Origin of the sequence: Ruegeria lacuscaerulensis (assembly GCF_013034745.1) — a bacterium.
Lineage (GTDB): Bacteria > Pseudomonadota > Alphaproteobacteria > Rhodobacterales > Rhodobacteraceae > Ruegeria > Ruegeria lacuscaerulensis_B.
Map to the genome: position 1 here is coordinate 167,826 of NZ_WQGP01000004.1, position 56,702 is coordinate 224,527.

At 55.1% G+C, this 56,702-nt stretch carries 56 protein-coding genes and 1 tRNA gene (2 of these 57 cut by a window edge); 31 read left to right on the forward strand and 26 right to left on the reverse strand.

The features are described 5' to 3' along the window. Positions 1 to 1,688 carry the 3' portion of a DNA mismatch repair endonuclease MutL gene (mutL, locus tag GOV79_RS09350; protein ID WP_170789581.1) on the forward strand. 172 nt of this gene lie to the left of the window's left edge, so only the last 1,688 of its 1,860 coding nucleotides appear in the window; the start codon falls outside the window, past its left edge; its stop codon occupies positions 1,686 to 1,688. A gap of 52 nt (positions 1,689 to 1,740) precedes the next feature. Then, entirely contained in the window at positions 1,741 to 2,970 is a 1,230-nt protein-coding gene (locus GOV79_RS09355) for a DNA recombination protein RmuC (RefSeq protein ID WP_170789582.1), read from the forward strand. A 3-nt stretch (positions 2,971 to 2,973) separates the two neighbouring features. Here GOV79_RS09355 and GOV79_RS09360 read toward each other — a convergent pair whose 3' ends face one another. The 3 genes from GOV79_RS09360 to GOV79_RS09370 are packed head-to-tail and all read right to left on the reverse strand — an operon-like array spanning position 2,974 to position 4,747. After that, positions 2,974 to 3,378 (reverse strand): hypothetical protein, encoded by a 405-nt coding sequence (locus GOV79_RS09360; RefSeq protein WP_170789583.1) that lies wholly within the window; start codon positions 3,376 to 3,378, stop codon positions 2,974 to 2,976. 51 nt (positions 3,379 to 3,429) lie between these two features. After that, a complete protein-coding gene (locus tag GOV79_RS09365) occupies positions 3,430 to 4,080 on the reverse strand; it encodes a ChrR family anti-sigma-E factor (protein ID WP_170789584.1) in 651 nt (216 codons plus the stop codon). 10 nt (positions 4,081 to 4,090) lie between these two features. Continuing rightward, positions 4,091 to 4,747 (reverse strand): sigma-70 family RNA polymerase sigma factor, encoded by a 657-nt coding sequence (locus tag GOV79_RS09370; RefSeq protein WP_170773067.1) that lies wholly within the window; start codon positions 4,745 to 4,747, stop codon positions 4,091 to 4,093. Between the two features lie 146 nt (positions 4,748 to 4,893). Here GOV79_RS09370 and GOV79_RS09375 point away from each other — a divergent pair, with 146 nt between their 5' ends. Both GOV79_RS09375 and GOV79_RS09380 read left to right on the forward strand, forming a co-directional pair. Then, a complete protein-coding gene (locus GOV79_RS09375; RefSeq protein WP_170789585.1) occupies positions 4,894 to 5,667 on the forward strand; it encodes a DUF1365 domain-containing protein in 774 nt (257 codons plus the stop codon). 342 nt (positions 5,668 to 6,009) lie between these two features. Continuing rightward, complete coding sequence (locus GOV79_RS09380) at positions 6,010 to 6,327, forward strand: DUF3775 domain-containing protein (protein WP_170408475.1); 318 nt, start codon at positions 6,010 to 6,012, stop codon at positions 6,325 to 6,327. A gap of 11 nt (positions 6,328 to 6,338) precedes the next feature. On the opposite strand, the gene GOV79_RS09385 is transcribed toward GOV79_RS09380, so the two are convergent. Continuing rightward, entirely contained in the window at positions 6,339 to 8,573 is a 2,235-nt protein-coding gene (locus GOV79_RS09385) for a CHASE2 domain-containing protein (protein ID WP_170789586.1), read from the reverse strand. Between the two features lie 34 nt (positions 8,574 to 8,607). Further along, complete coding sequence (locus tag GOV79_RS09390; protein ID WP_170789587.1) at positions 8,608 to 9,573, reverse strand: FecR family protein; 966 nt, start codon at positions 9,571 to 9,573, stop codon at positions 8,608 to 8,610. Positions 9,574 to 9,919: 346 nt separating this feature from the next. On the opposite strand from GOV79_RS09390, the gene GOV79_RS09395 reads away from it, so the two are divergent. The 7 genes from GOV79_RS09395 to GOV79_RS09425 all read left to right on the forward strand — a co-directional run bounded on the left by GOV79_RS09395 (position 9,920) and on the right by GOV79_RS09425 (position 14,187). Continuing rightward, positions 9,920 to 10,009 (forward strand) — tRNA-Ser (locus tag GOV79_RS09395). 180 nt (positions 10,010 to 10,189) lie between these two features. Then, entirely contained in the window at positions 10,190 to 11,332 is a 1,143-nt protein-coding gene (locus GOV79_RS09400; RefSeq protein ID WP_237217992.1) for a tyrosine-type recombinase/integrase, read from the forward strand. 54 nt (positions 11,333 to 11,386) lie between these two features. Then, positions 11,387 to 12,283 carry a hypothetical protein gene (locus GOV79_RS09405; RefSeq protein ID WP_170789588.1) on the forward strand — a complete coding sequence of 299 codons (897 nt, stop codon included), beginning with the start codon at positions 11,387 to 11,389 and terminating at the stop codon, positions 12,281 to 12,283. 93 nt (positions 12,284 to 12,376) lie between these two features. Further along, complete coding sequence (locus GOV79_RS09410) at positions 12,377 to 12,586, forward strand: MerR family transcriptional regulator (RefSeq protein WP_170789589.1); 210 nt, start codon at positions 12,377 to 12,379, stop codon at positions 12,584 to 12,586. Between the two features lie 183 nt (positions 12,587 to 12,769). Further along, positions 12,770 to 13,111 carry a hypothetical protein gene (locus tag GOV79_RS09415; protein WP_170789457.1) on the forward strand — a complete coding sequence of 114 codons (342 nt, stop codon included), beginning with the start codon at positions 12,770 to 12,772 and terminating at the stop codon, positions 13,109 to 13,111. 103 nt (positions 13,112 to 13,214) lie between these two features. Beyond that, positions 13,215 to 13,688 carry a helix-turn-helix domain-containing protein gene (locus tag GOV79_RS09420; RefSeq protein WP_237217993.1) on the forward strand — a complete coding sequence of 158 codons (474 nt, stop codon included), beginning with the start codon at positions 13,215 to 13,217 and terminating at the stop codon, positions 13,686 to 13,688. Between the two features lie 118 nt (positions 13,689 to 13,806). After that, positions 13,807 to 14,187, forward strand: coding sequence for a hypothetical protein (locus tag GOV79_RS09425; protein WP_170789590.1), 381 nt, complete (start codon positions 13,807 to 13,809; stop codon positions 14,185 to 14,187). A 514-nt stretch (positions 14,188 to 14,701) separates the two neighbouring features. Here GOV79_RS09425 and GOV79_RS09430 read toward each other — a convergent pair. Together GOV79_RS09430 and GOV79_RS09435 are read right to left on the reverse strand one after the other, a co-directional pair. Then, entirely contained in the window at positions 14,702 to 17,845 is a 3,144-nt protein-coding gene (locus GOV79_RS09430; RefSeq protein WP_170789591.1) for an efflux RND transporter permease subunit, read from the reverse strand. A gap of 12 nt (positions 17,846 to 17,857) precedes the next feature. After that, positions 17,858 to 18,919 carry an efflux RND transporter periplasmic adaptor subunit gene (locus tag GOV79_RS09435; RefSeq protein WP_170789592.1) on the reverse strand — a complete coding sequence of 354 codons (1,062 nt, stop codon included), beginning with the start codon at positions 18,917 to 18,919 and terminating at the stop codon, positions 17,858 to 17,860. 186 nt (positions 18,920 to 19,105) lie between these two features. Here GOV79_RS09435 and GOV79_RS09440 point away from each other — a divergent pair, with 186 nt between their 5' ends. Then, positions 19,106 to 19,747 (forward strand): TetR/AcrR family transcriptional regulator, encoded by a 642-nt coding sequence (locus GOV79_RS09440; protein ID WP_170789593.1) that lies wholly within the window; start codon positions 19,106 to 19,108, stop codon positions 19,745 to 19,747. Between the two features lie 261 nt (positions 19,748 to 20,008). Here the strand turns inward: GOV79_RS09440 and GOV79_RS09445 are convergent, their stop codons facing one another. The 5 genes from GOV79_RS09445 to GOV79_RS09465 all read right to left on the reverse strand — a co-directional run bounded on the left by GOV79_RS09445 (position 20,009) and on the right by GOV79_RS09465 (position 24,569). Further along, complete coding sequence (locus GOV79_RS09445; RefSeq protein ID WP_170789594.1) at positions 20,009 to 20,995, reverse strand: zinc-dependent alcohol dehydrogenase family protein; 987 nt, start codon at positions 20,993 to 20,995, stop codon at positions 20,009 to 20,011. An 81-nt stretch (positions 20,996 to 21,076) separates the two neighbouring features. Continuing rightward, complete coding sequence (locus tag GOV79_RS09450) at positions 21,077 to 21,922, reverse strand: enoyl-CoA hydratase/isomerase family protein (RefSeq protein ID WP_170789595.1); 846 nt, start codon at positions 21,920 to 21,922, stop codon at positions 21,077 to 21,079. 91 nt (positions 21,923 to 22,013) lie between these two features. Continuing rightward, a complete protein-coding gene (locus GOV79_RS09455; RefSeq protein ID WP_170789596.1) occupies positions 22,014 to 22,802 on the reverse strand; it encodes an SDR family NAD(P)-dependent oxidoreductase in 789 nt (262 codons plus the stop codon). Between the two features lie 12 nt (positions 22,803 to 22,814). Beyond that, a complete protein-coding gene (locus tag GOV79_RS09460; RefSeq protein WP_170789597.1) occupies positions 22,815 to 23,780 on the reverse strand; it encodes an LLM class oxidoreductase in 966 nt (321 codons plus the stop codon). 12 nt (positions 23,781 to 23,792) lie between these two features. Continuing rightward, positions 23,793 to 24,569 carry a CmcJ/NvfI family oxidoreductase gene (locus GOV79_RS09465; RefSeq protein ID WP_170789598.1) on the reverse strand — a complete coding sequence of 259 codons (777 nt, stop codon included), beginning with the start codon at positions 24,567 to 24,569 and terminating at the stop codon, positions 23,793 to 23,795. Positions 24,570 to 24,676: 107 nt separating this feature from the next. Between GOV79_RS09465 and GOV79_RS09470 the strand changes: the two genes are divergently transcribed. Then, positions 24,677 to 25,588, forward strand: coding sequence for a LysR family transcriptional regulator (locus GOV79_RS09470; RefSeq protein ID WP_170789599.1), 912 nt, complete (start codon positions 24,677 to 24,679; stop codon positions 25,586 to 25,588). Between the two features lie 385 nt (positions 25,589 to 25,973). Here GOV79_RS09470 and GOV79_RS09475 read toward each other — a convergent pair whose 3' ends face one another. The 6 genes from GOV79_RS09475 to GOV79_RS09500 are packed head-to-tail and all read right to left on the reverse strand — an operon-like array spanning position 25,974 to position 31,200. Continuing rightward, on the reverse strand, positions 25,974 to 26,912 hold the full coding sequence (locus GOV79_RS09475) for an HAD-IIA family hydrolase (protein WP_170789600.1): 939 nt from the start codon (positions 26,910 to 26,912) through the stop codon (positions 25,974 to 25,976). Further along, positions 26,876 to 27,691: a phosphonate ABC transporter, permease protein PhnE gene (gene phnE / locus GOV79_RS09480; protein WP_170462143.1), complete on the reverse strand. Its 816-nt coding sequence runs from the start codon at positions 27,689 to 27,691 to the stop codon at positions 26,876 to 26,878. The genes GOV79_RS09475 and phnE (GOV79_RS09480) overlap by 37 nt, the downstream gene beginning before the upstream one ends. Beyond that, entirely contained in the window at positions 27,691 to 28,506 is an 816-nt protein-coding gene (gene phnE, locus GOV79_RS09485; RefSeq protein WP_170789601.1) for a phosphonate ABC transporter, permease protein PhnE, read from the reverse strand. Before phnE (GOV79_RS09485) ends, phnE (GOV79_RS09480) begins: the two co-directional genes overlap by 1 nt. Continuing rightward, positions 28,503 to 29,297 carry a phosphonate ABC transporter ATP-binding protein gene (gene phnC / locus GOV79_RS09490; protein WP_170462139.1) on the reverse strand — a complete coding sequence of 265 codons (795 nt, stop codon included), beginning with the start codon at positions 29,295 to 29,297 and terminating at the stop codon, positions 28,503 to 28,505. Before phnC ends, phnE (GOV79_RS09485) begins: the two co-directional genes overlap by 4 nt. Before the next feature lie 60 nt (positions 29,298 to 29,357). Beyond that, positions 29,358 to 30,332, reverse strand: a complete 975-nt coding sequence (phnD, locus tag GOV79_RS09495; protein ID WP_170774133.1) for a phosphate/phosphite/phosphonate ABC transporter substrate-binding protein — start codon at positions 30,330 to 30,332, stop codon at positions 29,358 to 29,360. 52 nt (positions 30,333 to 30,384) lie between these two features. Then, positions 30,385 to 31,200, reverse strand: coding sequence for a DeoR/GlpR family DNA-binding transcription regulator (locus tag GOV79_RS09500; RefSeq protein ID WP_170789602.1), 816 nt, complete (start codon positions 31,198 to 31,200; stop codon positions 30,385 to 30,387). A 244-nt stretch (positions 31,201 to 31,444) separates the two neighbouring features. Here GOV79_RS09500 and GOV79_RS09505 point away from each other — a divergent pair, with 244 nt between their 5' ends. The 5 genes from GOV79_RS09505 to GOV79_RS09525 are packed head-to-tail and all read left to right on the forward strand — an operon-like array spanning position 31,445 to position 36,843. Then, positions 31,445 to 31,909 (forward strand): NUDIX hydrolase, encoded by a 465-nt coding sequence (locus GOV79_RS09505; protein WP_170789603.1) that lies wholly within the window; start codon positions 31,445 to 31,447, stop codon positions 31,907 to 31,909. A gap of 57 nt (positions 31,910 to 31,966) precedes the next feature. After that, the gene (locus tag GOV79_RS09510; RefSeq protein ID WP_170789604.1) at positions 31,967 to 32,992 is read left to right on the forward strand and encodes an ABC transporter substrate-binding protein; all 1,026 of its coding nucleotides are present in this window, start codon (positions 31,967 to 31,969) and stop codon (positions 32,990 to 32,992) included. Further along, on the forward strand, positions 32,993 to 35,209 hold the full coding sequence (locus tag GOV79_RS09515; protein WP_170789605.1) for an ABC transporter permease: 2,217 nt from the start codon (positions 32,993 to 32,995) through the stop codon (positions 35,207 to 35,209). After that, positions 35,206 to 36,276: an ABC transporter ATP-binding protein gene (locus GOV79_RS09520; protein WP_170462129.1), complete on the forward strand. Its 1,071-nt coding sequence runs from the start codon at positions 35,206 to 35,208 to the stop codon at positions 36,274 to 36,276. The genes GOV79_RS09515 and GOV79_RS09520 overlap by 4 nt, the downstream gene beginning before the upstream one ends. Then, positions 36,277 to 36,843, forward strand: coding sequence for a histidine phosphatase family protein (locus GOV79_RS09525; protein ID WP_170789606.1), 567 nt, complete (start codon positions 36,277 to 36,279; stop codon positions 36,841 to 36,843). A gap of 3 nt (positions 36,844 to 36,846) precedes the next feature. Here GOV79_RS09525 and GOV79_RS09530 read toward each other — a convergent pair whose 3' ends face one another. Further along, entirely contained in the window at positions 36,847 to 37,638 is a 792-nt protein-coding gene (locus GOV79_RS09530; RefSeq protein ID WP_170789607.1) for an inositol monophosphatase family protein, read from the reverse strand. A gap of 744 nt (positions 37,639 to 38,382) precedes the next feature. On the opposite strand from GOV79_RS09530, the gene GOV79_RS09535 reads away from it, so the two are divergent. The 3 genes from GOV79_RS09535 (at position 38,383) to GOV79_RS09545 (ending at position 41,465) form a co-directional block, all read left to right on the forward strand. Next, complete coding sequence (locus tag GOV79_RS09535) at positions 38,383 to 39,213, forward strand: alpha/beta hydrolase (RefSeq protein ID WP_237218003.1); 831 nt, start codon at positions 38,383 to 38,385, stop codon at positions 39,211 to 39,213. Between the two features lie 413 nt (positions 39,214 to 39,626). Further along, positions 39,627 to 40,187: an OsmC family protein gene (locus GOV79_RS09540; protein ID WP_170789609.1), complete on the forward strand. Its 561-nt coding sequence runs from the start codon at positions 39,627 to 39,629 to the stop codon at positions 40,185 to 40,187. Between the two features lie 24 nt (positions 40,188 to 40,211). Continuing rightward, positions 40,212 to 41,465, forward strand: a complete 1,254-nt coding sequence (locus tag GOV79_RS09545; protein WP_170789610.1) for an NAD(P)-binding domain-containing protein — start codon at positions 40,212 to 40,214, stop codon at positions 41,463 to 41,465. A gap of 3 nt (positions 41,466 to 41,468) precedes the next feature. Here the strand turns inward: GOV79_RS09545 and GOV79_RS09550 are convergent, their stop codons facing one another. The 3 genes from GOV79_RS09550 to GOV79_RS09560 form a co-directional block, all read right to left on the reverse strand. Then, positions 41,469 to 43,232, reverse strand: a complete 1,764-nt coding sequence (locus tag GOV79_RS09550; RefSeq protein WP_170789611.1) for an adenylate/guanylate cyclase domain-containing protein — start codon at positions 43,230 to 43,232, stop codon at positions 41,469 to 41,471. A gap of 298 nt (positions 43,233 to 43,530) precedes the next feature. Beyond that, on the reverse strand, positions 43,531 to 43,884 hold the full coding sequence (locus GOV79_RS09555; RefSeq protein ID WP_170789612.1) for a putative quinol monooxygenase: 354 nt from the start codon (positions 43,882 to 43,884) through the stop codon (positions 43,531 to 43,533). A 96-nt stretch (positions 43,885 to 43,980) separates the two neighbouring features. Next, the gene (locus GOV79_RS09560; RefSeq protein WP_170789613.1) at positions 43,981 to 44,742 is read right to left on the reverse strand and encodes an IclR family transcriptional regulator; all 762 of its coding nucleotides are present in this window, start codon (positions 44,740 to 44,742) and stop codon (positions 43,981 to 43,983) included. Between the two features lie 70 nt (positions 44,743 to 44,812). Between GOV79_RS09560 and GOV79_RS09565 the strand changes: the two genes are divergently transcribed. The 6 genes from GOV79_RS09565 to GOV79_RS09590 all read left to right on the forward strand — a co-directional run bounded on the left by GOV79_RS09565 (position 44,813) and on the right by GOV79_RS09590 (position 49,867). Next, a complete protein-coding gene (locus GOV79_RS09565) occupies positions 44,813 to 46,168 on the forward strand; it encodes a selenium-binding family protein (RefSeq protein ID WP_170789614.1) in 1,356 nt (451 codons plus the stop codon). Then, positions 46,165 to 46,530, forward strand: coding sequence for a 2Fe-2S iron-sulfur cluster-binding protein (locus GOV79_RS09570; protein ID WP_170789615.1), 366 nt, complete (start codon positions 46,165 to 46,167; stop codon positions 46,528 to 46,530). The genes GOV79_RS09565 and GOV79_RS09570 overlap by 4 nt, the downstream gene beginning before the upstream one ends. Before the next feature lie 3 nt (positions 46,531 to 46,533). Then, positions 46,534 to 46,998, forward strand: a complete 465-nt coding sequence (locus GOV79_RS09575; protein WP_170789616.1) for a CoA-binding protein — start codon at positions 46,534 to 46,536, stop codon at positions 46,996 to 46,998. 337 nt (positions 46,999 to 47,335) lie between these two features. Continuing rightward, the gene (locus GOV79_RS09580; protein ID WP_170789617.1) at positions 47,336 to 47,878 is read left to right on the forward strand and encodes an adenylate/guanylate cyclase domain-containing protein; all 543 of its coding nucleotides are present in this window, start codon (positions 47,336 to 47,338) and stop codon (positions 47,876 to 47,878) included. Beyond that, a complete protein-coding gene (locus GOV79_RS09585) occupies positions 47,872 to 48,990 on the forward strand; it encodes a tetratricopeptide repeat protein (RefSeq protein ID WP_170789618.1) in 1,119 nt (372 codons plus the stop codon). Before GOV79_RS09580 ends, GOV79_RS09585 begins: the two co-directional genes overlap by 7 nt. A 304-nt stretch (positions 48,991 to 49,294) precedes the next feature. Next, positions 49,295 to 49,867 (forward strand): carboxymuconolactone decarboxylase family protein, encoded by a 573-nt coding sequence (locus GOV79_RS09590; RefSeq protein WP_170773679.1) that lies wholly within the window; start codon positions 49,295 to 49,297, stop codon positions 49,865 to 49,867. An 80-nt stretch (positions 49,868 to 49,947) separates the two neighbouring features. On the opposite strand, the gene GOV79_RS09595 is transcribed toward GOV79_RS09590, so the two are convergent. Continuing rightward, a complete protein-coding gene (locus GOV79_RS09595; protein WP_170773677.1) occupies positions 49,948 to 50,826 on the reverse strand; it encodes a LysR family transcriptional regulator in 879 nt (292 codons plus the stop codon). A 163-nt stretch (positions 50,827 to 50,989) separates the two neighbouring features. Between GOV79_RS09595 and GOV79_RS09600 the strand changes: the two genes are divergently transcribed. Both GOV79_RS09600 and GOV79_RS09605 read left to right on the forward strand, forming a co-directional pair. Next, positions 50,990 to 51,253 carry a DUF4242 domain-containing protein gene (locus GOV79_RS09600; RefSeq protein WP_170383447.1) on the forward strand — a complete coding sequence of 88 codons (264 nt, stop codon included), beginning with the start codon at positions 50,990 to 50,992 and terminating at the stop codon, positions 51,251 to 51,253. 733 nt (positions 51,254 to 51,986) lie between these two features. After that, on the forward strand, positions 51,987 to 52,886 hold the full coding sequence (locus GOV79_RS09605) for a hypothetical protein (protein ID WP_170789619.1): 900 nt from the start codon (positions 51,987 to 51,989) through the stop codon (positions 52,884 to 52,886). Positions 52,887 to 53,061: 175 nt separating this feature from the next. Here GOV79_RS09605 and GOV79_RS09610 read toward each other — a convergent pair whose 3' ends face one another. The 3 genes from GOV79_RS09610 to GOV79_RS09620 are packed head-to-tail and all read right to left on the reverse strand — an operon-like array spanning position 53,062 to position 54,828. Next, positions 53,062 to 53,457: a 3-methyl-2-oxobutanoate hydroxymethyltransferase gene (locus GOV79_RS09610; RefSeq protein WP_331252493.1), complete on the reverse strand. Its 396-nt coding sequence runs from the start codon at positions 53,455 to 53,457 to the stop codon at positions 53,062 to 53,064. Then, complete coding sequence (locus GOV79_RS09615; protein WP_170789621.1) at positions 53,427 to 53,831, reverse strand: hypothetical protein; 405 nt, start codon at positions 53,829 to 53,831, stop codon at positions 53,427 to 53,429. Before GOV79_RS09615 ends, GOV79_RS09610 begins: the two co-directional genes overlap by 31 nt. 10 nt (positions 53,832 to 53,841) lie before the next feature. Continuing rightward, positions 53,842 to 54,828 (reverse strand): sterol desaturase family protein, encoded by a 987-nt coding sequence (locus GOV79_RS09620; RefSeq protein ID WP_170789622.1) that lies wholly within the window; start codon positions 54,826 to 54,828, stop codon positions 53,842 to 53,844. Positions 54,829 to 54,929: 101 nt separating this feature from the next. Between GOV79_RS09620 and GOV79_RS09625 the strand changes: the two genes are divergently transcribed. Together GOV79_RS09625 and GOV79_RS09630 are read left to right on the forward strand one after the other, a co-directional pair. After that, on the forward strand, positions 54,930 to 55,853 hold the full coding sequence (locus GOV79_RS09625) for a LysR family transcriptional regulator (RefSeq protein WP_170774024.1): 924 nt from the start codon (positions 54,930 to 54,932) through the stop codon (positions 55,851 to 55,853). A gap of 213 nt (positions 55,854 to 56,066) precedes the next feature. Next, positions 56,067 to 56,702: the 5' portion of a GFA family protein gene (locus GOV79_RS09630; protein ID WP_170546192.1), read on the forward strand. It continues 414 nt past the right edge of the window; 636 of the gene's 1,050 nt are visible here — the first part of the coding sequence; the start codon lies at positions 56,067 to 56,069; its stop codon lies off the right edge, out of view.

The window sequence follows — 56,702 nt, forward strand, 5'->3', positions numbered from 1 at the left end:
TTGCCGATGGCGGCAAGACGCTGATTCGCGTCACCGATGATGGCTGCGGGATTGCGGCGGATGATCTGCCGCTGGCCTTGTCGCGGCACGCGACCTCGAAAATCGACGGCTCGGACCTGCTGAACATCCACACATTTGGGTTCCGGGGCGAGGCGCTGCCCTCGCTGGGGGCCGTAGGTCGACTAACCATTACCAGTCGCGTGCCGGGGGCCGAGGCCGCGTCGGTTCACGTCTCGGGTGGCAGAATGGAGGCGGTGAAACCCGCAGCCTTGCGCGCGGGCACGGTGGTCGAGCTGCGCGACTTGTTCTTTGCCACGCCCGCCCGGCTGAAATTCATGCGCACCGACCGGGCCGAGGCACAGGCGATCACCGACACCGTGAAACGTCTGGCGATGGCAGAGCCCGCGATCACCTTCACCCTGCGCGATGTCTCGGGCGGGGGAGAGGGGCGCGTGACCTTCCGCGCCGACCGAGAGAATGGCGATCTGTTCGATGCCTTGCACGCCCGTCTGGCTCGCGTGATCGGGCGCGAGTTTGCCGAGAACGCGTTGCAGATCGACGCTACGCGTGAGGGGATCAGGCTGTACGGATACGCCGCCTTGCCGACCTATTCGCGCGGTGCTGCGGTGGCGCAGTACCTGTTCGTCAATGGCCGTCCGGTGCGGGACAAGATGCTGACCGGGGCGCTGCGGGCGGCGTATTTCGATTTCCTGAGCCGTGACCGCCACCCGGCGGCGGCGCTGTTCATAGACTGTGACCCGACACTGGTGGATGTGAACGTGCATCCGGCGAAGTCCGAGGTCCGGTTTCGCGATCCCGGCGTAGCGCGGGGGCTGATCGTCTCGGCCCTGCGCCACGCGCTGGCCGAGGCAGGGCATCGTGCTTCCTCGACCGTGGCAAACGCGACTTTGGGCGCGATGCGGCCGGAAGCGGCGCAGCCTGCGCAGCCCGCTCCGGCGCGGGTGTATCAAATGGATCGACCCTCAGCAGCGGCGCGGCACACGGCCTACCGGGCCCAGGCGCCGGGCTTTGCGGAACTGTCGCAGGATTACAGCGGCAGCATTGTCGAACCCGCTCCGGTCGCCGCGGAGGAACCTCCGGCACAGGACTTGCCCTTGGGCGCGGCCCGCGGGCAGGTGCACGAAAATTACATCATCGCCCAAACCGCCGATGGCATGGTGATCGTCGATCAACACGCGGCGCATGAACGCTTGGTCTATGAGAAGCTCAAACACCAGATGGCTGAGAACGGCGTCGCCGCGCAGGCGCTGCTGATCCCCGAGATCGTGGAACTGTCCGACGGCGACTGCGCGCGGCTGCTGGCCGTGGCCGACGACCTGACCCGACTTGGCCTGACGTTGGAACCCTTCGGCGGCGGGGCCATCGCCGTGCGTGAAACCCCGGCCATTCTGGGCGAAGTCGACGCCCGCGCGATGATCCTGGATATCCTTGATGAGCTGGCTGATCAGGGCGAAAGCCAGACTGTGCAGGCGCGGATCGAGGCGATCCTCAGCCGGGTGGCCTGTCATGGCTCGGTCCGGTCGGGCCGTCGGATGCGAGCCGAGGAAATGAACGCCTTGCTGCGCGAGATGGAGGCGACGCCCCATTCCGGTCAATGCAACCATGGGCGGCCGACTTATGTGGAACTGAAACTGTCAGATATCGAACGTCTGTTCGGGCGCAGTTGATCCCGCCGCGTGCGCGCGATATGAAGAATAAAACAAGAACACCCGAGGCGACATGATCGAGATTGCTGGCACCCAAATCGCCCTGAACGACCCCGTGATCCTGATTGGGGGCGGCGTGGTGGCGCTGATCCTGCTGCTGCTGTTTCTGTCACTGCGGGCGGCGCAGCAGTCGGCACGCATGGCCGAGCCGCTGGCGCGGCAGATGGCGCATTTGGGGCAGCATGTGCAGCAATTGGGGCAGGGGCAGGAACAATTGCGCGGGGGGCTCCAGCATGTGTCAGACACGCAGGCCAATGCGCAGGTGCAGGTGATTCAAACGGTTGAATCCCGTCTGTCCTCGGTACAGCAGCAGATGAATGACCGGCTGGCGGATAACGCGATGAAATCTGCCCGTGCGCTGGCCGAAATGCAGGAGCGGATGAAGGAGTCGCTGCATGGCTCGTCGAAACAGACCGCTACCTCGCTGACGCAATTGCAGGAGCGCCTCGCCGCCATCGACAAGGCGCAGGACAATATCACCAAACTGTCGGGCGATGTGTTGAGCTTGCAGGATATCCTGTCGAACAAGCAGACCCGCGGCGCGTTTGGGGAAATTCAGCTGAATGACATCGTGTCGAAGGCGCTGCCCTCGGACAGTTTCCAATTGCAGGCCACGCTGTCGAACGGGCGGCGCGCCGATTGCCTGATAAACCTGCCGAACCCGCCGGGTCCCATCGTGATCGACAGCAAATTCCCGCTTGAGGCTTATGAGGCGCTGATCGGGTCCACCAATGATGCCGAGTTAAAAGCGGCGGTGCAGATGTTCCGAAGCACCGTGCGCAAACATATCAACGACATTGCCGAGAAATACATCTTGGACGGCGAAACCGCAGATGGCGCGCTGATGTTCCTGCCGTCCGAGGCAGTCTATGCCGAGTTGCACGCAAAGTTCCCCGAATTGGTGCAGGAGAGTTTCAGCAAACGGGTCTGGATCGTGTCACCTACCACCTGCATGGCCACGCTGAACACCATGCGCGCGATCCTGAAAGACGCCAGAATGCGCGAGCAGGCCGGTGCCATTCGCAAGGAGCTGGGCATGCTACACAAGGATGTCGAACGTCTGGGCGACCGCGTCTCGAACCTTGATCGACACTTCGAGCAGGCCGCCAAGGATATCTCAGAGATCAAAATAAGCGCCGAAAAGGCTGGCCGCAGGGCGCAGCGGCTGGACAATTTCGATTTCGAGGAACTGGCTCCGGACGATCACACCAACGTGGTGCCCCTGGGTAAGACCGAGGGGTAGGCGCTACTGGATCGACAGATCCAGATTATAGCCAACTGTCTTGCCGGTATCGCGGTCATTGCCCATCAGGTAGACCCGGATCGTATAGTTTCCGTTTTGAGGCAGATCGATACGCGCCGTGTTGCCGTCGATGGAACCGATATAAATAGCCTCACCCTCGCTGCCCGGCGGCAGGATGTTGAAATAGATCACGCCGTTGCCATTTGTGTCGCTGACATTGAGTTCGGCAAACATCTCCTGCCCGGCCTGCGCGCCGAGCAAATAGTCGAAATATTCATTCCCGGTGATGGTGCCGCTGACCATCGTGCCATAGTTGCCGGGTTGGAATTTGACCTCGGCAACACTCTGGGCCGAGACCGGGAAGGTCAGCCCCAAGGTCGCTGCGACAAAGATCAGGTGTTTCATCATACAAGAACCCTCCGTTCAGCAAGGTCAGTTGAGCACGATGCACACTTATCTTCAGATCCGTAGAAACGGCTGGAACAGGCGCGGCATCAGCTTGTTGAATTTCAGTGGCGCATCGGTCACGGCCAGACAAATGCAATCCTCAGAAATATCTGCAGTCGGCGTGTGGTGCAGGTCTTCATCTGCGATTTCCACGTCGCCACGTGCGAAATGGTCGACCTCATCCGAAAATGCGCCCTGCAGCACCATCGTCAATTCCATGCCATTGTGGCTGTGATCCGGCACGGCAGCCCCGGCGGGAATGAACAACAAACGCGCAGTCGCCTCATGGGTGGTAGGCAGAATCGCCTGTTTCACGCCCATGCCGATCGATCGCCATTTGATGTCATTGACGTTGCCGCCTACATAATCCTGCAACGGAGTCGGCAGGACCGAACAGCCCGGACGCACCGGCTTGGCAACAGGGGCACCTTGGGCGATCATCGCCATAGTCGCGGCCAGCGACCCGTCGTTCATGCTGACGGTGGCGTCCTGTTCCTGCAACACGCACCCGCCCACCGCATCAAAGCTTTCAGCCCGCGCGCGGCAATGGTCGCACAGGGTCAGATGCGTGGCGACCATCAGGTCGAACGCCTCGGGAAGGGTGCCTGCCGCATAGGCCATCAGCAGGTCGTCAGTCAGGTGATGTTTGATCTTGTTGCTCATCATCGTCATCTCAGTTCATAGCATGGCGCAAGCGGTCCAGCGCCAGCCGAATACGTGATTTGATCGTGCCCAGCGGCAATCCGGTCTGCGAGGCGATCTCGCGATGACTCAGGTCGCCAAAATAGGCCTTTTCAATCAACTCTCTTTGCGCCTCGGGCAACGCGGTCAACGCGTCGCGCAGCTGCGCGGTTTCCTGTTGCAGCGCCATGACGTCGTGCTGATCCGGCTCGGCCTCGGGACCCCATCCCAGATCTTCGGGCTCGGGGCGGCGTTGCCTGCGCAGCACATCGATGCGCTTGTTCCGTGCAATCGTGAACACCCATGTGGCCACGGTCGCCCGAGTTGGGTCGAACAGATGCGCCTTGTGCCACAAGGTCGCCATCACCTCTTGAGCGCATTCCTCGGCCATGGCCGCATCCGACCCCGACTTGATCAGGAACGCTTTAACCCGAGGCGCAAAATGCTGAAACAGCTCGGCAAAAGCCGCCTGATCCTGCGCGTCCCGGATGCGGGCCACATGGCCCACCCATTCGGTTCTGGTCTCACAACTGCCGTTTGCGTGGTTCACCGGTCGTCCCTTGATGCGTCGCTTGACGCGCAATGGCCTCACTACGGGCCCATCGGCCACCGGTTCATCCAAGCGCGCGGTATCGCTCTCGGTAAACATAACCATATTACGTGGAAGGTCCCAAGTCGGATCACTCTCACAGATAATTTTAATCCGTTGCAGTGTTTTCAGCGTAATGTGAATATCCAAGGACGGGCGAAAACAGCGCCGATTGAACGGTTTACAGGCAGATTGGAAAAAGTGGCATGAACCGGATCGACCATATCGCAGGCCACACTTATCATGGCCGGAAGGGGGCGATTGAAAATGCCTTCCGATACTCGGTCGACTATATCCTGCTGAACCCCGAGGCCGAGGTTCAGACGCCACGTTTGTTTTCATTGGACCGCGCGAACATCGTCAACTGGCGCAAACGCGATCACGGCGGTGCGCCGGGGAAAGGCCAGGGGGCTGCTTGGCTGCGCGATCAGTTCACACAGTTGGGTGTGTCACAACCCGCAACCCTGACCCTGCTGACGCAGCCGCGCGTGCTGGGTCACGTATTCAACCCGGTCAGCTTCTGGTTCTGTTTCGATGAGGATGATCAGCTTTACGCTGTCGTGGCCGAGGTAACGAATACCTTTGGCACGCGGCACAGTTATCTGTGCCACAACCCGAATTTCGCGCCCATTCAGCCCTCGGACCGGATCGTGGCGGACAAGTTGATGCATGTCTCACCGTTCCAGAAAATCGAAGGATCTTATACATTTCGCTTCGACTATCGGCCTGACAAGGTGGGTGTCTGGATCGATTATGGCCGCGAGAAAGGCGGGTTGATTGCGACCCTCAGCGGCCCACGCGCACCGCTGTCGGATCGGACAATCCTATGGTCCTTGGTCCGGCGTCCCTTCGGCGCGCGGCGCGCGTTTTTCCTGATCCTTTGGCAGGCGTTGAAGCTTAAGTTGAAGAAGGCGCGTTTTCGTCCGTTCCGCCATGCACCCGTGCCCAATCATCCGGTTTCGCGCATTCGCGAGCCCTAGGTTCAGGAGCCATTAATCTTGCGCCACTGGCGAGCGAACGGCAAAAAAGCAGTGCTTTTGGGCGCGCAGGGACTGGCGGTGTCAATTTCAAGCGATCAAAGCCGCTGCTTTGCAGTGGTTCACGCGTCCGAAGGATTTGACTGATTTTGCCTCTGAGCTGCGTTACATCCTTTAGAAATAGAACCACTATTCCAGCAAGGATGTGCCTTGTCAGAACCAAAATCAGTCAAACCAATGGCGCAAGATTAATGGCTCCTGGCCCTAGTTTGCGTAAGATCAAAGACTCAGCCCGGCGAGGGTGGTTGTGGTACTATAGAGACCGCGAACACGAGGAGTTGGGACATGTTGGAAATCTCGGCAAGAAAAATCGCTCAGGTTGCCATGATGGGACGTGAGTTGGACCGGGCCGAGGGCGAGCTGCGCGCTTTCATCGACCGGATGGGTGAAGATGAGCAGGCCGAATTGGTTGCGGTCATGTGGATCGGGCGCGAAAGCTTTTTCGCCGAAGATCTGGCCGAAGCCATCGCCACCGCCAAGTCCGAGGCCTCGACCCCCTGCGCGGATTACCTGATCGGAACGCCACATCTGTCGGATCATCTGGAAAACGGTTTGGACGCTTTGGGCATTTCCGCCGAGGATGTGGAAAACGACCTGATGTAACCAGGTCGGATCTAAGCCGAAGGCAGGTTCGCCTGTGCGCGGTGGCTGAACATGATCTGGTCCGATTGTACATCTGACCGGAAATCAGCCGCCCGACCCGGAACAGCTTGATAGAACGGGCGAAGCCCCGGTTCGACCTCGGTCGCCAGCGTTGCGCACAGGTTGCAGTGCTTCTTGATCTGCACATAGGATTGTCGCTGTCGAATGGCTGCGATCATATCGCCATGCGCCGCCGCGAGTTCCATAAACCCAGGCGAAGTGCGCAGCGTAGTGTTACCAACCAGAAGAAAAACAGCCTCAAGCTCGGACTTGCCCTTCAGATCGACAAATCCAGCTTCGAGCATCGCCAGATCCTGCCGCGCGGCCTTGTAGACGGAGCTGGAAACGAGGATGTCATATTCCACGTGGCGGCAGCTTTGTTCGATCCGAGCGGCCACATTCACCACATCGCCAATGACCGTATAGTTGAACCGGCTGCGCGATCCGATATTGCCCACACAAGCCAGACCGGTGGCGCATCCTGTCGCCAATGCGATCGGTGGGCGACCCTTCATGACATCGGAGGCGTTGAACCGGATCAAGGCCTGCCGCATCAACAGCGCTGAATGGGCGGCGCGGCAGGGATGATCCTCGACTGGCAGCGGCGCGTTCCAAAACGCCATGACCGCATCGCCAATGAACTTGTCGATGGTTCCCCGTTCGTGCAGGATCTGATCTCCGACCTGTGAGAACAGCTCATTCAGCAATGCCACCAGATCAGTGGCCGACACGGATTCAGACAGCGGCGTAAACCCTCTGATGTCCGAGAACATGACGGTGATTTCCTGCGTCTCGCCACCCAGTTGCAGGCGATGGCCCGAAACCTCCATCTCATCCAGAATTTCCGGGGCAACGTAGTGTGAGAACACCTGCCGGATTTCCCGCTTTTCCCGCTCGGTCGTGACAAATAGGTACCCCGCCAGTAAGCCGAAATTGGCCATTCCACCCAGCAGCGGAAAGGTCACGTCAAACAGGGTGAGCTGGTTCTGAAAAGCAAGCCAGCTGGTGCCCAAAACCGCGGCCGCTGCCACCCCGCCAGCAACGAATGAGGCGACCGCGCCAAAACTGGACATCACTGCAATCACGATCAGGCCTAGCAATACGAAAGACACCAGCTCCAGCGCTGCCGTCACATCCGACCGGTTTAGCATTTCACCTGTAAAAATCTGCTCCAGCAACTGCGCGTGGATCGACACGCCCGGCACCGACTCGCCCAGCGCGGTCTGATGCATGTCGAACAGACCCGCCGCCGAGGTACCGACAAGGATAATCCGTCCTTCGATCTCCGCCCTGAGTGCGGGATCACCTGGGGTTTGCATGACCCTGTCGGCCGATAGGTAAAGGTCCGGCTGGTCATGTCGATACCTGACCCAGACCTCACCGTTTTCGGTGGTCGGCAGGCGGAAATCTCCCAGCTCAACCGCGAGCATGATCCCCTCCTCATCTGCCGAGCCCTCGGCCAGAATGAACGGTGCGTCCAGCGCGACCCTCAGCGCTTCGATCCCCAAACCGGGCATCGGACCGTTCGGGCCGCCCCACAAAACTGGGACGCGTCTAATGATCCCGGTACCACCCAGTGGCGAGACGTTTACCCCGCCAATCCCCGCAGCGCTGCGATCCAAGGGAGGCGCGATCGGGGTCCAATGAGGGACCGAGATCAATCCGGAGGTCGGTGCTTCTCCGATCTCGATGATCCCGGCCTTGGGGGCAACATTGCTGCCCTCCTGCGAAATACGAGCCGCCGTGCCCATCACCACCGGCCAATTGGCAGCCTCGAGCCCGAAAAGCACGTCATAGTCCACCTTCTGCGCATGACGTTCCACAGTCAGAACACCGTCCAGCGCAGGGTCGTTCAGCAATCGGGCGGGTGAGTATCGGTCCGGTTCGACAAACAGCATGTCAAAGGCAATGGCCGCTGCGCCATTCTCGCCCAGGTTCTGGACCATCTGCGCCAGCAAAGTGCGTGGCCAGGGCCATTGACCCCATTTGGCCAGGGATTCTTCGTCAATATCCACGACCCGCACCGGCAGATCCGGCGTGTATTCGCGGGGCGACATCCGTTGCAGCAGATCGAAATAGATCATCCGCGACATTCGCACCGGGTAGGGGTCCATGATGCGAATGAAGCATCCAAACAGGATCAGACCAAGCCCGACCAGGCGAAACGCCCGTCGCCGTCCCGTTCTCTCTTTAGATTTCAAACGCAAGTCGGCCTCCGACTAAATCTGGCGTCGTTTCTATTCAGGCGCGTTTGCCCTTGCCTCGGCCTTTACCTTTACCTTTGGCTTTCCCCGGATTGTCAAACCCATCCGTGTTGCCGCTCTGCCCGCCGGGATTGGAACCGTCGGCCTGACCGGAACGGTTGCCTTTCACGTCGGGTTCAGGTTCCGGCTCAGGTTCAGGTTCAGGTTCAGGTTCAGGTTCAGGTTCAGGCTCTGGATCCGGTTCTGGATCCGGGACGGGTGGCTCGGGAGCCGGGGGTTCAGGCAGCACAACCGGTTGAGGCGTTGATTCTTGCACGAATTGTGGTGGCTGCGGCGGATCGGATTTGGGCACGGGCAAGGGGGCCGCTTCGCCCGCGCACCCACCAATACCGACCTGCAGAGGGCTCAGCAGGTCCTGTTGAGATTGGATAAACGGAAATCCGGTTTGTAGCGCCAGATCATATTGTGCCTGATCCACCGGACGCCCGACTCCACCCCGCTGGTTGGTTGCAAACAAACTGCACTGTCTGCCTGCCGAGTGGCAAAAACCGCCATTTCCGCACATGCGGACCGTGCCTTCGAGCACCAACATGGCGCTCTGAGCGCCCGGAATGACCCACATGTCAAACGTTGTCCCGCGCACGGCCATCGTCGCCGTGGGGGTCTTGATCGAATAGGCCCGCTTTTTGCTTTTGCCTGAAATGAAGCGGAAACTGCCGCCCAATGCCTGCACCGCAAATGATTTTGCCTTGCGATTGCCGCGCAGCATCGTCACGTCCAGGACCATACTGGCATTCGGCCCGATGGCTATTTTGGTTTCATCGACAAAGACCAGTTGCACCAGCCCATTCCCGTCGGTCGAGATCGAATCCCCCGACGCGACATCCATTCCGGCTAGCAACGGTTGTGATTTTCCACCTCGGGTGATTTCCGCGCCTGGCTTGACACCAATCACCTTTCCAATATTGGCCAGCACCTGTGCAGGCACCAGCAATAGACACATTAAAACGAATAGCACTCTTAACCAGGCCAAGCTTCCATTCCCCCATAGCTCGTATGGTGAGCAAATTGCTCACTGCCCGGTTTTGTGCCCCCTACATATTCAAAATATTAAATTTATTAAGTTTATGTCTGATCAAATATGCCTTAAACAGCACATGTTTGGCAAGTTTTCTAAAATTGATGTTGGTGAGGGGGGGATCCTGGGTCGTCTGTGCACCCACCCCAACCCCAGAGCGGTTGGGTTTTCGTCGTCGTTCCCGGCAATCGGATGGTGCTGGGAAGAAAAATGCGAAACCCTTTGAAAATCGCCTTGTATCTGGCCGTCCGGCAAGGATATACCGGCCAGCGGAGACGTGGCCGAGTGGTCGAAGGCGCTCCCCTGCTAAGGGAGTAGGCGGGAAACCGTCTCGAGGGTTCGAATCCCTTCGTCTCCGCCATCCATACATTATGATAAGTTGGTATGGCATGTTTAACATGTCGTATATTCATAAAAAATCAGCGCTTACTGTCTCTTAGTGCCATCTTGAATTTTGCTGAATTACCTTTAGTTTGACTCATTGAGTGGTACATTTTGTGGTATTTTTTTAGCTGCGTTAAGCGGGAAACTGACAAAGAAGTTGGTAGAGAATCTCGGTCCGGGTCGTCATGGCGACGGGTCTGGTCTCTACCTTGTTGTCGATCCGTCGGGCGCACGGCGCTGGATCGTGCGCGTAACGGTCAAAGGACAGAAAAACCGCAAGGGCGCACCGCTGAGAACTGACTTCGGTTTGGGCGGCGCTGATGTCGTCACTCTGAACCAAGCGCGGGAAAGAGCCCTCGAATATCGACGCATGGCTAAGTCCGGGCTGAACCCGCGTTTCAATGCTCAGCATGAAATCCCGACCTTCGAAGAACTCAGCCGCCAGGTCCACATTGATCGCCTGCCCACGTGGAAGAATGCCAAGCATGGGCAGCAATGGCTCAACACCTTGCGCGACTATGCGTTCCCCAAGATCGGCCGTATGCCCGTGGACAGCATTGATCAGCCCGAAGTGCTGATGTGCCTGTCCCCAATCTGGACCGAGAAACACGAAACCGCAAAGCGACTGTCGCAGCGGATCAAGACAGTGCTCGACGTGGCGAAGTCCAAGGGCCTCCGCTCGGGAGAGAACCCGGTGACCGCGATCCGCGATGGCAAGGTGCTGCCTACCGTCAAAGCCAAGGTGCAGCACCACGACGCTATGCTATGGCAAGTGGTGCCGGCGTTCTATGCCGAGTTGCAGACCCGTTCAGCCATGGCCGCCAAAGCGCTGCAGTTCACCATTCTGACCGCTTGCCGGACCTCAGAAGTGCTGGAGATGAAGTGGCCCGAGGTCGATGCCGATGCGCGCCTGTGGACAATCCCGGCGGAGCGCATGAAAGGCGGGCAGGTCCATCGCGTGCCTCTCACCGACGAAATGCTGGCCATTCTGGAGCCGCTGCGTGCGCTGGCCTCCGACTATGTGTTCGAGGGGCAAAAGCGGCATCAGCCCTTGTCGAACATGTCCATGCTGATGTTACTACGCCGGATGCGGCATGATGGCGTCACTGTGCATGGCTTCCGCAGTTCGTTTCGGGATTGGGCAGCGGAGGCTGCAAACGCGCCACGGGAAGTAGCAGAGGCGGCATTGGCTCATCAAGTTGGGTCCGATGTAGAGCGGGCCTATGCGCGGTCGGATTTGTTGGAAAGGCGGATGGTGTTGATGGAAGGCTGGTCTAACTATTTGAAAAAATGTAGTTAGGAGAATTGGGGGCACTATATGTTTGCACCAGAAGGATACGTTAGCTTTGGGCTAATGACTGACTACATTCGCGATTGGTCATACGGAATTTACTTGGCCTATTTGGTCGAAGAAAAGGGTGGCGACCCCTTAGAAGTCATAATGTCAGAAACCGATAAGAACCTGCTTCTGATTCAACACAGGGGCGACGAATTACGGGAGATTGATCCTAACTTTCGGCCATCAAAAAACGAAGCGGCCTGGATGGAGCACGCCAGAAAAAACAATGAGGACAATTTTTTTGTCACGATCTTGTTCCATTGCATATTTGCTAAACTTCTTATGAAAACAAACACTTTATTGGTTTCTAGTAGTGGAGAGACTATCCAGCCAGATGACTATGTATTTGTCCATGAGGACAGGTTGGATTGGGTTTATCCTCGCTGGCCTTTGAGGAGCAACACTGAGCTCAAGACGTTTATAGAATACTTCGACAATGGAACCTTCGATGGCGGTGACCTTGCAGAGCGCTACTGTTTTCTAGATTTTCCGATGGGCGTCTTAGCAATGAAAAACAACTCAAGGGCTGGTTTCAACCGAAGCTCTCACTTTTCTGATGACGCATTCTGCGAGCGTTATGTTGCTGCGCATGTGTCCCCATTTATCTCCAGAGCGGTTGTTTGGAACGATGCAGGCCTTCCTGATAGTTTTGCAGAGTTCTTGGAAAACATCGGTGCAATTGAAGAGCGTTGGGGTTTGTCGGCGCTGCTTAGCAAAACCGGACAATCAACTGGTCCAAAACAAAGGAGGGGCACAAAACCTACTGGTGCAAGGCTGGAGTTTTTGCGCCGATATCCAAACGGAAAACCAGAAGGGCTTAGCGGTGACGCAATTGCGGCTGAGCTAACGGAGGCTGGCTTTCCGATTTCCGGCCGAATGGTCAACAAATACGCGGAGGAATTGAAGAATTAATTCCTTCTAATTCCTTCCGCTTAGGTGTCTGCCAAACGGATTAAACCAGATGCATTATTTTGCCATCGCAACTGATCCAAGAGGATTTCAACGATGGCAAATGTCTTCAATGACGACCGGGTCTATTTCCCAGAAGACCCTGAAATGCAATTGCTGGGAAACCGCGAAAAGTTGGCTCAATGGCGTCACCGCATGTGCGGTCCGGCCTTTATCCGCATCGGTCGGCGGATCGCCTACCACGGCGTCGATCTGAACGCCTGGCTGGCGGCCCGGCGCACCGATCCCAACAACGAGGCTGCATAATGAAAAACCCCAACTCCAAGCGCGGAGATGGGGCTTTCCAAGTGACATCAACTGCCACCCTAGCAAGTCCAGTTGATGCCACAGGATGCCCCGCGCCGACAAGACAAAACGAGCGCCGGTACTACTGGTCGCCCCTGAGCCATTCGGTTGAACGGGTGATCGTGCGGAAAGGACGGATTGAGCATGGCTGATACGTCCTTTTCCAAATCGCGCAATCAAAACTATGAAAGCGGGCTGGAAGACGGCCCCCTTTCCAAGACCAATCATCGAGAAACCGCTGAGAACTACCGGGGCGAGCTCTTTCGCCATGGTGTTTACCGCGTCGCAGTTTGGCGGGACGGTATCCAATGGTTGTTTCAGCGTCAGAGACCGCAATTTCCGGCCGGGGGAGCGGCCTGGGACACACTCGGGTACAGTGTGTCCAAATCCGGCCTAACCCGGCTCGTCCGGGCGCATATCGGCTGCGACCTTCCGGAGTTGGATGCCCTTCCCGAGCACTTCCAGCGGAGGTGTCGCGATGAGTAGGCGGCGGTCTCCCAAGGGTAAACGGTCAGATGAGGGCCAATACGTCCCTTTGCCCTACGCCATGATCAAGTCCCCGGCATGGCGGGCTCTGTCCGGACCTGCAGTGAAGCTCTGGCTGGAGCTTCACTCCCGCTACAACGGCGGCAACAACGGCAAGGTTTTTCTGTCGATGAATGAAGCAGCAGAGATACTGGGATTGGGCAAGGCCACGGTTCAGCGGGCTTTCGAGGATCTGCAGAACAAGGGCTTCCTTGTTCTGGAGCAGGAAGGCAACTGGTATCACCGGCGAGCCCACGAGTGGCGGTTGACGACCAAGGCGACCCAGACCCGATCTGGAAAGAAGGCCGCCACCAATGATTGGCGGTTCTGGCAGCCCCAAAAACAAAAAGCGGTTCTGAGACGGACCCGTCACCATCATCTGTGGTTCCGTTTGAGAACCCAAAGACCTCTGATGGTTCCATATCAGAACCCGTCAGGCCGGTTTCTCTCCGGTCGGTCGGTTCTGAATTGGAACACTAATACTAACCACTCTGTGAGAAGCAAAGAGACATACGGAGGAACAATGAAGGTCGACTAAGGAGTAGGCCAGAGCATCCCAACCCAAGGGGGGTAGGTCAATCATCGTCGCTTTCACACTGCATACCGACACACCCGCCGTTTACACATATCCGCAATTCAGAAATTCGAGGTACAGAATGCCCAGACCAAAGACACCACTTGGCAAGGCGATCCTGACAGGCGCCGCAAAGAAAGACCCACAGCGGTACAGAGGACGGAACGAACCGGAAGGTCTAGGCGAGCTCGGGGTGCCACCGGATTATCTCAACGAGACGGAACAGGCTGTCTGGCGTGCCTTTGCAGACGAATTGCCCTGGTTGGTTCATAGCGACCGTGCTTTGCTGGAATCGGCGTGTATCCTGAGGGCTCGAGTACAGCTCAAACAGGACCTCAGCGCGGCGCTTTTGAGAGAACTTCGTTTGCACGTGAGCGCATTGGGCGGGTGCCCAACCAACCGCAGCAATATTCAGGTTCCTGAAGCAGAGGCGGAACACAATCCATTTGATCGGTTCGCGTAGAGTAAAAGCGCAATGGACATGCAGCTTTGGATGCTGCTTTCTCGTAGAAGGCAGTCTTTGATCAACAAACAGCACCAAAAGTTAGGCAGATTGTTCCAAGTTTTTCCATGTCGAAGTCAAAGAAGGTGGCCAAGCCGTCGTCGACAACATGCAAAACGGGGCGGCACAATGACAAAAAGCAACGACAAAATCATGGACCACACCAGACGGCTCAGGAACGCGCCCAGATGCGCAGGTTAAGCAAAGTCTACCTGCCAGCGATGCCGCGCGCCTACCCTTCAAGGTTGGAGTGTCCGCAGCATGCATGGCGCCAAAGCGGTCATTGATGCACTAAGCTGCGAAAGTCAGCTTTGAGCCCATAGTGACCGATGCTGCGCGATCAACCGACGGCGGCTATGCGCAGAAATCAGACTTTGCAAAGTTCAGCGTGCGACCCATAGCAGAAATTGAACCTTGCTTCGAACAACGAAGGCTTTGAAACATAACAACTCGCAAGGAGAAGTAGTCTCGATCCTCACTCTGCTACAAGCGCAACACTAGCTTCTTGAGGCTGGGAATGCTGGTTTTTTGCGTCAAGCCGTTTGTCGAACTTTCCACGATACACCAACGCGAACACGGGTGGGGTGAAATAAAACGATACGACAGTCGACAACAGCACACCCCCGGCGATTGCAACGGCGAATGGTGGCCAAAATGCTCCCCCAGCTATGATCAGGGGTAGGAAGCCGCCAAAGGTTGTGATCGTTGTCGAGATGATGTGCCGACTTGAACCAGTCACGACGCGCGCCATGGCCGCTCGGTCACCTTGGCTTGCGTCAACGTCTTGTTGCAACCCGGTCAGAATTATGATCGCCGCGTTGATCGAAACCCCGATCGAGCCGATGACTCCGATGATCGCCGTAATTCCGAACGGGAATTGCATGACGGCCAGCGACAGCATTGAAAGGCCTGCAGACAAAACGCACACGACCAAGGTCACGAGCGTCAGCCGGAACGAGTTAAAGGTCAGAACGATGGTCGCGATGGAGAGTGTGACAATCAAACCAACAGAGGCAAGCAGATTGCCCACGGTGTTGGATCGGGCATCACTGTCGCCGCCTAAGGACATCGAATAGCCTAGCGGCAACGCAAACCCGGACGCATCAAGCGCTTCTAGTATGTCCTGCAAAGCCTCTTCGGGCAAAACACCAGGTACGATAAACGCCTGTATGGTGTTTTCGCGCACGCCATTCGTTCGGGTTATAACGCTTTCCGCAGGTTCGATCACCGGTCTGGCTAGTTCCGACAAAGGTACAGCGGGGAAAACTCCGATCGCGGATATGGAGGCAGCATTGGGCAGCAAGATCGGCATACTGACAATGGCGCTTAGGTCTGATCGCACCTCGTCGCCGAGACGAACACGCACCGGCAACTGTTCAGTCCCTTCGATCAGTGATCCACCGGTGATGCCAACAAGCGCCGTGTCCAGCTGAACAGCTATATCGGCCACGTCCAGTCCCAGCAGACGCGCTTTGACCTCATCAATCTCGAACCGGATTTGAGGGTTGCCGCCGTTCACGCTGGCGCGCGCCTGGGTCACCAGATCGAGATTGGCCATGACTGAACGCACCTCGTCGCCCAGATCACGCAAAACCGTGATATCCTGTCCCTGAATTTTGACTTCAACCGGTGCGGCGACCGGAGGGCCCTGAACAAGACTGCGAACGATGATCTGCGCGTCGGGAAAGTCGGTATCCAGACGACTCTGCAACGTTCCAACAAGGCGGGCGGCGTCGTCGGCCGTGTCGGTCGTGATCATAGCTTGTGCAAACCCAGGCTCGCGTGAGCGGTTTCCAACGATATTGTAGTAGAATGCCGGGCCGGACTCTCCGACGGTCCAGTAGACGCTTTTGACGCCGTCGTCAGCCAGCAGCATTTCATCGATCTGGCGGGTGGTTGCTTCGGTGGTGGCAATTGACGCGCCACCCGGCATGTCGACTTCGATATAGAATTGGTTGCGGTCGACGCCCGGGAAGAATTGCGCGGTCAGCGTTGGAAAGGCGGCAAAGCCAAGCACCGGCAAGATCAATGCCAACGCGATAGATCGCACCGGATTGGCGACTGACAATCGAATTGAGGCCTCGAACATACGGGCAAGTGGCGGGATGCTGATACCGCGGCTCAGCATTCCTGCGTCTGGGCGATCGGACAGTAGCCAGCCCGCAATCGCCGGAGTCACAGTCAAGGCCACAACTAGGGACCAGACAAGCATAAGAACCACGGCGATGGCGATGGCGCCGACAAAATCGCCTGCGGGTCCTGGCAGCAAGATCATCGGCGTGAAGGCAAGCGCCGTTGTCACGGTCGATGCCAGCAATGGCGCGGCCAACCTGCGAACAGCATCTCGCACGGCTGCCAGTCGCTCCATCCCATCCTGCAGACGACGTCGAATTTCATCGGTCATCACGATGGCTGCGTCAACGAGCAGACCGAGGGCGACAATCAGTCCGGTCACAGACATCTGATGGATTGGCAGTCCAATCATGTTCATCGTCGCCAGGGTTGCCAATGAGACAACCGGCAAAACCAAAGCCACAATCGCGGCTGCCCGAACCCCTAACGTAACAAACAAAACTGCCACGACCAGAGCCACGCCAATGGCCATGTTGGCCCCAACCTCTGACAAACGATCCGTCGTGTACTGGCTTTGATCAAACAGCAGTATTTCCTGCATGCCCAAAGGTACCGACGCGGCACCGGCATCAAGCTCATCCCGAAGGAAGCCTGTCCAACGGTCGATCTGTACGCCGTCCTGCGCCAGAATCCCGACCAAAACGGAGGGCTTTCCGTTGGCAAACGCGATTGAGGACTGCGGTTCGCGTGCGCCCCGGTCTACGCTGGCAATATCTCCGAGCTTCACCACGGCACCGCCTGCGTTTTCACGCAGGACGATGCTCCGAATGCGATCCAAACTCTCAATTTCTCCGCTGACGCCGATGGTCAGGTCGACATCAGATTGCAACCGCCCAGACTGAACCTTTCCGTCTGCTTCGGTGATCCGCTGGGAAATCTCGGCAGCGCCAAGCCCAAGTGCAGCGGCCTTGTCCATATCCACACTTACGAGCACCTCTTCTTCCGGCTGACCGAAATAGTCCACTGCTCGTGTGGCAGGTATCGCACGCAATCTGTCGCCCAGTGCTTCGGCATGGCGTGACAGCAAAGTTAACGGAAAGTCTGGATCCTCGGCCGCAACTGCAATGACCGCAGAATAGGCAGAAATGCCCTCGGCATCGAATTCCGGTGGCAATACTCCTGTGGGAAAAATCTGGCGCGCATCTTCAACGGCGTCCCTAGCCTCGGCCCAAACCTGCTCAATGGTGGCTTCATCTAGCGTTTCCAGCAACTCTACCGAAACAACCGACACGCTCGAACGGGATACAGAACTGATCTCATCCACCTCGGCGATTTTCCGCAGCTCTTCTTCGATTTCTGCAGTCACCAGCGCTTCAACCCGTTCTGGATCTGCACCCGGGAACTGTGTCGTTACAGTTGCGAAGAGGTTGGTGATCGTAGGATCTTCCTGCCGCCCAAGTGATAGGAACGAAGACAGACCTGCAGATACAAGCACTAAAATGATCAGGGCGACCAGTCGGGGATGGCGAAAGGTAAGAGTTTCCATCAAATCGCTCCGTTACTCGCCAGTGTTGAAGACAACGCGCTGACCAACGCTGACTCGCTGCGGCCCCTGATCAATCAAGACGGTGCCTTTCGGAAACGCGCCACGCACAAAGACGCGGTCATCTTCGGCATGTAGCACTTCGACAGTCGCCAGGCGCACAGTCTTTTGCGCATCGGCAACGAGCAGTGTCCATTGCCCGCGAGTTCCTTCCTTCAGAGATGTTGTAGGCACCCAGGTCCCCGCACTTTGGACGGGTTCGAGTACATGCACACGTGCTGTTTGTCCGAAAGCAACGTCCGGCGCGTACTTCAAACCGAACAGCGCGGTGCGGGTTCGGGTCACCGGGTCAATATCGGGCCGCAAAGTTGCAAGCTCAGCCTGATAGCTTTGACCTGCAATTTCGATTTCAACGTCAGTCAACAGCGCCGGATCAACATCGAGAGGGATACCGATCCGAACCTGCGGCGACACGACCTCGACCATACCCAAAACCAACTCGCCCGAGCGCAGAGTTTCACCGCCATCCACGTGTCGCGCGGTTATTTGACCGGCAAACGGAGCCTCGATACTGGATTTCTCGATCCGAACGGTCACATCACTTAAGGCGGCATCTAACTCGCCAATCCTGGATAGCAATTCATCCTGCTGAGAAACGGCCTCGTCCAAACGGGCTTGACTGGTAAAGCCTTCTTCAATGAGTTTCGCGTTTCGCTCGACTGTTTTCTTTGCAAATGAAAGTTGGGCTGCAATGGCGTCACGTGATGCTGTCAGACGGTCGCGTTCGACCTCCAGCAGTGCGATGTCCAGTGTCGCAAGAAGTTGACCCTTGGCAACCTCGTCGCCCTCATCCACCAGAATTTGATCCAGCGTCCCGTTCAGTTCGAAAGAGATATCTGCCGAACGCTGAGGTTCGACCTGCCCGATGAATACACGGTCGACTGTGTATGCGCTCTCGGACGTGATCGGTGTCACGGACACCGGTGTCACAGCAGCGGCATCTGGTGCGGGTACAGCGTCCGCTCTACGGGTGAGCTCGGATGCGCCAAAGTAAACGGCGGCCGCTGCAACGGCCATAATACTGACGGTTACTCCCAGGCGCACAGTGCTGCGCAACACACGTGCAAGTAGGCTCGGTTTGGTCGCTTCAGTAGATGAATTTGCAGGATTCGGCATTTGGGGACCTCATCAAGTTAGCGTTTCTAACATATGTTAGAAGTTCTCACTTTGACAAGAGATACGTGATCTGGCACATGTTGGATCATGAGCAGCACCGAAAAAAATCATCCGACAAACAGACAAGCGGCTGGTCTGTCCGTTAGCAAGAAAGCCTATCATCACGGCGATCTCCGCGCTGCACTGATCGAAGCAACCCGACAGTTGGTTGAAGAAAAAGGTCCGGAGAGTTTTTCTGTATCCGAGGCGTGCAGACGCGCGGGCGTATCAACCGCGGCACCTTACAAGCACTTCAAAGACAAGACAGAAATGCTGGTTGCCACTGTCCTTGAAGGAATGGATCGGCACCGAGACAAAATGCTGGCTGCGCTGGAAGGTGTTCCTGAAGGAACTCCCGAGCGCATTACTACCATAGGAATGGAGTATATTGCCTTCGCGTTAAATGAGCCCGGGATCTTCAGACTGAAATTTGGCGGCTTCACAGACCGTATCGCGGACCTCCGGCTGGAGGAAGGCGGCCAGCAAAGCTTCGGGATTCTTTTGACTGAGGTAGCAAAGTGTCTCGGTGAACCGGGAATCACAGGCGAAGTTCGCCGCCGTGGTTTTTTGTTGTGGAGTTTCGTGCACGGGCTGTCTTTCATTCTGCATGACAAAGGGCTTGCGGAGAAAGGCGAAGAGTTCGATCTTCATACCCTTCTTGAGGACGTTTCGGAAAGAATGCTGAGTTGAGCGTTATTACGCCAAAACGAACTCAACCAAGCACTGAGAGCAGACGATCCAAGCCGCTATCACGCCTACGCCTAAACGATTACTCTGCTCCGCGTAGCAGACGTTCAACGAATTCTGCCGAACATCTGCTCCCAGCCAAAAGCAACCTGTTCTGCAATTTGCACCAAAGCCAGCTATGCAATGATAGGCGACGTCAACTGCAGCGAAAACTGATTTGGTGTGCCAAGTAATTATGCGCGCCCTAAGTCCAACCGGATCAGATCACAATTCCACAACGACTTTTCCGACCGCAGATCCATTCGTCAGATGCGCGTAAGCTGCACCGACGTCGGCCCACCCAAACTTATGTTCGTCAACAATCGGTTTGAGCGCGCCATCATCCGCCAGATCTGCCAGTATCCTCAGGATGTCGCTATGTGTTTGCCGCCCGACATCGTGCAACATCGGGATCAGCATGAAGACAACATGCAGAGATAGACCTTTGAAATGCACAGGCGTCAAATCAATCTCGACCATCGCGACCGTTGAGGCCACATGGCCATTAAGCTTGGCTGCTTCGAAAGAGTTCGTCATGTTCGACCCACCTACGCTGTCGAACACCACGTCGAAGCCGACGCCACCGGTATGCTCCGCAACATAGTCCTCGACACTCTGCGTTGTGAAATCCAGAGGGCGCGCGCCGAGACCCTCGATCAGTGACATCTGATCTGCGCCGCGACCTGTCGCCCACACTGTTGCACCAAGGTGGCGTGCGATTTGAACCGCAACATGACCCACACCACCAGCGCCGCCCTGGACGAGCACGGTTTGCCCTTCGCTCACATCTGCGCGTGTCAACCCTTCATAGGCGGTGATACCGACGAGAGGCAGCGCTGCAGCTTCCCGCATGCTAAGCGTCTTGGGTTTGTGTGCGATCAGACGGGAATCCGCGTTAATGTATTCCGCGAGAGAGCCAGGCAAATCCATCAAACCTCCAGCGCAGCCATACACCTCATCGCCTATGGCAAAGTTAGTCACGCCTTCACCAATTGCGATAACCGTGCCTGCAAAATCCATGCCAAGCAAAGCGGGCAATTTGGGGGACAGCGGCAGGTCCGCACCCATGCTTCGGATCATAGTGTCGACGGTATTAACGCTGACTGCGGCCATTTTGACCACCACATGTCCAGGTGTCGCCACCGGATCAGGCATTTCTGCGAGCTCGAACGGTGCTTCGGGTCCATATGAATTTAGAACCATTGCTTTCATTGGTGTATTCCTTTTGTAACGCCACGCCAGAGGCACGTCGAAACAACGCACACCTGACTAGATACTTGTGTTGGGGGTAGGTCAGTTGATGTCCTGTACCTGCATCACCAGATCGCCCCATTTACGCTGGTTTTCGATGTCGTGCTCCAAACCTTGTTCATCCGCGATGGCGAACCGTTTGACGGCCGGGGTTTTGCTGGTGGCCTGATAAAGCCAATAGGCTTCGGCTTTCAGCGCTTCATCAATTGGTTTGTCTATCGATTCGTAGACCATCTGTTTGCAGGCATTGATCGACTCTGCTGGAAACTGTGCTATCCGCTCGGCCAGCGCGGCTACGTACGGACCAATTTCATCCGGCTCCAAAGCTTTATTGATGGTGCCCAAGCGCTCTGCATCATCTGCGTCAAAGTCTTGAGCGCTCAGAATGATCTCAAGCGCTTTTCCAAGGCCGGTTTGACGCGCCATACGTGAGGCACCGCCGCCGCAGGGAAGAATGCCCATTCCGACTTCCATCTGCATGAACTTGTACCTGCCCCGCGCGGCAAAGCGCATGTCGAGTGCTAATGCCAACTCATGTCCGCCGCCGCGCGCAAACCCTTCCAGCTTTGCGATAGTTGCCTGTGGTACCTTGCTGATCCTCTCGCAGACCGATTGCAGGTCCAAAAGTTGCGCATCCTCGCGGGACACGGCCTCAGTCGACATATCCTTAAGTAGTTCGGTATCGTAGTGGCAGATCCAGATTTCCGGATTGGCCGATTGAAAGATCACGACCTTGGTGTCGCGGTCCCGCTCTAGCCGCATGGCCAGACTGTTCAGGTCGGCCAGCATTTCCTGGCCTTGCACATTCACAGAGCCAAAGTCGAATGTCACTGTAGCGATACCGCTCTCAACGGCTACGTCAAAGGTTTGAAAGTTTTCGTATTTCATCAGGCAGTCCTTTCTTGGGCCTCGACGCGGCATGCGTGAGGGTAGAGGGGTGTTAAAGATGGAAGTGCTTGGCGTTTTAGCGCCGAGAGGGTCAGTTGGTCTGTTTAATCAATTCTTTGATAGTGCTCATGACGTCAGCAACGTGATCTATGTCCAGTGCTGCGGCATGCGGGTTTGCGAAAGCGCCGCTGTCATTGTCGAAATAGGTCCCTGATGCGTCAGCAAACCGCGCGCCCAGGGTGGCCTCGATCAGGATATCCGCGCCGATGTTCATGTCATTCCCGGCAACGCCAAAGCCTTCTTGCACCATTTTCGAGGCCAAAAGTGATCCGGGATTTACCGCGACCACCACAGGCGCATCAGCTTGGGATTTGGCCCATTCCCGGGTCCAGATGGTGATCGCCAACTTGCTTTGGGCGTAGGCCTCCATATCCGCCAGTGGCACATTACCTTGCATGGCCCTGATGTTCACCGGGGCTTGTGCGGCAGATGAGAGGTTCACGACACGCCCGTTTGCCGGAATATTCGGCTGCAGCAAATCGGTCAGCAGATACGGTGCAAGAGTGTTGACGACAAAGCGGATATCCTGCCCGTTCTCAAGTACGGTTTGCGGGGCTTTCAGCACCCCCGCGTTGTTGATCAAAACATCCAACCTGTCATGTCTGGCCCGCACGTTCTCGGCCAGTTCACGCACCGCGGACAGGTCGCTCAGATCAGCGGCATAGGTTTCGACATTTTCACCGACTTCGGCAGCTGCGCTCTCCAGTTTGGAAATGCTGCGGCCATGCAACAGCACGTTGTGCCCGTGAGCGGCCAACTTCTTGGCCGTCAGCAAACCAATGCCGTCGGTCGAACCTGTTATGAGAATGGTCTTGGTCATCGGTCTGATCCTTTAAGAAAAGTCAGGCAGCACAGTGTCTGCCAAGTGTTCAAGGGTTGCGTCGATAGGTGCTTGATTGAACCTGAGGTTCAGCGCGACGTGGTTGATCCCGAGCGTTTCAATCTCGCGCAGATAGCTGCGAAGGAAATTTGTGCCAGACTGAAACCCAAGGTGGATCGGGCGCGGAGGCTCGTCAGGGTCGGCAACAACATCGACATAGAGCGATTGCATGACAGGTTTATCCAGTTGGCCCGCTTCCCTAACGCGTCGTCGGTAATCTGCGATGACTTGGCCCTGAGCCGCCGCATTCCGCGGATATGTCATCCAACCGTCGCCGTTCTGCGCCACCCAATTGGGGGATTGCTGGCTACCGCCGGTAATAAGCATCGGCAGTCGAGTACCATGCGGCTTTGGCAATAAGTCAATTCCGCCAGACAAAGTGCCCTGGGCGTTTTGATGAGTAGGATAATCCGACCCAGCCGCCCGTATGTAGTCAATGCTGTCGCGGAACCGTGCCCCTCGGTCGTCAAAGCTGTGGTTCATCGCCGGGTATTCCTCGGGGCGGTCACCTGAAGCAACGCCCAAAAGCAACCTCCCCCCCGAGAGCACATCGGTCGTCGCCGCCGCCTTGGCCACATGCGCGGGGTGACGCAATGGCAGGATTACACTCGACGTTCCCAGCGCAATTCGATCCGTCGCCATTGCCAATGCCCCCAGATAGACAAATGGATCGAAAACTTGCCCGGGATCACCAAAGCTTGGAACATTAAACGGCACGTCGCGCAGCCAAAGGGCCGCAAACCCAAGTTCCTCTGCCCTCTGAGCCGCTTCTAGATGTCCCCGCATATTCGGCTCGGCGCCGACTGCGTATGCTTCGAGCGGCAGCACGAGGCCAATGCTCAACCGCCCGCGACGGAACACCCGGTTATAGGCCACGTTGATCTGGGCAAACTCAGTAGGCTGCATTTTATCCAACATCTCGGGGTCCTTTTAATAGCGCACCAGTCTGCGGCTTTCGATGCTTTTGCGGATGGTGGAGATGCGTGGATCTTCGACCATGTCGAGCGCGCTATGCGCGACCGATGGTAGGCCTTGGTTGTCATAGATGTTGAAGATCGCGACCTCATCTGGTGTCATCTTGGATTGATAGACCCAGCTATGCTTTGGGTTTTCCACCAACCCCATGATTTGTCCCTTGCGGTCGGGATAGATCAGGTCCAGCAGAATCCAGTCGGACGGGTCAACCGATGAAGGGCGCACAAAGCCAAGCGGAGCGGAGTTGATCGGATGCTCTATGGGGCGCCACACGTTAACAAAAGCATAGTGGCCTTGCGCCCATTCCGCCGCGACCTCGGCACCCAGCAGGTCAGCAAGCCGCTGTTCCGCTCCGTCCTTGCTGTAGTCACTGTGAACGTTACGTGCGGGTTTGCGCGTCGCACTCGGGTCGTCTTTCCGAACCGTATGGTCGAAAACCAAAACCTCGCGCGCGCCCAGCCTGTCAGAAAGCATCGCCGTCAACTCGGCATCGTATATCGGTTTCCAGGCGGCTCCTGATAAGTGCTGAACCTGCGTTATAAGCGCTACGAATTCAACAGAATCAGACGCAAATTTAACTGTATTGGTCGTCGCGCGATTATCGACCAACGTAACGCTTGTTGTGCCTAATTCGGGGGAAACCAGGTTACCTGCAATCCCGCCGGCATCTAACTCAAAGGCTTGCCGATAGGGCTTATGGACGTGGTAGTTGACTGTGGCTGTCCGCGTCATGTGCGCCTCCTGTCTATGCTGTGTTGCATCGATTACAGGGATTTAACGTCAATCTATTTGCATATAAACTGCCCATCGGTGGAATGATAATTCGGGTTTGCTATATAATGGGACTTGATACAGATGCGCTGCGATTGTTTGTCAGGGCAGCAGAAATACTGAACATAAGCGCGGCGGGGCGCGCATTAGGCATGGCACCGGCCGTGTCCAGCGCAAAACTCGCCAAGTTGGAGCAAAACTTGGGTTCCGAATTGCTCCACCGCACAACGCGCAAAGTGTCACTGTCGGTCGAAGGTGCTGACTTCCTGCCCTTCGCCCGAGAGATCATCGCGCAGGAAGAGGCCGCACTTGCTGCTTTAGGCAAACAAAGAACAACCATCAAAGGAACGTTGCGCTTCGCCGCGCCTAGCAGTTTTGCACAACTCTATATCGCGCCAATTCTGCCCAAGTTCCTTGAACAGCACCCCGACCTCACAATCGATCTGCGTCTGTCGGATGTGCAGTTCGACTTGATCGAGGGAAGTTATGATCTGGCACTCAGGAACGCGCCACTTGTCGACACTAGCCTCAAGGGTCGCAAACTGGCCGATGACCAGCGTATTCTTTGCGCCGCACCAAGCTACCTCTACACGCACGGCACGCCTAAAACTCCTGATGATCTAAACAACCACCACTTGATTGCTTTCCAAAACCGCCAACCGCGCCTGTTGACAGGACTGGAAGGTGAGAACGCGGTTTTCGACCCCGCATCGGCGAAAGGTCAATTGATAATTGACGACGGTCAAAGCCAGGTCCGCGCCACATTGGCCGGGGCCGGTATTTCCTTGAACGCTCTATGGAGCGTGCATGACCAACTGAAATCAGGCCGTTTGATACGGGTTCTTCCAAACTTTGAAGCCGCAGAGGACAATGTCTTGTGGCTGATCTATCCCAAGTCCAACGTACTGTCCCCCAAAGTGCGGGTGTTCATGGACTTTCTCGTCGCAGAGATTGGCGCAAAGCCTCCTTGGGAAACATGAGCTCAAATTAAGTTTAGCGCGCTGTCAAATACCCCGACGCCAGTGTTGGAGATAGGCGTTGAGCGTATATGCCTTGTCAAATCACAAAAGTCCGCTTTGTCCGCATAGCGGTCCCTCAGACAGATCGTAGCGAAAGACCGCACCGAGCCCACTTTGACCGATGCTGCTCTATGCCCCAATGACAGCAATGCGCAGAAAGCGGTCTTTGCAAAGTTCGGAGTGCGGCCCAATCCGGACGTGAGTTTAGAGTTACGTTGTTGCGGAGGGTTCTCCAAAGTTGCCGTTCACATGCGATGTTTCGCTCACATGGTGGGCATGTTCGCAACGCAGGTTCACCCGACATTCGAGTAAACAGAAAGACGTATCCAAGCGGAACGCCTTATTATCAAGGCCGGTTTACAACAAAACTCGGTACTATCCCTGCCTTTTTGATCGCTGCTTCAACATCATGCCCTGCGAAAAAACCGAATCCAGAGATGAGCGCGGAAGCTATGCCTGCATTTCGTGCACCTAGAATGTCGGTGTGCAGGCTGTCGCCAACCATCAGAACCCGGGACTTGTCGATGTGCCCCAGACGATTGAATGCAAGATTATAGATGTTGGCGAAAGGTTTTCCAAAGAACTGAGGGGTGACGCCTGTCCGGTCTGCTAGCCGGTGCGCGTAAAGACCGGGTTCTTTGGAGAAACCATACTCGCGCGGAGCGACAATGTCAGGATTGCCGACCAATACCGGGCGGGGACGTTGCAGCAAAGCGGCCTCTAACATGGCTTGTCGCGCTTCATTCCAAACAGCTGACCCAATCATCAAAAATCCGTCGACGGTTTCGTAGGGCTTCGGGTCATCCTCCAGGTAGGATAGCTTCAACTCCTCCAGATCGCGAAGGCCGGCACTTGGAGTTGCCATCAATCCCCAATGCAACTCATTTTGGCCGTTTAGCTCAGACAACAACGTGGCCCGACTGGTGATCACGTCTTGTGGCGCGAAGTTGTAGCCAAGCCCATAGTATTTCTCCATAAGAGTTGTGTGGGGAAACCCTGCAGCATTCGATACGACCAGAACACGTTTGCCGGCGGCTGTCAGCGACCTGACCCGATCTGGTGTTTCTGGGATTGCCGTATCACCAATATTGAGAACCCCGAAGGCATCGAGGAGGAACACGTCAAACTCGTGAGCTATGTCCTCTAGCGTGTCCGCCTGACGATAGCTCACTTCAGTTGATCTGGGTTGCGGAAGGCGATGTCTTACAGCCTCGTAGGCGTCAAAAGCCTCTTGCGCAGAGAAACCGGTCAAATGATGGCCCCTCTTACTTTCGCCGAAACCCATTCGCTGATCATAACCGCGACCAGAATTACAATCAGGATCAGACTAACTTGCGGCCAAGCCAGAACGTTGAGCGAAGCCGACAATTGCAACCCGATACCCCCGGCTCCAACCAGCCCGAGTACCGTGGACTCGCGGATGTTGATATCCCAACGGAAGACGGCAATGCCCGCGAAAGCGGGTAGGATTTGCGGTACGATCCCATAGGCCATAACCTGCCAGCGTGAAGCACCGGTTGCCGTGATTGCTTCGACCTGCGTGTGATCAATTTCCTCAATCGCTTCGTAAAGAAGCTTTGCGCAAAACCCGATTGAACGAATGGCGATTGCTATGACACCGGCGAACACTCCGGGACCAATAATCGCAATCAAAAGTAGCGCCCAGATCAACGAGTTGATAGAGCGGGTCGAAACAATGACCAACAGGGCAATCGGTCGGATGAACAACGCCGATGGCGTGGTGTTGCGGGCCGCCAAAAAGGCAACTGGCACTGCCAGGAACAAGGCAATTATGGTTCCCAGGGTGGCAATGTTTAGCGTGTCCCAAATCGGGCGACCCAACTGGGTGATGTAACCCCATTTAGGAGGCGTTGCACGGGTCCAGATATCATTCGCGATGCGGGGCGCGTCCCAGACGAAAAACCAAGTCGTCGACTCTGAGATCAGCTGCCAGCAGTAAACAAAGATCGCCACACCCAACAACCAGCCGAACCAACGGACCAAGCTCTGACCCGTTGTCCGGCGACGCCAGATTTGCGCATCGTCGCGTTCAAGTATCGGCATTACTGAACCCTCGCTCGGATAATTCCCGAAAGGTATTCAAGTGCCATCACGATGCCGATGATGAGAATGAGAATGGCTGCCGCAGTGTCGTATTCATAGCGGTCGAATGCGGTGTTCAAAGTTGCACCAATTCCGCCAGCCCCCACGAGCCCGAGGATCGCGCTTTCTCGGAAGTTGATGTCGATCCGATACATGGAAAGGCCCACAAGTCGCGGCATAACCTGAGGCTGAACTCCGTAGTTGATCCATTGTGGCCAACGTGCTCCGGAGGCCTTAATAGCCTCGGCCTGAACTTTGTCCATAGCTTCGATATCTTCGGCCAGAAGTTTTGAGAGAAACCCGATGGTGGCGAAAGAAAGCGTCAGAAATCCGGCTAGCGGGCCAAAGCCAAAGATAGCCACAAGCAAAATGGCGACGATAATCTCTTGCAATGCCCGACTTATCGCGACAATGCCTCGGCAAATCATGTAGATTGGCAATGGTGCGATATTGCGTGCAGCCCCGAGCCCAATCGGGATCGAAATCAGGATGCCCACGACCGAGGCGGCCACGGTCATCACGATACTCTCCAGAAGGCCACTCCAAATATCTGACCACCGTGAAATGAAGTCTGGGCTGGTGAACGCAAGTACAAACGCCCACCCTCGGTCTAGCCCTTCATAGACACGGCCCCAATCAACTTCGATGGTCTTAAAGGCTGCGACCAGGTAGGCGAAAAAGCCAAGGAGCAAGGCCCATCGGAGGAATGGGTTTTTAATAAAGGCAGGCTTACGCCAGCCTTTTCCCAGCATGTCGTCTAACTCGCGATGGCTCATTCTGCAGCCTCGACATCTTCATCTTCGTCCACTTTTTCGATGGTTGCTTCCCAGTCTTCTTCCCCATAGATCTCGGTCAGCTTCTCAGGGGTAAGGCCTGTGGGTAGCCCATCATACACAATTTCGCCAAAGCGGAGTCCCACGACGCGGGGCACAAACATCTGAGCGAGCGCCACATCGTGGATATTAATAATGGCAGCCAATCCACGTTCCTGACATAACTCGGTGATGAGACGCATTATCTGACGGCTGGTCTTTGGGTCCAGCGACGCTGTTGGTTCATCGACCAACAGCAGTTTTGGGTTCTGTATCAAAGCGCGGCAGATGCCGACCCTTTGGCGTTGACCACCCGATAGTTCATCCGCCCGTTTATCCGCCATGTGCAACAGCCCCACCCGATCAAGCAGGCGGAAGGCTTCGTCCACATCAGACTGCGGATACCTCCGTAGAAAGCTGCGCCAGAACCCCACATAGCCCAGCCTGCCGGACAGTACATTTTCCATCACTGTCAGGCGTTCGACCAAGGCATATTCCTGAAAGATCATGCCCATTTCGCGGCGCGCCTTCCGCAATGCACCCGATCCGAGTTTGGTCAGGTCTACATCATCCAAAAGAACACCGCCGCTTGTAGGTTCAACCAATCGGTTAACACAGCGGATCATGGTCGATTTGCCCGCGCCCGAGGGCCCGATCAACGCAAGAACCTGTCCTTTTGGAACTTCAAGATCAATCGCCTTCAGCGCCTGATCTCCGGTCTTGTATGTTTTCGTCAGCTTTTGAAGACGCAGCATGAAATGCCCCAGATTAGGGAGAACAGCGGGCCCTTTCAGGCCCGCCTGATGAGCCAAAGGTTATTGGCAGGCGTAGGAGACGCCATTTGCTGCGTCAATTTTACGAATGACATCCCAGAATTCCTGATAGGTCATCTCAAGGAATTGGCCTTCGTTTGATTTCGAGAACTCAGCTTCAAGTGTCGTCCCCTCCCAATCGAAGCTGAAGAAGGCATTGCGGATCTTTTCCTGCAACTCGGGCGTCAGGTTGTAAACGGTGCCAAACCCAGTGGTTGGGAAAGTCTGCGACTTATAGATTGTAATGACATCATCCTCATTGATCACGTCACGGGAGATCATCCGCGATTTAACGGAATTCGCAATTGAGGCCGCTAAGTAGTCTTTGTTGGCAACACCTAGGATCGAGTTGTCGTGTTTGCCCGAATAGACAGGCTCAAAGTCGCGTTCGGGCAGAAGATCAAAGTCGCTTTTCAGGATCGCGGAAGGAGCCTTGAATCCCGAGTTCGATGTGGGCGATGTGAAAGCCAGTTGCTTTCCCTTGATGTCTTCAACCTTTTCGATGCCCGAACCCGGATAGGTGATGATTTCCATCTCGTAACCAAAATTACCGTCTTTTGAGGCCATGATCGTGAACGGACGGAACCCAGCGCAGTTTACGGCCAAAGGGTTGGAACCGGTGTTGAATCCCGCAATATGCAGGCGCCCTGAGCGCATCGCCTCGATCTGGGCTGCGTTATTCTGGACTGGAAAAAAGACAACGTCCTTGCCTGTTTCTGCTTTCAAATGGTCGAGAAAGTCTGACCACGCAGTTTTGTAAACGGCGGGGTCTTCAACCGGCGTGTAGGCAAAGATCAAGGTGTCTGGATCTATTTGTTCGGAAGGATCTGTGGGGATATCCGCGATCAAATCCCCGTCGGCATCACAAAAACGCTCGTCCAAGTCACCGCGTGGACAATCTTGCGCCGACGCTATTCCACTCATCGACATGAGTGCGATTGCAGATGCCCCAAGCAATAGTTTGATATCGATCTTCATGTTTTCCTCCCAGTCATGTGCGGTGCTTTTTAGCCGCTGTTAATCAGTCATTTCATGTCCATCCGGCGACTAGAACGTCGACCTCGGCGCCTTCAATAGCGTTACGCAATTCTCCTGTTGGTCTTCTGTCTGTGACTATGGAATCCAGGTCGTTAAGGTCTCCTACTTGAGACAGGCCCTTCCGGCCGAATTTCCCGGAATCAACAAGAAGGTGCCGTTTCTCGGCGCGCGTCAGCATCACCCTCTTTACTGCCGCAAAGCCCCGCACTGTTTCTGAAGGACCATCCGTCGAGAACCCGGAGGAACCGATCATGCACCGGTCGACGTTGAAACGGGACAGAAATTCCAGCGTCTCGGTTCCGATAGTCGCAGACTCAGTGGCCAAATATTCCCCTGGGCATAACAGGACTTGTGCAGCCCCATGGCCAAGGGTCATAGCTACGGGAATGGAATTGGTGATTACCGTGCAAGGGGTCCCAATATAAGCCAGTGCACGTGCCATCTCGATGGTGGTCGAGCCGGAATCGATCATGACCGTTTCACCGCTCTGGATCAGTTCAGCCGCTCTGACACCTATCCGTTCGCGCTCGTCAACCTGAGCGTTTTTCCGTTCATCCAAACCCGGATAGTGCCCTTGCGCTGGGGCCGATGCCCCCCCGTGTGCGCGCGCGATCAGACCGTCATTCGACAAAGCATCGAAATCTCTACGTACCGTCTCGTTGGAGACGTTGAACCGCTGGGCCAGTTCGGTGATGCGAACGTGCGGGCGCAGCTTCAGCTCCAACAATATCTGTTGGCGCCGGTCGGATTTCTTTACCCGGCTCTGGTTCTTTTCAGACATTTTGCCGCGCGTTTTTGTTTTGGACATCCGACGACCCGACTAGGCTTCGAAGTCTACTTTTGTGGGCTTTCGGTCATAATGCAATATTTTTTGTTGCATAACCCTCAGAAGGCTGTGAGAATTCGAGCGAACACAAGTACTTCGAAGCGCAAAGCAAAGATGCACAGGCTGATCAAAATCAGAATGCGAGCCAAGGCAAAGCGTTAACCGGCCAACTTGCCATTAAGACAGCTTCCATTTGGGTTTTGATCGTGTGGCATTGAAGGGCAGCATGAGCGACAGCGAAACGGCAGATCAGATTGCGGCGCTTCCGATGCGCTGGGACAAGACTGGCAAGTTGCGCGTTCTTATGGTCACGTCGCGGGATACCGGCCGGTGGGTTATCCCAAAAGGATGGCTAATGGACGGCAAAAAACCATGGCATGCCGCAGAAATAGAAGCGCAGGAAGAAGCGGGCGCGGTTGGTGCCATCTCGAAACGGCCGATCGGCCAATTTTTCTACGATAAGCGTTATCAAGGCAGAAGCAGCGTTCGCTGCCGCGTCACCTTATATCCGTTGGTCGTTGAAAAGCTGAAGCGACGCTGGAAAGAAGAGGGTGAGCGCACGCGTCACTGGTTTTCACCGGCAAAAGCCGCAAAGCTGGTCGAAGAAAAAGACCTGTCACAGTTGCTGAAAAATCTAACAGACAATCATGAAGTCAAATCGGTTGTGAAGAAGCTTCGAAAGGCTGCTTGAGGAAGAGCATAAGAGAACCGGGACGCCCGGACGCATTAAGCTCAAAGGGAGGAAAAAATGAGGAAATTGACATCCACTGCGGCTGGATCACTGATTGCCCTGACTGCGTCACTGTCGGCAGCACAGGCCGATAAGCTGACACTCTATTGTTCGGCGCAAGAAGATTGGTGCCAACTCATGGCACGCAGCTTTGAAGATGCGACTGGCATCGACGTCAACATGACCCGAAAATCGTCGGGCGAGACCTTTGCACAAATCCGGGCCGAAAGTTCGAACCCGAAAGGGGACGTTTGGTGGGGCGGTACGGGTGATCCGCACTTGCAGGCCGCCGAAGAGGGCCTGACAATGGAATACATGTCGCCGATGCGTGATCAATTGCACGATTGGGCGATTTCTCAGGCCGAAAGCGCGGGCAACAAAACGATCGGCATTTATTCAGGCGCGCTTGGGTATGGCTACAATGCCGACCTTGTCGCTGCAAACAATCTGCCCGAACCGGCCTGCTGGGAAGATCTGCTGAAGCCCGAATACAAAGGCCATATTCAGATGGCGAATCCGAACTCATCAGGTACGGCCTATACGACGCTGGCCTCAATGGTGCAGATCTTCGGCGAGGATGAAGGCTTTGAGTTCATGAAGGGCCTGCATTCGAATATCAACCAGTACACCAAGTCAGGCTCGGCACCGATCAAAGCCGCCGGTCGTGGTGAGAACACCATTGGTATCGTCTTCATGCATGACGCTGTGAAGCAGGCCGTTTCAGGATTCCCGATTAAGGTCGTCGCACCGTGCGAGGGCACAGGATACGAAATTGGCTCGATGTCGATTATTGAAGGAGCCCGCAACGAAGAAGAAGCGAAAAAGTTCTATGACTGGGCACTGTCACCCGAGGCCCAGAACCTTGCTCTTCAGGTCAACGCGTTTCAGGTACCTTCGAATAAGAGCGCGGAAACTTCGGATAGCGCGCCAGACATGAGTCAGATCAAGCTGATTGACTATGACTTCAAAAAGTATGGTTCGTCAGACGAACGGAAGCGTCTGTTGCAGAAATGGGACGAAGAGGTTTCGACTCTGCCGCAGTAAATGACTGACCGGACTTCAAAAACGACCCATCCGGTCCTGATCTTCTGGATCACGGCCGGGTGGGTCGGATTCTGCCTGTTGCCTTGGTATATGGTCGACGGTGGCCTTTGGTCGTTCGAGTGGCTTTTGGACGGCTACCCATTCGATGAGGATTATGCCCCCGCTGCGTTTCTGATTGGACAGGGTGAAAAACTATGGCTCGCTCCGCTCCTGATCGCACTCGCCCTGCCGCTTCTGGTGTTGAAGCGCCCCAAATCTGATCCACTTTACGCCAGAATACTGATCCTGTCAGGGGCGCTTGGCTTCGGCTGGCTGATCGCTCAGGGGTTCAGCATTGGCATCAGAGGCTTCAACTTCAATTGGTTGCAGGCGATGTTTGGCGAACTCGGCGACCGTCAGTTCGGAATGGGCTACGGTGCGATGATATGTGCCTCAAGTTTTCTGTTCCTGCTTACTCAGGGGATCGCGGCAAGGGGCGCCATTAACGGTGACGTCTTTGTCGTAAGCGCCATCGGTGGCGTTATTACAATTGTCACCGCTTTTGTCTTTTTTCCCATCGCGAAGATGTTATTCGCTGCCTTCATCACCGAAGAAGGCGCGTACTCCATCGCGGTATTCTTCTCGAAGTTTTTCGATGATCGACTGTGGGGTTTGGGGTGTTTTCATGGCGCGCGCTGTGGTGCCGCCTGGAATTCACTGTTCCTAGCCATCTTGGTCGGCGTCATCACCACGGTCCTGGGGCTTTGCTTTGCACTGGTCGTGACGCGCTCAGGCTTTCGCCATAAACGCGCGCTGCGGGCTCTGACCGTTCTGCCAATAATCACTCCGCCATTCGTGATCGGCCTGGCGCTGATCTTGCTTTTTGGCCTTTCTGGGTCGGTCACCCGGTTCTTTGCCGAGCTTCTCGGCACCCAGCCGACACGCTGGCTTTATGGAATGCCAGGCATCCTGATCGCGCAGACACTCGCGTTTACGCCAATCGCGTTTCTTGTTCTGATCGGTGTGGTTGAAGGCGTCTCTCCGTCGATGGAAGAAGCGGCCCAAACCCTCCGCGCCAGTAGATGGCAGACATTCAAGACGGTTTCCTTGCCCCTGATGCGGCCCGGTCTTGCAAACGCATTTCTTCTGGGCTTCATCGAAAGCATGGCCGATTTCGGCAATCCGCTTGTGTTGGGCGGGAATTTCGACGTGCTTTCGACCGAGATATTCTTCGCCATCGTTGGCGCTCAATACGATCAAGGCAGGGCCGCGGTTCTGGCTATGGTGCTGCTGTTTTTTACTCTTTCCGCCTTTTATGCGCAGCGTGTCTGGCTGGGGAAGAAAAGCTACACAACCGTCACCGGCAAAGGAGATGCCGGCGTTCATCCGCTGATGCCGACTGGCCTTTCAGTTCCGGTCCTGCTCATCGCTCTGGGCTGGGCGCTGTTCACAATTGTTGTTTATGCGATGATCATTTACGGCAGTGTCGTCGAGTTGTGGGGTGTCGATAACTCGCTGACGATCAAACACTATGTCACCGCATTCTCCGTACGTTTCGAAGAAGATAGCATTCGCTGGACCGGTGCCGCTTGGGACAGTTTCTGGACTACCATAACGATCGCGGCCATTGCTGCCCCATTGACTGCCGCCGTTGGTCTGGTGACCGCTTATCTGCTGACCAGGCAAAGTTTTGCAGGCAAGAACGCTTTCGAATTTGGAACAATGTTGTCCTTCGCTATCCCCGGAACAGTGATCGGCGTCAGCTACATCCTGGCCTTCAACGTTCCGCCAATTGAAATCACGGGTACTGGTGTCATTCTCGTTGTCAGCTTCATCTTCCGTAATATGCCGGTTGGCGTTCGTGCGGGGATAGCGAGCATGTCGCAGCTGGACCGCAGCCTTGATGAATCCTCGCTGACCCTTGGTGCAAACTCGTGGCAGACGTTCCGAAATGTCATCCTGCCGCTGTTGCGCCCTGCGATACTTGCTGCGCTTGTTTACAGTTTTGTCCGTGCCATGACGGCGATCTCGGCTGTCATCTTTCTGGTCAGTGCAGAATATGACATGGCGACCAGTTACATCATCGGTCGGGTCGAGAATAACGACTATGGCCTTGCGATCGCCTATTCGACGACGCTGATCTTTGTGATGCTCGCGGCGGTCGGTTTACTGCAACTACTCGTTGGCCGGGTCCAGATTGGTCGACGCACGCAACACGGAACGGAGGCATCGCGATGACCGACACCAAAATCGGTTCCAAGGCCGCCCCGGTACGCTTTGAGAACGTGTCGAAAGTATTCGGTAAGGACGTCGTCGCCGTCGACAACATCAACCTGCATGTCGAGGCAGGAAAACTCGTCACATTGCTTGGTCCGTCAGGTTGCGGAAAAACAACGACTCTGCGCATGATTGCTGGGTTAGAGATGGCAAGTTCGGGCAAGATCCTAATTGGTGATCGGGATGTGACCAAATTGCCCGCCACCGACCGCGATGTTTCCATGGTGTTCCAGTCCTACGCGCTGTTCCCTCATATGAGCGTGTTGGAGAATGTGAAATATGGCCTCACATTCTCGGGCTTTGCAAAGGATGAAGCCCGCAGCCGCGCTCTATATGGATTGGAACTGGTCGGTCTTCAGGGGTTCGACAACCGTCTTCCCTCTGAACTCTCAGGGGGCCAACAACAACGTGTTGCCGTCGCCCGCGCGCTGGTTCTTGAGCCTCAGGTTCTGCTGTTCGACGAGCCGTTGTCCAATCTCGATGCCAAGCTTCGCCGTCAGGTGCGAGAGGATATTCGGGCAATCCAGCAAGATCTTGGTTTGACAGTTGTTTACGTGACCCACGATCAGGAGGAGGCACTGGCGGTCTCGGATGAGATTGTTGTCATGCGCAACGCAGCGATCGCCCAAATGGGCACACCACGCCAGCTTTACGATGCCCCGAACGACCGATTTGTTGCCGATTTCATAGGTGAGGCAAACCTTTTGAATTGCCAAATCGTCGATATCAATGGAGACGCGGCAACGATAGAAATAGAAGGCTACCGCCACACGCTGCCACGTCGCGGTTTGTCAGAAGGAAACGCAACCATTGCTGTGCGACCCTCACGCCTGGTGATCGGCTCAGACCAAGGCATACCAGCCAAGGTGGCTAAGGCGACCTATGTTGGCGTTCGGATGGAATATACGCTGATCGGTGCATTCGGTCAGGTTTTTGCCGTACACGATGACGTCGATGCGCCGCTTGAACCCGGCACCGAAATCAGAATGGGTTTTGCTGACAAAGGGCCCGTTCTTTTACCGGATTAAATGCCGAAACTCATAATCATCACACACCCCGAGGTCTCTATCGATCCGGCCGTCCCGATAACTGAGTGGGGCTTGAATGCCTTGGGCCGTAAACGCGCTGCTGAATTTGCAACCAGTGGAATCCTGTCCAACGTCACGCAGATATGGACCAGTGGCGAGCGGAAAGCCCGCGAAACAGGTGAGATTCTTGCTGCACCACGAACGCTGCCCGTGAATTGCAACTTGGGTCTTGGTGAGAACGACCGCAGCGCAACCGGTTACTTGCCTCGATACGATTTCGAGGCAGCGGCCAATGTTTTCTTTGCTCAGCCGGAAAGTAGCTATCGCGGTTGGGAAACAGCGACCGAAGCACAGATACGCATTCATCGGACAGTCACTGAGATTATCCAGTCGCATGATGCCGGGGATCTTGCAATCGTAACGCATGGAGCAGTGGGCACATTGCTTTGGTGCGCACTCTCGAATTGTTCGATAGACCGCAAGCACGACCAACCCTCACAAGGCCATTTCTGGCAGGCTGATTTAGCTACGCTCAAGCCCGATTCATGTTGGGTCTCTTTGGCATAGGCGCTAAGCTTTCCAAGCGTTCTCTGCGATCTCACACAACGTCTCGAACACATCTGGTGTCCCCACGATCACGCGCCCGCCGTCTCGGATCATCGCATCGGCGTTCTGATCCTCGACAACACCACCCGCTTCCGAAACCAGCAATTGCCCAGCCAGACAATCCCAAGCATTCATGTGCTCCTCCACGTAACCCAGAAGGCGCCCGGCAGCGACGTAAGCCAGAGAAAGCGCTCCGCTGGCGTTTCTGTGAAACATCGCCCCTTGCTCGATCAGATCCTCGATAACGGGTAAGACATGACGGCTCTCAATCCGGTTCGAGTATCCCACAGCAACAGTTCCGTCGTGCAACGGCACTCCTAACGCGACGCTTATCGGTGAACCGTTAAGTGTCGCTGTTTCTCCGCGAGTTGCGACAAAAGTTTCATCTACATTTGGATCATGGATCACACCAATCTCCGTTTGGCCTTCAGTGACACCAGCCAGAACAATGGTCCATGCAGGAATCCCGTTCACGAAATTCGTGGTCCCATCAATTGGATCGATGACCCAGTCAAAGTCACTCTCTCCGGCTACCGCGCCATGCTCTTCACCGTATACGCCATCTTTGGGCCACGCCTCCGCGATCCTTTGACGAATGAAAGTCTCGACGTTCCTGTCCGCCTCGCTCACCCAGTCCTGAGCGCCTTTTTGATCAACAATAAGATTGACCCGATCTGCAAAGAACTTTTTGGCAAGTAGCCCAGCCTCCTCGCAGACTTCGGTGGCAAAGTCTCTGCGTTCTGAAAGTCGAGACATAGGTGCTCCTTTTTCGGTTGGAGAGTTGCCCAAAAACATTGTAGGCCAAGCGAAGACTTGGCAACCACATAGTCTTTTCGCTTGCTTCAGGTGCCAATATTGGCTCCACAAACCCTGAGTTCTTAGTGTCTACGATCTTCTCCGCGATCAACCTCCCGATCGATAGCTCTCTAATTTCCGTTTGCATTGGATGTAGAACCGACTTGCAGAAGCGCAGATAAGATCCTGAAACACCCACCCTTTGAATGTCGGCTTACTTGCCGGCGCTCAATTTGGTCTGTGCGTGCAACAAAGGTCGGCACTCCATTCGAACCGCAAATCTGAAGTGTCCGCATTGGGCTGCGAGCGGCCCATCATGCAAGTCGCAGAGAAATGTAACACGAGCCCAGAGCGGAAGTGCAAACGGCAAACTTTGCCATCTTACGGCAGAAGATAAATTCGCCCATCACTAGAGGGGTTGAGTTTTCTCCAATCGAGCGGTTACGCTGTAAGTCCCTTACAATTCAATTGCATGACCCTTTTCCGTGAAACCCTGTCTCAACATTTACGCGAGGTTCCGAATTGCAAAAGTTTAGCAAACTCAACGTAGGTGCTCTGGCCGTTGTCTTCCTTTCACATGCATTGATTGCTGCCCCTCTTGAAGCGCAGGAAGCCGCCCCGGAGACGTATGCGCTGGAAGCAGACGTGGTTTATGGATAGGGAGTCGTGACGAAAGAGGGTAAGGAGGTTTCGCGCGACTTGTGGATGGATATCTATCATCCGACCGAAGCCACAGCCACAGCCACGCCGCGACCTGCTGTAGTCCTCACCTTCGGCGGCGCATTCCATCGCGGCAGTCCGCGGCTTACGTTTCAATCGGGTGGTGCTCAGGATACCTCGATGGGCAATTATTGCCGTCGGTTTGCCGCGCGGGGCTATACGTGCTTTGCAATCGATTATCGGCTGACACCCGAAGGGCCTGTGCCATCAGGGGAAGGTTATCAAGCAGATTGGATCGCACCCGAAAGTCTGTTGCCACTATTGCCCCAAGCCAACCACATTCGGGGCACTATGGACCTGCCGCCGCTTGATTTCAGCATCCCCGAACAAGAGAAGACAATGGTTGATGGTGTGATCTCGGCCGCCGAAGATTTGCGCAAGGCTGTGCTGCATATCCGGGAATCCGCTGCCACTTACAATGTCGACCCGAACCGTATTGTGCTTGGCGGGTTTTCCGCAGGCGCAGTGACGTCTTGGAATGTTGCACATGGCATGGGAGTTCCTGTCTCCGGTGTCTTTCTCCTTTCCGGAACAGATGCCGGGTTTGACGTGAACAAGGCGGTTACAGCTTCGTCAGACAGACCGCCGATACTCATGTTCATGGGTCAGTATGATCTGGCTGGCGCGTTGTCTTCAGTTCCCCTCCTTATCGCTCACTACGAAGAAGTAGGTGTGGAGCATGAGTTTGCGTGGGTGCCGGGCTTTGGCCATTTCTATCCTGCTGGCGCAGCCAGCTTGGGTGGCGATGCAGTGAGCATGTCCGTGGAAGGTCGGATTACCGAGTTCCTCGAACGTGTCATTGGCACCGGGCAATGACGTCAGGCAATGTCATTCAGAGGCGCTGACTATGAAAGACGAGACGCAACTTCGTCGGCATCTAGGAAATTGCAAAGTCTACGTTTGAATGTCTTCTTTGGGCTGCGAGCAGGCGTAGGCCGCCGGTGGGCCAAAGTCAGGTTTGTCCGCAAAACGGTCATTAAGACAGAACGCAGCGAACGGCTGCTCTGAGCTCGAAGCGGTCATTCAAGAAAAAAGTTGCGTAAATTGCAATGCTCGATTCATAGCATTTCCCACCAGACTTCAGGCATTTCGCGGTCCGGAGATTTGCGGCTCTGCTGGGCCATGTCGTGGCGTCGGCGAGCGCACTTCAGGAATCCAAATGTCAAGGCGCGCAAAAGATTGTTTTTTGTGTTATTAACTGTGGATGTTTCAAATGCCGGGGGAACTCTATGGAACCGACTGAGCAAACTGTGGACAACGGCGTCAACGTTGGCGCACTTCTCGAAGCACGTGAAGCACTGACTGCCACGCCGGAAGCCGCAAGGTTCAAGTGGCGCGCCGACTGCGAATGGAAGAATGGCACGCACAGCCACTCAAGCGTCGAAAGCTTCTTCGGCCTCGGCGAAGAGCAGCGGCACCGCAAGGTGTTTACATTCAATTCGGATCATCCGGAGCTGTTCGCCTCCGAGGACCATGGAGCGACACCGGTTGAGTACGTGCTGGTGGGACTTGCCAGTTGCCTGACTGCAGGCGTAGCCGCGGTTGCGCAACACCGAGGAATCCAGCTGCGCTCGGTGAAGGCGGCACTTGAAGGTGACATGGATGTGCAGGGTATTCTCGGGATCGATTCCGATGTCCGAAATGGCTTTGACGGCATCAATGTGATTTATCAAATCGATGCCGACGCAAGCCGTGAGGATATCGAGGCGCTGGTGGCGCAATCGCAAAAGCGCTCGGCAGTCTTCGACATCATCACGAATCCGACGAATGTCTCGGTGACTGTGAAGTAGAGGGCCGGGCTTTAGAAGCATTCGATGTCTGATCGCCTGACCACAGTCGTCGTGATCGGCGCCGGCCACGCCGGGCTTGCCATGAGCCGATGCGTCGCCGAGCGCGGTATCGATCACGTTGTTCTTGAACGCGGCGAGGTGGCGAATTCTTGGCGAACCGAACGCTGGGATTCGCTTCGTCTGCTGACGCCGAACTGGTGCAGCCGGCTGCCCGGTTACGCATATGGCGGCGACGATCCCGACGGTTACATGAACATGGCTCAGGTGATCGACTTCATTGGCGAGTATGCCACTGTAATCTCGGCCCCGGTGGAGACGGGTACGACGGTAACCTCAGTTCGGGAGGCAGACCCCGGCTTTCGGGTCGAGACCGATCGCGGGGCCTGGCACTGTCGCGCCGTTGTCCTGGCTTCGGGCGCCTGTAACATTCCGGCTGTTCCGAAGCTGGCAGGTGACCTTCCCAATGATATCCTGTCGATCGACACCAAGACTTACCGCAGACCTTCAGACCTGCCGGACGGGGCTGTCATGGTGGTCGGCGGATCGGCGACCGGCACACAGCTTGCCCGCGAGATTCACCGTTCCGGGCGGCCCGTGGTCCTTTCAACTGGCGAACATGTACGTCTGCCACGGGTCTATCGGGGCCGTGATATTCTGTGGTGGATGGATGCCTGCGGGCTGCAGGACGAGACCTATTTCGAGGTCGAGGATCTCGAACGCGCGCGCACCGTGCCCTCGCTGCAATTGACGGGCACAGACACGCGCGACACGTTGGATCTGAATGCGCTGACGGATGAAGGGGTCAGGCTGGTTGGCAAGCTTGCAGGCCTGCGCGACGGCTCAGCGCTGTTCTCCGGTTCGCTTAATAACGTCTGTGCGTTGGCCGATCTCAAGATGAACCGGCTTCTCACGACCGTTGATGAATGGGCCACCGAAGCAGGACTGGACAGCACGATGCCCGATCCGCACCGGTTCGAGGCAACCCGCGTACCGAATCGTCCGCCGCTAACCATGAAACTGCGTGCCGAGGGGATCCGCTCGATCGTCTGGGCGACAGGCTACCGCCCCGACTATTCCTGGCTGCATGTCCCTGTCTTCGACCGCAAGGGCCGGGTCCGACACAACGGTGGCGTGGTTGATTGGCCGGGAATGTACCTGATGGGAATGCAGTTTCTGCGCCGACGTAAGTCCTCGCTGATCGATGGGGCCGGGGAAGATGCGTACGATCTGGCTGCCCATTTGGCAGACTGGCTGGACGGGCGCGTGCAATCGGCCTGAGCGCTATTCCGGAAGACCAGCCAGGTGAAGGCTGTCAATCAACTCGTCGACGAGTTTCGGGTCAACGAACATAGGGTTCTTGCGAACGGCACTGAGCGAATAGCGGGGGATATCGGCCAGAAGTTGGTCGATGGCGCGCTTCGCCTCATCCATCCGACCGAGCCGGGCGTTCGCGCAGGCCAGAGTGACCAGCGCTCCGAATAATCCGGGGTCGCTTTGCAGTCCCCGGTTCGAGAGATCGATGGCCTTTTCGTATTCGCCACGGAAGAAATAACCGTGACCAATCGCATCGAGCAACCAGCTACCCCGGAAGTCCCGTGGCGTGCTTTTGAGCGCCGTCTGACAAGCCTTGATGCCCTCTTCGAGTTCGCCGCACATGATCAACGAATGTCCGAGTACGGCGTGGCCCTCGGCATAGTAAGGATTAAGCTCGATCGCGCGCCGGGCAGAGGTCACGGCGTCCTTCGCCTTGCCAGTGTACATCAGTACACAGCCAAGCGCCTGGTTCGCTTCGGGGCTTGCCGGTGCCATCCGAATGGCTCTGTTGGCGAGGTCCAGTGCCCGGCGGAAACCCTCTCGCGCCGGCCGCGTCCAGCCATGAGTTGCCATCTGCCCATGGCAGAGTGCCAACAGTCCATAGGACATAACGAAATCCGGCTCCAGTTCGATCGCCTTGTCGAGGTGTGTGATCGCCTCCTCCAGCGCCGGCTTGGTCATTGAGAAATAGCCGCGCAGTGCCAGCAGATAGCGGTCCCATGCGGTGTGGTCCTGGTTTTGCTTCAGCAAGACATTCGATACTTCAGCTTGCATTATTTCCGGTCCGAGCGTCGACGCGATACGCGTAACGACATCGTCCTGAGCCTCGAACGGATCTGCCATGTCTGCATCCAGCATGTCGGCCCACACGTGGCCCTGACGCTCTGTCTCGATCAACTGGACGTTCACCCGCGCCCTCTTGTCGGCCGAGCGAACGCTGCCTTCGAGCACATAGCGAACGCCAAGTTCCCGTCCGACGCGCTTCACGTCAACGGGCTGGCCCTGATATCGGAAGGCGGCATTGCGCGCAGCCACAAACAACCAGTCAAAACGCGACAGCCCGGTCGTCAGATCCTCGCTGACACCATCGCAAAAATATCGCTGATCGGAATCGCCCGACAGATTGTCTAATGGCAAGATTGCGATCGACGGTCGGACCGTCACGGCCGACGCCGCAGTCGCAAACGGCATCGTGATGCCTCCGGCTGGCTTCACCTGATAGACCCGGACCGGCTCGGCGATGTTTTTGACAGTCTGTTCACCGAGGTCTTCGAATTTGACGTCGACTTTGCTCTTGACCTGGTCGTAGACCGAACCGGCGATGCATATGCCGCCCGGATCTGCGATTGCCTCAAGCCGGGCCGCGATATTGACGCCGTCGCCGAAGATGTCGCCGCGATCGATGATGATGTCGCCCAGATTGATGCCGATGCGAACCAAGATGGCCTTGGCCTGGGGCAGATCGGCATTGCGTCTTGAAAATCCCGCCTGGATATCAATTCCGCACTCAACGGCATCGACGACGCTTTGGAACTCGACGAGCGCGCCATCTCCCATCAGCTTGACAACGCGCCCACTGTGGCCTGACACCGAGGGATCCAGGATAGACTTCTGGCAGTCCAGCAGGGCGGCATATGTTTCAACTTCATCCGCCGCCATTAGTCGGCCGTAACCAACGACGTCGACCGCAAGAATCGCCGATAGCCTTCTTCGAACTCGTTCCTGAGACATCCAACCGCGCCATAGCTGTTCGAACCACAATAATCTGGAGATCGACTGGATGCCAACCAATCATTCCAAGCCTGTCTGATGGTTCACTCTGGAAATTCGCGAGGAACATACAGAATCTGCAAAAGCAATTTGTAACTTCTGAAGCCATCGCCGCCGTGCTCAATGTACGACGACGGCTTTGTCCGCATAGCAGTCGTTCACGCCAGATGCAGCGTACGAGTGCACCGAGCCCAACGCAGACCAGCGCCAAAATCCATAATTTTCTCGCACCGGCGATAGCTTCAAACGTCGGTCAGTTTTACCATAGTAGCAGGCTTGTTTTTTGCGCCTCGAAACCTTTTGGCGTCGGAAAAAGCGAGCGCATCCTGGCAACAAGTTCGATCTCACCATCCAGCATCTTTCGGACAGTGTTTAACCAGTTATTGAAAGTTTCAGATTCCCAATGATCCTGGACCGCGGCTTCGTTCCTGAACACTTCGTAGAAATAGAAACGATTTGGGTTTGTTTCATCCACCATAATATGAAACTGAAAGACTTCGGGTTCTTCACTGACAACATTTTGCGCTTGGAAGATGCTGGCGTCCAAAAAGGGCTGCCGATACTCAGGTTTTACGTTGATCACGAAGAACCCACCAAACATTGCATCTTCCATATTTGTCTCCCTCATTGATCTAAAAGCGGCGAAGGTCGCAAAACACACCTGTCCTGCTGAATGGCGTTAACCTACAGCACTGCGATACCCATGAACCTAAGCGGGTATCCTTTCTTTATCTGCTTCACCCCATCCTAGCGCGCGTGCAAGTTCGTGTGACATTGTGGTAAGTGTCTGCCCAATCTTTTCTCGCCTCGAAGGTGTAAACACCCGAAGAGACGCCGTAGCGCCGATTGAAAGCGTCGCACCGACACCAGTTTTAGTCAGCGTTGTTGCGACAGAACTGATTCCGCGCTCGAGCTCTTCAACACATTCGGCATACCCTTTGGCTCGAATGACATCGAGTTCCGCGGCCAGTTCCTTTGGGTCTGTAATCGTGCGATCTGTGTACCGCTTAAGCTGCCCATCCAATCGGTCTAGAGACAGCAGCTCAGGCGACACGGCGGCGATTGCCTTGGCGCAAGAGCACGCGTGCATTGGTCGTTTGCCCATACCTGGATGAAGAAAAGACACGCCCGTCTGCGGTGTCTCCACATGAATAATCTCAACCCAATGGCCCCGTAACCGAGACAAGAAAAACGCAGCGCCGTAGTCATTCGCGGCACCAGAGAGGACAGGCGCAATCACTTGCAAAAGAGCGGGATCAGAGTGATCGCTCAACGTGATACGCTTTAGCCTAATCCCAATCGCGAACTCACCACGGGTTGGTGATTCAAGGAGGCCAGACAAAACAAGGTCTTGAACCAGCCTGTAGGCCGTCGGTTTAGGTATATCGGACTGAGCACAGATATCCGCTACGGACGCACGTCCTTTTTGACCCACGATTTCCAAAATCAGCGCTAATCGTTCGAGATGCATTTTTCTCACTTTATGATAACTAAGTTTTCGATATACGATACAATTTAAGGAATCAAGGGAGGAGCACTCGATGGATGGACAATGCTGTGGACCGGGCTTCAAAAGTCCGCAAGAAGCCATCAAAGCCCCCCGAGAAAAGCTACTCTACACGATCGCCATCTACACCGGGACAGGGATCCAGAAACCTGATTACCTTGCTACAGTGGATGTCGACCCTGACAGCCCGACCTATTCTCAGGTAATACATAGGCTGGAAATGCCGGGGATTGGGGACGAGCTTCACCACATGGGGTGGAACGCCTGTTCGTCCTGTCACGACGACGGCTCGATGTCCCGCAAATACCTGATCTTGCCGGGCGTACGCTCTAACAACCTTCACATCGTTGATACAGCCACTGACCCGCGTGCGCCGCGGTTGCATAAGATCATCGACGGGGCCGAGATCAAGGCCAAGGCAGATTTATCGGGCCCGCATACGGTGCATTGTTTGGGCTCGGAAATCATCATTTCCTTCCTTGGAAATGCCAAGGGTGAGGCTCCTGGAGGCTATCTGCATCTCGACAAAGAGTTCAACATCGTTGGTCGCTGGGAAACCTCGATGGGCGATATCAAATTCGGCTATGACTTCTGGTACCAACCACGCCACAACGTGATGGTCAGTTCAGAATGGGCTGCGCCCAATACCTTCATGCCAGGCTTCGATCTGGAAGAAGTTGGCCATCTGAAATATGGGCGGGAGCTGCATTTTTGGGATTTTGAAAAGCGCGAACCGGTCGAAAGCTTCTATTTGGGTGAAGACGGGCTGTTGCCACTGGAAGTCAAGTTCCACCATGACCCCGACAGCACGCATGGGTTCTGTGGCGCAGCTCTTTCGACCAATGTGATCCATTGGTGGCAAGACGATGCTAAAAAGTGGCAGTGGGAAAAGATCATCGATGTCGAAAACGAGATGCACCCCGAATGGCCGATCCCGTTGCCAGGGGTGATGTCGGCGATCCTGATCTCGATGGACGACAAATACTTGTACCTGAACAACTGGCTGCATGGAGATATGCGCCAGTATGACATCACCGACCCGCATAATCCCAAGCTGACCGGCCAAGTGTTTATGGGGGGCCTTTTGGGTAAAGCTCCGATCGTTAACGGGGTCGAGGTCGCGGGTGGTCCGCAAATGTTCCAGCTCTCTCTCGACGGACGAAGGCTTTATGTCACGACCTCGCTGTTCTCGACTTGGGACAATCAGTTCTATCCCGAGATCCGCGAAAAGGGCGGGGTTATGGTGATGATCGATTGCGACCCTGAAAACGGTGGCATGAAGATCAATAAGGATTTCATTGTGGACTTTGGCGCAGAACCGAATGGTCCATCGCGCTGTCACGAGAGCCGGTATCCGGGCGGTGATTGCACAAGCGACATCTGGCTATGACTACGTATACCGTGACGATCGCGAACAGAGATGGCGCGCAATATTGTGTGGATGCGCGGCGTCCACTTTTGGAAACGCTGAGAGAACAAGGCGTCGACTTGCCTTTTGGGTGCAAGTATGGCGGCTGCATTACCTGCGCAGCAAAACTAAAGACTGGCGCGATCGATCAACGCCGACAGGTTGCGCTGAATAATCGGCAAATCGCGAACGGCTATGTGATCCTTTGCGTCGCGCGTCCGACATCCGACATCACGCTTGAGATCGGGGTCGAGAGCCATGACAAGCTGTACCGCAATCCGTTTCTCGACCCTCTCAAACCCCACGAACTCAAGGCTGACATTGCGACGCCGAAGGAAGGTTAACCGATGCCCGAAGCAGATATTGACCGCATCTACGATTACGACCCCAAATACCTCGCCGACATCCTGCAGTCGGTTAAAACCATTGCAATGGTGGGGGCTAGCGCGGACAAAACGAAATTTAGCTATGGCGTTCTGCGACAGCTGAGTGAAATCGGCTATGATATTCTACCGGTGAATCCTAACCCGAATGTTTCGGAAATTAGAGGGCTCAAGGTCTACCACTCGCTGGAAGAGATCGACAAAAATGTTGATATGGTTGACGTTTTTCGCCCGAAGGAAGAGTTTTATGCCTTTGCCGAGAAGGCTATCGCAATCGGGGCAAAAGTTCTTTGGGGTCAAATCGGTGTGTACGACGACAAAGCAGCGCAACTCGCCGAAGCGGCGGGCCTTAAAGTCGTGATGAACCGATGCCCCAAGATTGAACTCTTCCGCCCGTTTTGGAAGCCGCGCCTGGACCTAAAGATATGATGGAAATTCGATTGGTAGCGACCTCCTCAGCATCCAATAATGGTGCCAATTGAGATACTGTGCTTACGGAAGAGAAGACACGTAATCCAGCCCGCTTTGCGAAATCCAGGTTCTCTAAACCCAAGAATGGCCGTTTTGTTTATAGAACCAACGGCCACCTTGTCCACGAACCAGATATTTAGGTTACATCCCAGCGCTGCGCAGCGGCGAACGGCAGCTTTGTCCTGCCGCGACCTGGATAAGCGGTTACGACGATTGTTGGATCATACCAGCATTTGTATAAGTAATTGCCGCGTGGGTTGACGCTGAGCCCGACCATCTAAATGGAGGACGAAACATGGGCAGCCGTTTAGCAGTGATCATCGTAGCGGACATTGTCGGTTATTCCGGGATGATGGCCCGCGACGAAAAGTCAGGGATAGCGACAGTCAAAGAGATCAACGACGCCAAGCTGGTTCCGATCTGCGATCGCCATGGGGGCGAAATCCTCAAGCGTTTGGGCGACGGATGGATCATTGCATTCGGGTCGATCATGGCGGCTCTGGAATGTGCCACTGAGATACAGAGTAAGCTGGCCAAACAACCAATGAAAAAGTTACGTATCGGCGGCCATTTGGGTGAAATTACCGAGGATGAAGACGAATTTTATGGCACCGGGATCAACCTTGCGGCCCGGCTCGAGGCCGAGGCACCACCTGGCGGCATCATGATTTCGCAAGACCTCTTTCGACAGCTTAGCGGCAGTCTGGCAGCACAATTCGAAAGCGCGGGGCTGCTCGAGTTAAAAAACATTCCCGACCCGGTCGAGGGTTTTTTTACTGGTCGCCTAAGACAAAGGTCGCACCGGAAGAGGATAAGCGCCCCGTCATCGTCGTGGTGAAGATAGAGTTCGGGCCAAATGACGAAGAAACCAAGGCCGCAGCGCTGGAGTTGCGTGACCAGCTCTTGATGAACCTGTCGAAACGCACCGGTATTCGGGTTGTGGACGCGCTCACGGCGATGACGCTTGACCCAACCTATTTTCTGCGCGGCAGACTGCGGATGGCGGCGGGCAAAGCGCGGCTGAGTATATCTCTGGTGCTGTCTGAAACCGGCGAGCCTTCTTTCTCGCAGAACTATCAAGGTGAAACTGCGGACATCTTTGCGTTCTTCGACGAAACGGCTGCACAAGTAAACGCGGATATCCGCAACCACCTGAACAATTTTGATGCCGAGCGTGTGAAACATATGCCGATCGAGGAAATGGGCATATCCGACCTTCTGGCACGCGTCGCGAGCACCGGTCAGTCAGGCAAACACAAAGAATGGCTCGACGCCAGGAAATATCTGGACCGGGCGCTGGAACTGAACCCGGACCATCCGATGGTTCTGGCGATGTCGTCTATGGGGGATATCCTGTTTGCCCGAACGAGGTTCGAGGAAATTGAACCCTGCAAAGCCGAATTGCTGGAAAGCGCATTGAACCTCGCGTTGGTCTCAATGCCCAAAAGCGATTACCTGTTTGCCGTTCGCGGTATGTGCTATTTGTTCGGCAAAAAGGATTTCAAAAGCGCCAAGCGCGACTGCCATCACTCGCTGAAGCTCAACCCGACCTATTATTTTGGCCGCTTAATCCTCTCCATGGTTGAGATCGCGGAAGGCAAATTCGACGATGCTCTTGCAACGTTGGAGCAGGTGGAGGGGTTGGCAACCGAGAAGTCCTATGAACCAATGCGGCAGGTCAATCTCGCGGTCTGCCTGTATTGTTCCGGCGACTTTCAGGGCTGTGCCAATGCTCTGGACAGCGTTATCCAGCTTCAGCCCGGCTTCTGGACGCTCCATCGGTTCAAGGCAATCGTACTGAGAAAACTTGGCGACACTGACGCCGCCGCAGCAAACGACGCCGTTGCCGATGCTCTGTCAAAAGAACCGACGATGTTCTTTCTCAAGCCGTTGCTGCGAGCCGAGCGCGCCGCCCTGCTGGAAGCTCTCGTCCCAACAGAAGGTTTCTAGTCGTGGGAAATGCGGTGGCAGGCAGCTGCCTCAAAAACGGAAGCCACCCTGACCTGGCCTTATTTCATGTCGGCTCTGTCCGCTCAGCGGTCATTAGAGAAAATTCTGCGAACGGCTGCTCTGAGCCCAAAGCTGCCTTTCAACAAGTGTCGAAAATGCTGCGTTGCAGCCAAGCGAACCCGCCGTTTGCAGTGTGTGCAGAAAACTATCACGTGGGATCCAAAAATCGCTTTGAGTTTGCGTAAGCAACTTGGCATCGTCACATTGAGACCAGGTTTACCCAAAAATATTGGGAGAGAATTCAATGAAACGCCTGTTCCCGTCTTTGCCGGACAACGCAACACTTGGTAGTGTCTATCAAGCTTTTCCCGATAAGCTTTCTCCACTTTGTGCGTACGAAAGCCTGGTTATGAGGGGAAAGAGCGATCTGTCGGTCGCCGAACGTGAATTAATCGCAGCCTATGTCTCGGGCTTGAATGCTTGCGCGTATTGCCATGGGGCGCACATCGTTTTTGCCAAGGCATACGGTATTGAGGTCGAGACAATTGAGTCGCTGATGGAGGACCGCGATACGGCACCAGTCGAGGATCAGCTTAAACCTTTATTGGCATATGTCGAAAAGCTCACTGTCTCGCCATCGCAAATGACTGAATCAGACGCAAAAGCGGTGTATGACGCAGGCTGGTCGGAGAGTGCATTGTTTGATGCCATCCAAGTTTGCGGCGTGTTCAATCTGGTGAACCGATTTATAGAAGGAACAGGTGTCCAAAGCCCTGGCAACGATCCAAGACAAGCCGATGAGGCCACTTTGGAACGATGCCGCAGCGAAACCTTCTACACTGATTTCGGACGGGAGAACGGCCTCGATATCTCTTGATTTGTAGTTGTGCCAGACCGCAGAGCAGAGATTGAACGGAAGTGACATAGTGTGTGCACCGAGCCCAAAGCTGACGTTACTTATCCCGGCCATGCAAAAGTCTGCGATGACCTCATAAGTGCATCAAGTGCAGGCGAATGTTTTCGGCCGGGAACTGTAAAGGCCGCGATAGTTCTTGAAACTTCTGGCTCAACAAGCGGGCGCTGCATCAAGCCCGGTAGAGTAACCGAGTACTCAGGCATAAAGGCAAAACCAATGCCCGCAGCAACCATTGCTTGTACCCAATCTTCTCGCTCAGACCTGAAGCGAGCGTACAGCTCAACGCCTTTTGACTGACAAACCGACATTACCATCTCGCGCAACTCACAGGCCAAGCGGTCAACGTAGTTTTCTTGTGATAAGTCTTGGAGCGAAACTGAGTTGAGTTGTCCAAGGCGGTGTTCCGGCGGGAAAACAACCACATATCTTTCGTCGTAGAGTGGTCTAGTCCTGAACTCCTCTTCAAGCTCTTCAGTCAGGGTCATTAAAGCAACATCGATATCGCCATCGGCAAGTTTTTTCTTTAGGTCCGACACGCTTGCTTCGTTGACAGACAACTCCAATCCGCTGTGGTTTTTCTCGAATTGAGCTAAAAAGCGAGCAAGGCGAACGTGCCCAATTGTTGATAGGACACCCAAGCGCAGCGGTACTTTTTCCAGCAAACGAAAATTCTGAGCCAGCGCTTGTGTAGCTGCTGCTTCGTCGACGATGTGCTGTAGATGCGGCAGCATAGACTTCCCAAAGTCGCTAACCAGTATTTTCCTACCTTCCCGATGGAAAACCTGTGCGCCCAGTTCGGTTTCTAGTGACTTGACGCCCTTGGTAAGCGCTGGTTGGCTCACATTGCATTCTGCAGCAGCTTTGGTGAAATTCAGATGCTTTGCGGCAGATAAGACATATCTAATCTGAGACATCTCCATGTTGGGGCACCTCGTCACTGAAAGCTAATAACAATCATGACGCAGGATACACCGTTTTATCCAAACCTGGAGTTATTAAGTCATAAGGTATTGATAGTTCCCCGAGCCACCGCTCCGTGATGCAATAGGCGCACTAGTTTTGACTATTCGGAAAGGGAGCGAAATGTCTGTTTTTATGGTCGAAAGAAACCTTAAGGGTATCAGCATGGATGACTTGGGTGCAGCTCAAAAAGCCGCGATAGCAACAGCACAGAAAATGACAGCAGAAGGCGACAAGATCAGCTATGTTCGTTCAACATTTGCTCCCGAAGACGGGCGCTGCATGTGCTTGTTTGATGGTGAAAGCGCCGATCAAGTTCGTCGATTGAACGATACCGCTGGGCTTCCTTACGAAAAGGTCGTAGCCGCAATGGACCTTACCCCGTAACGGCTTGTAATATTGATTGCTTTTTGGGCCCTGAGTATATGCTCATGGGCCCTTGGCAATGGTTGAGCAGCTCGGCAGGGAGGTGCAGGTTCGTCCAGCAGATACTTGGTACACCGAGTTTTGCGGAAGCGCAGCATCATCTCCAATGCAGACTAGAACTCATCTCGTTTTAGCTTCTTCGAAAGACTAGCTCAGGCTCCCTGGAGTTCTGCTTACACAATGCGACCACAGACTGCCGGATGGATCACTTGGTCAACCTGCGCGACTGTTTGCATTGGACGCTGCAGTACAGAAGGGAACTCGGGCTAAGGCCTGCCCTCGCCATCCCAATACTCTTGATCAGGCCTTTGATATCCAGCCCCTTGATAGCTGTCATAGCTGCACACCCTCACAACAATAATTACAAAGAGTGCTATGAGGATTGCCCTGGCAGTTGGGGTTTGGAGCAAGTACTTCATTATTCATTTTTAATTTTGCGAGAGTGAAATGGCAAAGAAGTCCTGCGCCCCTTCATTCAGACCGCCAGTAGAACCGAACTAGACGAACGCGAAATTACACTGCTGAACAACGCGCTGAAGGTTTGCGAGGTGGCTTGGATATCGCTTGTTAGGCAACACCTGCTGATGACGGTGTTAACGGCGGCTTCGTCCACTTAGCAGACTCTAAAGGACTTGATCTGTTCGACCAGGAATGACAATTCAATACGTAACCAGTCTCACGTGGAAAATGTCAGATGAAAAATCTTCTTCTAACGTGCTGCTTTGGATTTGTTTTTCTTGGGTTCACCTCGCTTCCGTCGGCTGCCCAGCCTCGGTTAGGCTGGGCGTATCAGGTTGATGGGCTTGCCGCGTTTCAAGGGGATGCGGATTTGAGTGACGGCGGCAAGTTCTCTGCAAGTCGAGCGTTTCTACGTGCCACCGCACTTTACAATCTAGAAGGCGGAAGCTCCGTTGGGCTTTCCACCAGTTTTGGCAAGCTGGACTATAAATTCAGCCAATCGAACAACCAGCCATGGGAAAACATACGTGACCTTCGCGTAGCTGTTCCTGTTCGGTTTCGTGTGGGGGATACAACAACGGTTTTTGTATCGCCACAGATCAGGTGGGACTACCAAAGCGGGTCCTCCTCATCTGACGGTAGAACCTACGGTGTTTTTGCAGGTATTGCATGGCAACTGAACGAGCGCCTAACGATAGGCCCAGCCTTTGGTGCGTTTTCTGAATTTGACGAAAGCGGTACTGATTTTTTTCCGGCTCTGCTTATCGACTGGGACATAAATGACCGCTGGAAATTGAACACCGGCTCTGGTGTCGGAGCAACGCAAGGTCCCGGTTTGTCGCTGAGCTACGCTCTAAATGAGGCTATCGACCTTTCGTTGACCGCACGCTCAGAGAGGATCCGTTTCAGGCTGGATGGGGATGGCCTCGCCCCGGATGGGGTGGGTGAAGATAAGAGTATTCCTGTGGTTCTTTCTCTTGGGTACAATCCGAATCCTGGAGTTTCATTGAGCGTATTTGCGGGAGCAGAATTTGATGGCCGCCTGACGTTAGATGATGCGAATGGAGTAGAAATCAGTCAGCAAAGCTATGACACTGCGCCGTTGGTTGGGCTGGCGTTTAGGGTCAGGTTCTAATCGCGGCATTGAGCCTGTTTGCCAGATGTGTGCGGAGGTTTTTTCGCGGCTGAGTTCATACTTCTGCTTTGTCCGCACGGCGGTCATTGATGCGCTGCTTAGCGAACGACTGCTCCGAGCCCAAACCAAAAAAATGTCACGCGGCAAATGATTGGCCACTTTTAAAGATTCGAGTTTACGTCTCCCAGACTTTCGCGAGTGTATCTTCGTCGATGTTCACGATTTGGTTTGCATTAGGAAACCCTCCGTTCGTGACGTCTGCGAATTTTTCACGGTAGGCGGCGACACGTTCATCTTGTAGCCTGTCCCGCTCTCCTGCGAAGCTACGGTAGGTTTTGGCATGGCGCGGGATATAGCCGCGGTTTTCGCCCAACAAATTAGCCGAGAACAGATATTGCGCGTCGCATCCACCGCCTGACCGCAGCGAGACCGTCGGCATAGATGTGCGATTGGTGATCTCGATTGCAAGACCTGCGGCCACGAACTCCATCTCTACGGCGAACGCACCGGCGTTCTCGAACTCCTGAACTTGCGTCCGGATCATCTTGGCTTGTTCCAGCGTCTTGCCCACCGCCTTGAACCCGCCCGTCCAAGCTGCCTTGGGCGGGCAAGACCCACGTTGCAAATGGCAGGAACACCGTGATGGGCAAGCGCCTCCACGACCCATGGGTTGTAGCCGCAATAGACAGATTGAGCGCCTGCCATCATTGCGGCCATGGCATCGCGCAACGCCTCTGTTACGTCTGCGGGTATGCCCCATGGTAGGCCAAACTGGAAATGCGTGTCGGGCACAGCTTTGGCAGAATGGCCCTGCTCTGGTACAAAGGCTGAGCCGACTATGTCTATACCCGCTTCGCGCGCCGCAATCGCTTCTTTTTCGCGGGCGACCTGCACGTAGTTGATTGTGCGTTTGCCTTTGGCCTCCAGCAAGTCCTTGACTGTCATGCCACCCAATTCATTTGGCCCCGTTGGTAAATTTCTTGCGCTGCTCGCGGATTTTCGCGTCAGATTCTACGGTGCCATCATGGAATGAACCGAACCACTTGTCCCAAGGCAATTCGAGCGAGCCATAGTTACACTCAAAATAACGATGGTGCATCTGGTGATGGAATGTTCCCAACTTCAAGCGGTTCTTGTCCTTGATCATCATGCCTTCAAAGCCCGTATGCGTCGTCGCAGCCGTCAGCGCGTAATATTGCAGGTGGAACAGAATGTGCAGCGGGTGTGCCGCAACAATAAAATGGATCAGCACCGACCCAAGAAAGATCAAATGTTCTACCGGATGCATCGCCATGCCCGACCAAGGCCCTACGTTGATGTTGCGATGGTGCAGTGCATGCACGTGTTTGTAGAAGAACGGGATGTGCAGGAAGCGGTGAATCCAATAGAAATAGAAACTTTCCCAAACGGGGATCAGCAGAAATAGAGCGATGAACCAGATGGGGTTCGCTGCCCATGTCAGCATCGGTGCATAACCGTTGGCCATCGCCCAGAACATCAGCACCTCATAGAACGTCCAAACTGTGACGCCACTGGCGATGGTCCAGAACATGTTGTCGCGGATTTGCCCGCCCAGCGTGAACTGTCGCCCGTTTTTCATCAGGGGACGCGGGTCGTATTTCAACTCCTGGCCCTGTTTGGTGAAGGTATAGAAATAGAGGTGAAGCCCTCCGGCGACGAGTGTCATCAATGCGACGTTACGGATGAACATCTCGGCAATCCAACCGAACGCCAGCGTTTGCGTTTCGGCTAAGGGGGGGTGGAACCAATAGAACGAAATGCAGGCAATCGCGACGACGATTAATCGTTCGGTGAGGAAGAACCAAGAGTTCCAGAACCATGCGACCATCGCCATTGGGCGCGGGGGCCAGCTAAAGAATGGCGACACTTGCAGCGGGACATTTGGCGTGTGGTTCCAGCCTTTGAGTGGTGCGCCAGACATCAATGGTCTCCTAGAAAAGCAGCGCATTTACGTTGGCATGATTTGTTTCACCGGAAAAATAGTATTAAAAGACAAACATCATCATAAATTCAGAGATAAAGATGCCGCTAACCCTTAAGGCCATGGAATATTTCACAACCGCGCTGCGTCATGGCAACATTGCCAAAGCGGCGGCGGAACTGAACATTGCTGCCTCTGCAGTATCCAGCGCGATTGATCAGGTCGAGGCAGAATTTGATCTGACACTTGTGATCCGCCAACGCGCGCGTGGTATTCAGCCGAACGCAGCGGGACGCGACGTGGCGCGGAAATGCGAGCATTTGTTGGAAGACTACCGGTCACTTCTGATTGAGGGCGCGGAGTTGAAGCAATCGCATAGTGGAACGCTTAGGGTAGGCTACTATGCTCCCATCGCCCCAGCGTTTCTACCGCAGATTTTTGATACGTTCTTGTCTCACCGCACAGGTGTCACGCTCGAATTGCAAGAATGTAACAATGATGAAGTACAGGACGGGCTGCTCTATGGGACATACGATGCCATTTTGTTTGTCGCAGAGGGTGTAAGGCCCTCCATCGAATTTACCCCCCTCATCACAGCACCGCCGTACTGCTTGCTGCCACAGTCCCATCCATTGGCGGACCAAGATGCAGTCACGATGGCTCAGATTTCAAAGGAACCTTTGGTTGTGCTGAACCGCCCCTTGGCCGCTTCCTATTACAAAGGTCTGTTTCAATCCCGCACAAGGCAAGTGCCAATCGCGGCCTACGCGAACTCGACCGAAATGGTACGCAGTCTTGTGGCAGCGGGGAGGGGATGCGCAATCCTAAATATGCTGCCTTTAACGTCCGAGACGTATGTTGGTGCGCCTGTCGTCGCGCGCCCGATTTCAGATACTTTGCCGCCACTAACGCTGGCCCTCGGCTACGACAGTGCGCGTCCAAGACGGATCGTTCAAGAATTCGCTCAAGCTTGCCGAGATTACTTCTCTGAATCCGGGTCAACACAATGCGTTGTCTTGAGCTAGTCCTAGACAGGCGACCATTGGGGCGCATGCAGCGAAATGACGTAGTGTCCGCAAAGTAGACGTTCAAGCAAGGTGCAGCGAACGACCGCATTGAGCCCTGAACGGTCTTTCAAAACTGGAAATTAACACCTCAGCCACCGTGGCTCGCTGCGACCGATTTTATGTTAAAGTAAGCAGGCATCAATTGGAGATTGTTGGCTCGGAGCAACGGAGATGGAACGCAAATTAGCGGCCATTCTGGCCACCGATATAGTCGGTTTCGCGGGATTGGTATCACGCGATGAAAGCGGAACATTAGCTAAGTTGGTTCGACTAGAACGTGAAATCATCGGCATGCAGGTGGAAGCAAACCGGGGTCGTGTTTTTAAGTCTACCGGCGATGGGTTTTTGGCTGAGTTCTCGAGTGTCTTTGAGGCGGTCAATTGTGCAATTAACATTCAAAGAGCCTGCGCACGCGAAGCACGCCGGTCGAACAGTGACGACCCTCTCATCTTACGCGTCGGCGTTTCTCTCGGTGATGTCGTTGTACACGGCGACGATATTCTCGGAGACGGCGTAAATACTGCGGCACGGCTTGAAGCAATAGCGGAACCAGGTGGAATCGCGGTTTCAGGAGAAGTAATGGCGCAAATAGCGGGCAAGATAGATCTTCCGCTGGCGGATTGCGGTCACAAAAGACTCAAGAGAACTGATAGTCCAATACATGTCTACATGACCGTTTCAGAACCCGGAGAAGAGGGAGGTTTTCTGGATTTTGATGAAGATGAATTGGCCAAAACCTTAATAACTGGTGGCTGCATCTGTGGGTTGGTACGGTATGAAATAAACGCGCCTGCCATAAGCACCGGG

Coding starts and splice junctions, on each gene's coding strand:
- GOV79_RS09390 (WP_170789587.1), bottom strand. CDS start 9,573: ATGTGTCTATTGCTGGTGCCTGCACAGGTGCTGGCCAATATTGGAAAG.
- GOV79_RS09540 (WP_170789609.1), top strand. CDS start 39,627: ATGGAACCGACTGAGCAAACTGTGGACAACGGCGTCAACGTTGGCGCA.
- GOV79_RS09365 (WP_170789584.1), bottom strand. CDS start 4,080: ATGAGCAACAAGATCAAACATCACCTGACTGACGACCTGCTGATGGCC.
- GOV79_RS09355 (WP_170789582.1), top strand. CDS start 1,741: ATGATCGAGATTGCTGGCACCCAAATCGCCCTGAACGACCCCGTGATC.
- GOV79_RS09430 (WP_170789591.1), bottom strand. CDS start 17,845: ATGGAAACTCTTACCTTTCGCCATCCCCGACTGGTCGCCCTGATCATT.
- GOV79_RS09415 (WP_170789457.1), top strand. CDS start 12,770: ATGGCTGATACGTCCTTTTCCAAATCGCGCAATCAAAACTATGAAAGC.
- GOV79_RS09560 (WP_170789613.1), bottom strand. CDS start 44,742: ATGCATCTCGAACGATTAGCGCTGATTTTGGAAATCGTGGGTCAAAAA.
- phnE (WP_170789601.1), bottom strand. CDS start 28,506: ATGAGCCATCGCGAGTTAGACGACATGCTGGGAAAAGGCTGGCGTAAG.
- GOV79_RS09470 (WP_170789599.1), top strand. CDS start 24,677: ATGGGACTTGATACAGATGCGCTGCGATTGTTTGTCAGGGCAGCAGAA.
- phnC (WP_170462139.1), bottom strand. CDS start 29,297: ATGCTGCGTCTTCAAAAGCTGACGAAAACATACAAGACCGGAGATCAG.
- GOV79_RS09450 (WP_170789595.1), bottom strand. CDS start 21,922: ATGAAATACGAAAACTTTCAAACCTTTGACGTAGCCGTTGAGAGCGGT.
- GOV79_RS09620 (WP_170789622.1), bottom strand. CDS start 54,828: ATGTCTGGCGCACCACTCAAAGGCTGGAACCACACGCCAAATGTCCCG.
- GOV79_RS09505 (WP_170789603.1), top strand. CDS start 31,445: ATGAGCGACAGCGAAACGGCAGATCAGATTGCGGCGCTTCCGATGCGC.
- GOV79_RS09625 (WP_170774024.1), top strand. CDS start 54,930: ATGCCGCTAACCCTTAAGGCCATGGAATATTTCACAACCGCGCTGCGT.
- GOV79_RS09600 (WP_170383447.1), top strand. CDS start 50,990: ATGTCTGTTTTTATGGTCGAAAGAAACCTTAAGGGTATCAGCATGGAT.
- GOV79_RS09370 (WP_170773067.1), bottom strand. CDS start 4,747: ATGTTTACCGAGAGCGATACCGCGCGCTTGGATGAACCGGTGGCCGAT.
- GOV79_RS09515 (WP_170789605.1), top strand. CDS start 32,993: ATGACTGACCGGACTTCAAAAACGACCCATCCGGTCCTGATCTTCTGG.
- GOV79_RS09570 (WP_170789615.1), top strand. CDS start 46,165: ATGACTACGTATACCGTGACGATCGCGAACAGAGATGGCGCGCAATAT.
- GOV79_RS09375 (WP_170789585.1), top strand. CDS start 4,894: ATGAACCGGATCGACCATATCGCAGGCCACACTTATCATGGCCGGAAG.
- GOV79_RS09460 (WP_170789597.1), bottom strand. CDS start 23,780: ATGTTGGATAAAATGCAGCCTACTGAGTTTGCCCAGATCAACGTGGCC.
- GOV79_RS09615 (WP_170789621.1), bottom strand. CDS start 53,831: ATGACAGTCAAGGACTTGCTGGAGGCCAAAGGCAAACGCACAATCAAC.
- GOV79_RS09380 (WP_170408475.1), top strand. CDS start 6,010: ATGTTGGAAATCTCGGCAAGAAAAATCGCTCAGGTTGCCATGATGGGA.
- GOV79_RS09535 (WP_237218003.1), top strand. CDS start 38,383: ATGGATATCTATCATCCGACCGAAGCCACAGCCACAGCCACGCCGCGA.
- GOV79_RS09500 (WP_170789602.1), bottom strand. CDS start 31,200: ATGTCCAAAACAAAAACGCGCGGCAAAATGTCTGAAAAGAACCAGAGC.
- GOV79_RS09410 (WP_170789589.1), top strand. CDS start 12,377: ATGGCAAATGTCTTCAATGACGACCGGGTCTATTTCCCAGAAGACCCT.
- GOV79_RS09605 (WP_170789619.1), top strand. CDS start 51,987: ATGAAAAATCTTCTTCTAACGTGCTGCTTTGGATTTGTTTTTCTTGGG.
- GOV79_RS09555 (WP_170789612.1), bottom strand. CDS start 43,884: ATGGAAGATGCAATGTTTGGTGGGTTCTTCGTGATCAACGTAAAACCT.
- GOV79_RS09360 (WP_170789583.1), bottom strand. CDS start 3,378: ATGATGAAACACCTGATCTTTGTCGCAGCGACCTTGGGGCTGACCTTC.
- GOV79_RS09510 (WP_170789604.1), top strand. CDS start 31,967: ATGAGGAAATTGACATCCACTGCGGCTGGATCACTGATTGCCCTGACT.
- GOV79_RS09550 (WP_170789611.1), bottom strand. CDS start 43,232: ATGTCTCAGGAACGAGTTCGAAGAAGGCTATCGGCGATTCTTGCGGTC.
- GOV79_RS09565 (WP_170789614.1), top strand. CDS start 44,813: ATGGATGGACAATGCTGTGGACCGGGCTTCAAAAGTCCGCAAGAAGCC.
- GOV79_RS09575 (WP_170789616.1), top strand. CDS start 46,534: ATGCCCGAAGCAGATATTGACCGCATCTACGATTACGACCCCAAATAC.
- GOV79_RS09520 (WP_170462129.1), top strand. CDS start 35,206: ATGACCGACACCAAAATCGGTTCCAAGGCCGCCCCGGTACGCTTTGAG.
- GOV79_RS09580 (WP_170789617.1), top strand. CDS start 47,336: ATGGGCAGCCGTTTAGCAGTGATCATCGTAGCGGACATTGTCGGTTAT.
- GOV79_RS09455 (WP_170789596.1), bottom strand. CDS start 22,802: ATGACCAAGACCATTCTCATAACAGGTTCGACCGACGGCATTGGTTTG.
- GOV79_RS09530 (WP_170789607.1), bottom strand. CDS start 37,638: ATGTCTCGACTTTCAGAACGCAGAGACTTTGCCACCGAAGTCTGCGAG.
- GOV79_RS09475 (WP_170789600.1), bottom strand. CDS start 26,912: ATGGGTTTCGGCGAAAGTAAGAGGGGCCATCATTTGACCGGTTTCTCT.
- GOV79_RS09545 (WP_170789610.1), top strand. CDS start 40,212: ATGTCTGATCGCCTGACCACAGTCGTCGTGATCGGCGCCGGCCACGCC.
- phnD (WP_170774133.1), bottom strand. CDS start 30,332: ATGAAGATCGATATCAAACTATTGCTTGGGGCATCTGCAATCGCACTC.
- GOV79_RS09405 (WP_170789588.1), top strand. CDS start 11,387: ATGACTGACTACATTCGCGATTGGTCATACGGAATTTACTTGGCCTAT.
- GOV79_RS09525 (WP_170789606.1), top strand. CDS start 36,277: ATGCCGAAACTCATAATCATCACACACCCCGAGGTCTCTATCGATCCG.
- GOV79_RS09440 (WP_170789593.1), top strand. CDS start 19,106: ATGAGCAGCACCGAAAAAAATCATCCGACAAACAGACAAGCGGCTGGT.
- phnE (WP_170462143.1), bottom strand. CDS start 27,691: ATGCCGATACTTGAACGCGACGATGCGCAAATCTGGCGTCGCCGGACA.
- GOV79_RS09465 (WP_170789598.1), bottom strand. CDS start 24,569: ATGACGCGGACAGCCACAGTCAACTACCACGTCCATAAGCCCTATCGG.
- GOV79_RS09425 (WP_170789590.1), top strand. CDS start 13,807: ATGCCCAGACCAAAGACACCACTTGGCAAGGCGATCCTGACAGGCGCC.
- GOV79_RS09445 (WP_170789594.1), bottom strand. CDS start 20,995: ATGAAAGCAATGGTTCTAAATTCATATGGACCCGAAGCACCGTTCGAG.
- GOV79_RS09435 (WP_170789592.1), bottom strand. CDS start 18,919: ATGGCCGTTGCAGCGGCCGCCGTTTACTTTGGCGCATCCGAGCTCACC.
- GOV79_RS09590 (WP_170773679.1), top strand. CDS start 49,295: ATGAAACGCCTGTTCCCGTCTTTGCCGGACAACGCAACACTTGGTAGT.
- GOV79_RS09595 (WP_170773677.1), bottom strand. CDS start 50,826: ATGGAGATGTCTCAGATTAGATATGTCTTATCTGCCGCAAAGCATCTG.